Source organism: Brevundimonas sp. (assembly GCF_041648115.1).
Lineage (GTDB): Bacteria > Pseudomonadota > Alphaproteobacteria > Caulobacterales > Caulobacteraceae > Brevundimonas.
In genome coordinates this window covers 1-55,258 of the sequence record NZ_JBAZPR010000004.1, presented here as the reverse complement: position 1 = coordinate 55,258, position 55,258 = coordinate 1, and the positions used below count along the sequence as shown (strand labels likewise).

The window sequence follows — 55,258 nt, the reverse complement described above, 5'->3', positions numbered from 1 at the left end:
GCCGAACAGGAAGATCAGGGTCAGCCCCATGCCGATCACGAAGGCCTGGAATCGCGGAACCACCAAAGCCTGATCGCACCGCCTGCAGGCGAACGTCCTGCCAAAGTTGAACTGCGTCCTGAGGAACGGCACGCGCGCGGCGCAGTTCGGGCAGGTCGGTCCCAGGGCCATCAGTTGCACACCACGGTGTTGGAGCGGGCGATGTTCTGACGCCGCAGGGCGCGGCGACGCGACTCGGTCAGCCATTCACCGCGTCGGTCGGCGCGGTATTCGACGACCGTATTTGGCAGGCAGGAGCGCGCCATCGTCTCCTCGACGAGCCAAGCCTTGGTGCGGGCGTCGAAATCGGCCAGTGCTCCATCCAGACGCTCGACACTGAGTGAATCGGCCTCGCGATACAGCAACCAACCGGGATTGATTCCGTTTCGAGCGACGAAGGCGCGCTGTTGCTCGGCGATCGGCGCCAGATCGACGCCGGGCTCGGCCATGTCCCCGTCAGGAGCGAGTTGTCGCGAAATCAGGCTAGGATCGATCCCGCCGTGGACGACGATCACCGCGCCCGGTTCGACGATCAGACGACCGGCCAGGGGCAGGAAATAGTTGGCGCAGGACGAGTTGCACTCGCCCTTGACCGTCATGGTCAGCCGCCTGCCCTCGAACCATTCGGCGATCCGCATGGCCTCGCCGGCCTTGCCGCCGCGGCTGGTAAGGATCAGTTGGCTTGTGGTCGGAGCGAAAGCCTGTTCCACGCAAGCGGTCAGGGCCGCGTCGATGACGCCGTCAATGACGAAGGTGTCGGGGGTCGCCTGTTGGCACGCCCCCTCTTTCGCCTCAGCTTGAGCAGCATCGATTCCCACAAGCGCGAGGACCAGCCCCGCCGCATACGCCAATCGCTTCAAGGCATCCCCCGTCCGGCCCATCACGACGACCGCAACGTGCGGGCCGTCAACTCCAAGATAGTCGTGAGGCAGAGGCTGGCAATCCCTTTAGCGCAGCACCCCGCGGATCTGGCGGCCGCCGCGATTGACGACGACCTCCCACGGGCCGCGACCGGAACTGGCGGCCTCGACGTCGCGGGCGCTGGCGATGGCGCGGCCGTTGATGCTGACGATCAGGTCGTTCTGGCGGAAGCCCGCGCGCGCCGCATAGCCACGGCCCGACACGCCGGTGACGATGACGCCCGTGGCGAACGGATCGCCGCCCAGACGGTCGGCCAGGGCCGGGTTCAAGGCTACGACCTCGGCCCCGGCGAAGGGACCGGCCGCGATGGTCACTCCCTGTTTCGGATCGGCGTCGCCCGGCAGGGGCTGAACCCTCGCCGTCAGGGTCTGCGCCCGCCCGTCGCGCAGGATGGCGACCTGGACCTGATCGTTCGGATTGCGTGAGCCGACGCGGTAGTTCAGCCCGCCCTGGTCATTGATCTCCTGGCCATCGACGGCGGTGATGACGTCACCCTGGCGCACGCCAGCGCGAGCCGCCGGGCCGTTGGCGTAGACATCGGTAACGACCAACCCTTGCGGCCGGGTCAGGCCCAGGCTGCCGGCGATGTCTCCCGTGACGGTGTCGCCCTTCACGCCCAACCAGGGCCGAACGACCGTCGTCGCCCCGCCCAGCGCCGAATCCACCACCCGTTTGACCATGGCGGCCGGCACGGCGAACCCGACCCCGGCCGAGGAGCCCGAGCGTGAGAAGATGGCGGTGTTGATGCCGATCAGGTCGCCGTCCATGTCCACCAGCGCCCCGCCCGAGTTGCCGGGGTTGATGGCTGCGTCGGTCTGTATGAATGAACCGCTGTCGGAAATGCCGGTCTCGGTCCGGTTCAGGGCCGAGATGATGCCGTTGGTCACCGTCTGACCCACGCCGAACGGATTGCCGATGGCCAGGACCAGATCGCCGACCTGCTGCTCCTCCTGGTCGTCGATGGCCAAGACCGGCAGGCGGTCGCTGACATTCTCCAACCTCAGCACCGCGATGTCGCTGCGCTCGTCGGCCAGGATGACGGTGGCGGGAAACTCGCGCCGGTCGTTCAGCACGACCTTGATCTGCTGGGCGCCGTCGATGACGTGATTGTTGGTCACCACGATCCCATCCGAGCGGACGATGACGCCGGACCCGACCGATTCCGCCACCCGCGCCTGGGGTATGCCGCCGCCGAAGAACTGGAAGAAGGGATCGGCCTGCACCCGCTGCACGCTGCGCGCCGAGATATTGACCACGGCGGGCGCCGCGGACCGCACCACAGGCGCGAAACTGGATTTCATCCCCGCCGCATCGGACGGCGCCGTGCGCGTCGGTTGGGCGAACTCGCCCTCCTGCGCCTTGGAGTTTGTGGGATTGCCGCACGCCGACAGGGCGAATGCGGCGGCGAGCACGATCGATCGGGTCTTCATGGGCATCCGAAAAAGTCAGGCTTCAAGCGACGCCATACCGCACCCGGTTTCGGGCCGGATCAAGGCGTTTGAGCCTCATCAACGGACAAGCTTTCGCGCCGTTCCGCCGGTCCGCCCCACCGTCTCCTCCCCACATCGTGGGGAGGGGGACCGCGTAGCGGTGGAGGGGCTCTTGGAGCCGCGCGGGCGCTTCTCCCTCCCCTTCATGGGGAGGGACGATCGCGCAGCGATCCGGGTGGGGCCGTAAGAGCGGGCGAACTGCTTCACACGCCCCCACCCCGGCTGCGCTCCGCTTCGCCGCCCCTCCCCATGAAGGGGAGGGAGAACGCACCCGAACCATCACAATGTCGCTGGTTCATTCCCAGCGAATCCAATCGCTTGCCGATTTATGTCCCTCTTTTCCCATCCCCCCTTGGAAACGCGCTTATTCTACACCCGTCCCGTCGCATCGGAGGGCTCGCTTGGCCTGCGACCTTGCGGCGGCGGGAGCGGATGGAACGGGAGCGGGGGTGAAATCCCTCCGCGCTGACATCGACTCATGGAGCGGTGTCGGAGGGTCGAGGGGGATACTCGATCGCACTCGGGACGGGGTTCGCAGACCCCGCCGACCCGTCGCAGGCTTATGGGGTTAGGCGATAAGACCGCCACCGCTCGACGCCCCGAGCTTGAAGGCCAACCAACCGCGCGGAGCGTCATACCCTTCGTCGAAACGGTAACACCAAAACCAAACTCCGGGCGAAGGCCCGGCGCTCCGCCCAGCCCTCCACCAACTTCGCAGCGAAAGCGCGAGGCCAAAGACGCCTGCCCGTCGCCTTATTTGCTCTCGGGCCTCAGGATCGCTACATCCGCCCCAATTCCCCAATCAGACGAACCCGAAGGGCGCACCGCACCTCATGGCGCAGCAATATATTTTCCAGATGCAGGGTCTGACCAAGACCTTCCCCGGCGGCCGCAAGATCTTCGAGAACATCTGGCTCAGCTTCTACAACGACGCCAAGATCGGCGTCGTCGGCGTCAACGGCTCGGGTAAATCCACCCTGCTGAAGATCATGGCCGGCCTGGACACCGAGTTCACGGGCGAGGCCCGCGCCGCCGACGGCATCAAGCGCGGCTATCTGGAGCAGGAGCCCCAGCTCGATCCCACCCTGAACGTCCGCCAGAACGTCGAATCCTGGTGCGAAGAGAAGCAGTGGGTCAACCGCTTCAACGAAGTCGCCGCCGAACTGGGCGAGAACTACACCGACGAACTGATGGAGGAGATGACCACCCTCCAGGAGAAGATCGACGCCGGCGACGTCTGGGACATCGACAGCCGCATCGAAATGGCCATGGGCGCCCTGCGCTGCCCCGACGATGACTGGGAAGTCACCAACCTGTCCGGCGGTGAGAAGCGCCGCGTGGCCCTGGCCCGCCTGCTGCTGTCCAAGCCCGACATGCTGCTGCTCGACGAACCGACCAACCACCTGGACGCCGAATCCGTCGCCTGGCTCCAGCACCACCTGGAAAACTTCCCCGGCTGCGTCATCCTGGTGACCCACGACCGTTACTTCCTGGACCTCGTCACCAAGTGGACGCTGGAGCTGGACCGCGGCAAGGGCCACCCGCACGAGGGCAACTATTCCTCGTGGCTGGAAGCCAAGACCAAGCGCGTCATTCAGGAAAACTCGGAATCCGAAGCCCGCCAGCGCGCCCTCAGCCGCGAACTGGATTGGGTCCGTTCGGGCGCCAAGGCCCGTCAGGCCAAGTCCAAGGCCCGTCTGGCCGCCTATGAGCGGATGGTGGACGAACAGGAATCGATGCGCGGCGCCCAGACCCACGCCCACATCCAGATCCCGCCTGGCCCGCGCCTGGGCAATGTCGTGCTGGAAGTCGAGGGTCTGCAAAAGTCCTATGGCGACAAGACCCTGTTCGACAACCTGACCTTCAAGCTGCCGCCCAACGGCATCGTCGGCGTCATCGGCCCCAACGGCGCCGGCAAGTCGACAATGTTCAAGCTGATCACCGGCCAGGAAACCCCTGACGGCGGCGCCGTCAAGGTCGGCGAAACGGTCAAGCTGGCCTATGTCGACCAGTCGCGCGACGACCTGAAGCCTGACGAGACCATCTGGCAGGCCATATCGGGCGGCACCGAAGTGATGATGGTCGGCAAGCGCGAGATCAACACCCGCGCCTATGTCGGCAGCTTCAACTTCAAGGGCGGCGATCAGCAGAAGAAGGTCGGCCAACTGTCCGGCGGTGAGCGCAACCGGGTCCACCTGGCCAAGACCTTGGCCTCGGGCGGCAACCTGATCTTGCTCGATGAACCGACCAACGACCTCGACATCGAAACCTTGCAGAACCTCGAAGAGGCTCTGGAAGGGTTCGCAGGCTGCGCCGTGGTCATCTCCCACGACCGCTGGTTCCTTGACCGTCTGGCCACCCACATCCTCGCCTTCGAAGGCGACGGCCACGTGGAATGGTTCGAGGGCAACTTCGAAGCCTACGAACAGGACAAGATGCGCCGCCTGGGCGCCGACAGCATCATCCCCAAACGCATCCAGCACCAGAAATTCGGGCGCTGATTACCTGACCTGAAAAGAGGAGCCGCTGCATGACCCAACGCCCCGCCGTTCTCATCATGCAGCGGCATCTCGCCCCACTCTCGGGCTTCCTTGAGAGCGCCTACGACGTCTATCGCTTCTGGGAAGGTCCGCCGATCGAGGCGGCCCACGACATCCGCGTCATGGTCGTCGCCGGCGAGGCGACGTTGGACAAGACGCTGATCGAACGCCTGCCCAACCTCGACCTGATCGCCTGTTTCACCTCGGGCTATGACGGCATCGACATCGACTGGTGCCGCGCGCGTGGCCTGCCTGTCACCCATGCCCCCGGCGTCAATCACGAGGACGTCGCCGACCATGCCCTGGGCCTGATCCTCGCCGCGCGCCGCCAGATCGCCTCGGGCGACCGTCAGGTCCGTTCGGGCGGCTGGACCGCCGAGACCCGCACCATCACCGCCTCCCTCGGCGGCCAGAAACTGGGCATCGTCGGCCTGGGCCATATCGGCAAGGCCGTCGCCGACCGCGCCGAGGCCTTCCGCATGGCTGTCAGTTGGTGGGGGCCGCGTCCCCACGACGCCGAATGGCCCCGCGCCGAAAGCCTGTTGGCGCTCGCCAAGGCCAGCGACATCCTGGTCGTCGCCTGCAAGGCGGACGAGACCAATCGCGGCCTGATCTCGCGCGACATCCTTGAGGCGCTCGGTCCCGACGGCCTGCTGGTCAATGTCTCGCGCGGTCAGGTCGTGGACGAGGACGCCCTGATCGCCGCCCTGAAATCAGGCGCTCTGGGCCAGGCCGCGCTGGACGTCTTCGTCGAGGAACCGACCGATCCGAACCGCTGGGCCGACGTGCCCAACATCGTCCTGACGCCCCACACCGCCGGGGCCACGACCGCCGGGGTGCAGGGCATGCTGATGTTGCTGATGCAGAACCTTCAGGCGCATTTCGCGGGCGAGCCGCTGAAGACACCCGTGGCCTGATCTTAGCGTGGACGCTGCGGCCGCTCGTCAGCCGTCACGACGCCATCGCCGTTCTTGTCCAGCGCCTTGAACTGGGCGTCCAGACCGACGGTGAACTCCTCGCGCGTCACTCGCCCGTCGCCGTCCGCATCCATCCGCACCAGCATCCGCCCGCCGCGCGCATTGGCCAGTTCGGTCGCATCCACCACGTCGTCGTGATTGGCGTCCAGCCGGTCGAACACCTGCGTCATCCGCGCCTGCATCTGCGCCAGGCTCTCTCGCTCCGGCGGACGCATCCCTTCCATGGGAGGCCCCGACATCTGAGGCATGGGCGGCTCGGGAAAATCGCTCTGGGCCATCGCCGGGCCGGCGGCGGCAAGAGCGAAGGCGGCAATCAGCAGGTTACGCATGGGACCACTCCAAAAGGGCTGCGAATCCTTGAACGCACGCACGAACTATTCCCGTCGCAGCCCCGTTGGGAAAGCGATTTCACTTGCCAAATCATATAAGGATATCTTTATATGAACCTATGAGCCTGTCCGCCGATCAGACTGTCGAAGCACTCCGCGCCGCCGGCGAACCCACCCGTCTGCGCGTCCTGTCGCTGCTGGCCGGTGAAGAGCTTTCGGTCATGGAGATGTCGCGCATTCTGGACCAGAGCCAGCCTCGCGTGTCGCGCCATCTGAAGCTGATGACCGACGCCGGCCTGATCGAACGCTTTCCTGACGGCGCCCGCGTCTACTACCGCCTGTCGCACGACGCCCAGGCGCGCCGGCTGATCGACACGGTGCTGGACATCCTGGCCGAAGACGCCGGCGAGGCCGATCACCGCCGTCTCGACGAAGTTCGCAAGGACCGCGAGGAAGCCGCCGTCAGCTATTTCGAGCAGGTCGCGCCCCAGTGGGACCGCCTGCGTTCGCTCTACGTCAGTGAGAGCGCCGTCGAGGCGGCGCTGGAAAAAGCCGTCGGCCCCGGCCCGTTCGAGCGCGTCGTCGACCTGGGCACCGGCTCGGGCCGGATGCTGACCCTGTTCGGCAAGAAGGCCAAGATGTCGGTCGGGCTGGACCTCAGCCAGAACATGCTGAACATCGCCCGCACCAACGTCACAAAGGCCGGGCTGGACAAGGTCGAGCTACGTCACGGCGACATCTTCGCCACTCGTCTGCCCGCCGCCAGCGCCGATCTGGTGATCGTGCATCAGGTGCTGCACTACCTGTCCGACCCGTCCGCCGCCGTCGCCGAGGCCGCCCGCTTGGTCAGCCCGAACGGCCGCCTGGTCATCATCGACTTCGCCCCCCACGACTTCGAACATATGCGCGAAGCGCACCAGCATCGCCGCCTCGGTTTCGCCGACGGCGAGATCAACGGATGGCTGCTTGACGGCGGCCTGACGCCGTCCGCCCCCATCGCCCTGCCGCATGACGCCGAGGGCCTGACCGTGACCATCTGGACGGCGGAACGCCGCGTCCAGGATAGAAAGACCGCCTGATGGCTTCCTTAGCTGACGCCCGCGCCCTGCTGCTGTCGCCGCTCGGCCCCGTGGCCCGCGCCGGGTCCAACCGCGACGACGTGCGCGTCTCGTTCGAATTTTTCCCGCCCAAGACGGACGAGGCCGAGGCCAATCTGTGGAAGGCGATCCGTCGGCTGGAGCCGCTGAACCCCGCTTTCGTGTCCGTCACCTACGGCGCCGGCGGCTCGACCCGTGAGCGGACCCACCGCACGGTTCAACGGATCATCGCCGAAACATCCTTGCGTCCCGCCGCCCACCTGACCTGCGTCGAGGCCAGCCGCGACGAGGTCGATGAGGTCATCGCGGGCTACAAGACCATCGGCGTCGATCACATCGTCGCCCTGCGCGGGGATCCGCCCGGCGGGTCCGGCATCGGCGGTGTCTATCAGCCGCGCCCAGACGGCTACGCCAACGCCACCGAACTGACCCAGGCCATCAGTCGCGCCGGCGGTTTCGACGTCACGGTCGGCACCTATCCCGAGCGCCACCCTGAAAGCCCCTCCATCGACCACGACATCAACGTGCTGAAGGCCAAGGTCGACGCCGGCGCAACCCGCGCGGTCAGCCAGTTCTTCTTCGACATCGACGCCTTCCTGCGCTTCCGCGATCGGGTGCGGGCGGCAGGCGTGACCATCCCGCTGATCCCCGGCGTCATGCCCGTGTCCAACTTCGCCGGTCTGACGCGCATGTGCGGCGCCTGCGGGACCAGCATCCCCGACTGGCTGAAGGCGCATTTCGACGGGCTGGACGACGATCCCGAGACCCGAAAACTGCTGGCCGCCTCGGTTGCCGCCGAGACCTGCGCACGTCTGCAGGAAGAGGGCTTCTCGGACTTCCACTTCTACACCCTGAACCGCGCCGACCTGGTTTATGCGATCTGTCGGGTGCTGGGCGTGCGTGAAACCAAGGCCGTGGCGCAATGACATCTCGCCTCACCCGCGCCGAACGCATCGCCGCCCTGCATCAGGCGGCCAGGGAACGGATCCTGGTCCTCGACGGCAGCTGGGGCGTGATGATCCAGCGTCGCGGCCTGGACGAGGCCGACTTCCGCTCCGACCGCTTCGTCGGCGCCAACGGCTACAATGAGAAAGACCAGATGAAGGGGAACAACGACATCCTCTGCATCACCCGCCCCGATGTCATCGCCGACCTGCACGACCAGTATTTCGCCGCCGGCGCCGACATCTCCGAGACCAACACCTTCTCCGGCACCACCATCGCCCAGGAAGACTACGCCCTGGACGCCCAGGCGGTGTGGGACATCAATCTGGAAGGCGCCAAACTGGCCCGCGCCTCGGCCGACCGCTGGACCGAGAGGGAGCCGCACAAGCCGCGCTTCGCCGCCGGCTCCATCGGCCCGCTGAACAAGATGCTGTCGATGTCGTCGGACGTGAACGACCCCGGCGCGCGGCTGGTCACCTTCGATCAGGTCTATGAGGCCTATCGCCATCAGGTGAAGGCGCTGAACGAGGGCGGCGTCGATCTGTATCTGATCGAGACCATCACCGACACGCTGAACTGCAAGGCCGCGATCAAGGCGATCAAGGACCTTGAGGACGAGGGCATGGACGCCCTGCCCATCTGGATTTCGGGCACAATCACCGACCGGTCGGGCCGCACCCTGTCGGGCCAGACGGCCGAGGCCTTCTGGAACAGCGTGCGTCACGCCAAACCCTTCGCCGTCGGCTTCAACTGCGCCCTGGGCGCCGACCTGATGCGCCCCTTCATCGCCGAACTCAGCCGCGTCGCCGACACCCTGGTCGCCGCCTACCCCAACGCGGGCCTGCCCAATGCGATGGGCCAGTATGACGAGGAACCGCACGAAACCGCCCACTTCATCGAGGAATGGGCCGCCTCTGGACTGGTCAACATCGTCGGCGGCTGCTGCGGCACCACGCCGGACCATATCAAACACGTCGCCGAAGAGGTCGCACCGCTGAAGCCGCGCGCCATCCCGGAGCGGCCGGTAGCCTTGCGGCTGTCGGGGTTGGAACCGTTCGAGATGGTGGCGTGACACGCTCCCCTCCCCGCTCATCCCCGCGAAAGCGGGGACCTAGTCCTTTGGGCGATAGCCATCACCATGATGTCTTCGCTCGCGATCCCATGCACCGTGCCTCCCAAAAGCACTGGGTCCCCGCTTTCGCGGGGATGAGCGGAAGTCTGTAATGAGACCTACCTTCATCAACGTCGGCGAACGCACCAACGTCACCGGCTCGGCCAAATTCCGCAAACTGGTGGTCGAGGGCGACTATTCGGCGGCGCTGGACGTCGCCCGACAACAGGTCGAGGCCGGCGCCCAGATCATCGACATCAACATGGACGAGGGCCTGCTGGACGGCGTCGTCGCCATGCGGACCTTCCTGAACCTGATCGCGGCCGAGCCCGACATCGCCCGCGTGCCGGTGATGATCGACAGCTCCAAATGGGAGGTGATCGAGGCGGGCCTGAAGTGCGTCCAGGGCAAGCCCATCGTCAATTCGATCAGCATGAAAGAGGGCGAGCAGGTCTTCCGTGACCATGCGATCAAATGCCTGCGCTACGGCGCCGCCGTGGTGGTCATGGCCTTCGACGAGGTAGGTCAGGCCGACACCGCCGCCCGCAAGATCGAGATCTGCACCCGCGCCTACGACATCCTGGTCAACGAGGTCGGTTTCCCGCCCGAGGACATCATCTTCGACCCCAATATCTTCGCCGTGGCGACGGGGATCGAGGAGCACGACAACTACGCCGTCGATTTCATCGAGGGCACGCGCGAGATCAAGCGCACCCTGCCCTACGCCCGCGTCTCGGGCGGCGTGTCCAATGTCTCGTTCAGCTTCCGCGGCAACGAGCCGGTGCGTAGGGCGATCCACAGCGTCTTCCTGTACCACGCCATCGCGGCGGGCATGGACATGGGCATTGTCAACGCCGGCGACCTGCCCGTCTATGACGACATCGACGCCGAACTGCGCGAGGCGGTCGAGGACGTCATCCTGAACCGGCCCCAGCGGACCAATGTCTCGAACACCGAGCGGCTGGTCGACATGGCCCCCCGCTACAAGGGCGAGAAGGGCCAGGCCCGCGTCGTCGATCTGAAGTGGCGTGAACAGCCGGTCGGCAAGCGGATCGAACACGCCCTGGTCAACGGCATCACCGAGTTCATCGACGCCGATACCGAAGAGGCCCGCCTGTCGTTCGACCGGCCGCTGCACGTCATCGAAGGTCCGCTGATGGACGGGATGAACGTGGTCGGCGACCTGTTCGGCTCGGGCAAGATGTTCCTGCCGCAGGTGGTGAAATCGGCGCGCGTGATGAAGCAGGCCGTCGCCTGGCTGAACCCCTTCATGGAGGCCGAAAAGGCCGGCAAGCCGCGCGAACAGGCCGGCCGGATCCTGATGGCCACGGTCAAGGGTGACGTCCATGACATCGGCAAGAACATCGTCGGCGTCGTGCTTCAGTGCAATAATTACGAGGTCATCGACCTGGGCGTCATGGTCCCGGCCGACCGGATTCTGGACGCCGCCGTCGAGCATAATGTTGATATCATCGGCCTTTCCGGCCTGATCACCCCGTCGCTGGACGAAATGGTCTTCGTCGGCGCCGAGATGGAGCGGCGCGGCTTCGACATCCCCCTGCTGATCGGCGGCGCCACCACCAGCCGCACCCATACGGCGGTCAAGATCGAACCGGCCTATCGCCGGGGCTCGACCACCTATGTCGTGGACGCCTCGCGCGCCGTCAGCGTGGTCTCGGGCCTGCTGTCCAAGACCGAGCGGGCCAAAAATGAGGCCGCCACGCGCGACGAATATATCCGCATCCGCGAGCAGTACGCACGCGGCCAGGAGGTGAAGGCCCGCGCCTCGATCAAACAGGCGCGCGAGAACCGGTTCCGCATTGACCGTGCCCAGCCCATGCCCGGCAAGCCGTCCTTCATCGGCGTGAAGGCGTTCGACGCCTGGGATCTGCAGGATCTGGCCGACCACATCGACTGGACCCCCTTCTTCGCCAGTTGGGAGCTGATCGGCCGCTATCCGCTGATCCTGGAAGACGAGATCGTCGGCGAGGCCGCCCGCGACCTGTTCGACGACGCCAAGGTCATGCTGAAACGGATCATCGACGAGAAGTGGTTCACGGCCAAGGGCGTCGTCGGCTTCTGGCCCGCCCGCGCCGACGGTGACGATGTCGTGGTCTATGCCGACGAGAGCCGGGACACGGAAATCGCCCGTTTCTACACCCTGCGTCAGCAGATCAAGAAGTCGAACGGCAAGCCGAACCTGGCTCTGTCCGATTTCATCGCCGATGTGGACGAAGACTATATCGGCGCCTTCGCCGTCACGGCCGGACACGGCGAACTGGAAGTCGCCAAACGGTTCAAGGACGCCGGCGACGACTATTCGGCCATCCTCGCAACCGCCCTGGCCGACCGCCTGGCCGAGGCCTTCGCCGAACGACTGCACAAGGAGGTCCGGACCACCCTGTGGGGCTATGCCGCCGACGAGACGGCCAGCGTCGATGACCTGATCGCCGAACAGTACCAAGGCATCCGCCCCGCCCCCGGCTATCCGGCCCAGCCCGATCACACGGAGAAGGCCACCCTGTTCCGTCTGCTTCGGGCCGAGGACAACGCCGGCATGGCCCTGACCGAGAGCTACGCCATGACGCCCCCGGCCTCGGTCTCGGGCCTCTATTTCGGCCATCCGGGCAGCCACTATTTCGGCGTCGGCAAGATCGATCTGGACCAGGTCGAGGACTATGCACGCCGCAAGGGCTGGGACGTGGCGACCGCCGAACGCTGGCTGGCGCCGATCCTCAACTACGACCCTTACGCCGCCAAACGCGAAACGGCGGCCTGAGCCGAAGCTCAAGCCGCCGTTCCAAAGACGCGAGCCAAAGACCCGATTAGTCGATGCCGACGCTTTCCAACGTCGCCGGCGGCGTCGTGATGTTGGCGCGGATGCGACGCGCGGCGTGCTCGCATCGGCCCGGCAGGCCGAAGAACAGACCGAACGACTGGCTGCGCGCCTCGGCGTCCGGGTTGCTGATCAGCGACGCCCACTGGGTCTTGACGGCGGCGACCGCCTGTTCAGCCTCGGCCTTCGAAGCCGCCGATTGACGCGGCGTCGCGACGGCCAGGGCGCTGCGGAAATCCTGGGCTTCCAGACGGCCCAATCGAACCAGTTCCATATCCTCGGGCGCACGGGTCGTCAGGGTGTCGCCCAGATCGGCATGACCGCTGACCAGCGCATCACACCACGCCACCAGCGGATAGTCCGCATTCGGCGCCCCCCGCGGCAACGGCCGCGCATAGGCGATGGCCTCGCGCGTTTTCAAGGCGTCGGCGGTCTCTGCGGTCCGGGCGCCGGTGACGATCGGACCATCCTGGTTTTGAGCCTGGGCCAAGACGGGGCCGACGGCCAGCAACGACAGGGCGGTAAGGCCGGGGACGAGAAGTCTAGGCATGGTCTTCCTTCAGAGAGCGTCGCGAACAGGCGACGATCATCAACGCTCACCCGCCCGGATGGTTTTTCTACGGCGCCGCTTAAACGAAAAAGGCGGCGGAGCGTTGCTCCGCCGCCTCAGTCTCGTGTCGTTGACCGGCCTTAGAACTTGGCGGTCAGACCGACGTAGTAACGGCGACCCAGCACGTCATAGGTCGACGGGTCGGTATTGGCCTGAACGCCCGGCGAGTAAACATTGGGCTGCTCGTCGGTAAGGTTGTTCACGCCTGCGCGCAGCGACACTCTGTCGTTGACGCTCCAAGAACCGTTCAGATCGAAGTAATCGATTGAAGGCAGCGTCGAGTTGCCGTTGAAGATTTCCATCTCTCCGACTCGACGCCAACGGACACCGGCGCCGAATGCTCCATTGGTCCAGTTAACCGTCGTCAGGGACTTCCACTCAGGGAAGGTGCGGCCGAATACGCTGGCGATGGTGCCCGTACGATCGGTGAAAACGCCGCCCTCGACCACGTTGTCTTCGTAGTTTTCAAGCCAGCTGACGACGGTGTTGACGTCCAGGCTTCCCCAAGCAGGGGCGCCCACATCCGACAAATCGAAGCGCCAATCGGCTTGGAAGTCCACGCCCGACGTCTTGACCATGCCGAGGTTGGCATTGTTCTCGAAGGTATTGACGATGTTGCCCGAGAGCCGGTCGCGTTGGAAGAGTGCGCAATAGCTGTTGGACGCATCAAACGTGGGGTTTTCGCCCGTAGCGTTGAAGCAACCTTGCAACTGCTGGTCCACCGTGATGGCGCCGATCGCATTGGTGATTTCGATGTTGTAATAATCGACCGATGCGGAAAGGCGGGACAGTAGCGGATGAGAGAAGGGCGATTGCCAAACGATGCCCGCCGACCAGCTGTCCGAAGTTTCTTCGATCAGGTCAGGGTTGCCGCCGCTCACGCCTTGGACTTGCTCGTTAGAGTAGACAAACGTGCCATAGTCATCAGCGCGAATACCTTGAGCGATACAGAGGTTCCGGATCGCATCTGCATTCGGATTGCCCGGTTTACGGTAGCTGCTGTTGACGTCGCACGGATCGCCTTCGATCCCGTCGGGATCAGCTGCACCAATGGCCGGGAAGCCGACGTTGACCGGAGAGAACAGTTCTCCAATCGAAGGCGCGCGGACGGCGCGGTTGTAGCCACCGCGAACGCGAAGACCATCGATGATCGTCCAGTCAAGATCCGCGCGGTAGGCAGTCGTTCCACCCGTTAGGTTGTAGTCGGCGTAACGATAGCCGACGGTCAAATCCAGAGCCTGAACGAATGGCACATCGGCCAGCACCGGGATCAGCGCTTCAGCGTAAAGTTCGCGCGAGTTGGTGCCGCCGCGAAGCGGTTGTGACGGGTTGAAGCCGGCGATTTCCGAACCGCCAGTCGTGCTGCCGTCCGGCAGGTTCACGATCGGATTGCTCTGAGCCAACGAGCTGTCGGCCTGGAAGTCGAAGTTGTCCTGACGATATTGAGCCCCGAAAGCGACCCGCACCTCACCAGCAGGCAGATCGAAGGCCTTGCCCTGGATCGTGGCTTCAACGACCCGTTGCTCCGTCGTCGTTTGGTTGCGAGCCGAACGGTTGATGTAGTTGACGCATTCAGCCGACAAATTCGTCACGCCGAACGGATCGAAACCACCCGCACAAAGGCTCACGCCGCCGTCCGCAGCATTCAACAGCGTCTGAACGGACGAGCGCGAAACGTTGCCGCTCTGCGTCGTCAGATTGCTGACGCGGCCATAGGATGCATAGACATCATAGGTCCAGGTGCTCTTCGGCACCTGGCCGCGGATACCCGTGGTCAACTGATAGACGTTGTATTCGTCCGTCGAGTGGCGCCCGCCCAGCGACGTAAACCGCTTGTTCAGAAGGAAGGTCGAACCCGGATTGGGACGTGCATTCAGGAAGGTGCGCAGATCACCGGTGATGAACGGGTTGGTCGCGGGAACGCGGAAGCCCGTGCCGTTAGCCGCAGGCGTTGCAGCCAATTCAGAGTCAGCCGTGTATTGCGTGAACAGGGCGCTGGCGTAGATTTCAGCATTGTCGTTGATATGATACTTGCCCGACGCATAGGCGTTGAACCTATCGATCGGCAGCTGCATGTAGTTCAGCGGACCAGTGTTGAATGTATAGTTGGCGTTCGGTTGGGTATACTCAATCCCCGCACCAGCAGGATTTTTGACGTTCACCTTGCCAGTATATGCAAAAATGCTGCCGTCGTCATTGAAACCGAACTGACCGCCCGGAGCGACCGCTCTGCCGAAGTACGATGCCAGGAAAGCCGCAGACGGCCGGTTGCCGGCATCAAGAATGGTCGAGCCTAGTGGAGACGTGGTGGACGCACCAGAGACCGCAGAGAAGGGGCGAGCAGCGTTGAAGATAACTTCACGCGTCGAGCGGCCCAACGAAAGAACCGCGTTGCCCTTGTCGTCTGCGAAGTTGCCGCCGATGGTCAGCGAATAGCTTTCCGTTACACCGTCGTTGCGGTCTGTCTGACCGTACTGTGCGTCAAACTGAACGCCTTCAAAGCTTTCGTTAAGGATGAAGTTCGCAACGCCGGCGAGAGCGTCCGAACCGTATGCAGCCGAGGCGCCGCCCGAGATCACTTCGATATTCTGGATCAGAGCGGTCGGGATGATGGAAACATCGACGGCGCCGGACGAATTGGAAGGCACCAAGCGGCGTCCGTTCACCAGAACCAGCGTGCGATTGGTGCCAAGGTTCCGCAGGTTGATATTTGCCTGCCCGCCGTTGGACGGGTTGTTCGATGTTGAGCCGATCGACGGCGTAAACTGCGGCAGGTCGTTAAGAAGTGACTCGATGGTCACAGCGCCGGTTTGCTGGAAGTCCTGAGCGCCAACCGTCACGACAGGGCTGGTCGAACGATAGTCCTGACGCGCGATGCGCGAACCGGTGACGACGATCTCGCCGACTTCGGTCGCCTGGTCCTCAGTCGATTGTGCGAACGACGGCGTGGCGGCCATCGCCAGAGCGACGCCGCCGATGATCGTGGTCGCCAGAAGGCCGCGACGATATCTGTTGGTGTTCAAGGCTTGTTCTCCCGGGAAGAGCCAAAGTCGTTAAGAAACGACCGCTTAATCAATAGCCATTTACCGACCCCACGATCGGTTGGGTGGGAGAGCATACCAACGCCGATGCTAAGTCCAGCGAGAAGGCGGCTTTCGAACACATTGGAGACACGTCTGTCGCAAAGACGACACACCATGGTCGCCGCAGAGACATCGGGCGCGTCTTGATTTCTAATGATATACTTGGCTGAAACGAAAATTTCACGAGAACGTAATGACCCATATTAGACGTATAGCTGGATCAAAAATGGCGATTTTTTCGCTACTCGCGAGCAGTTTGACCGCAGAACCTGCGGTTGCGCGACAAAATAACGCGACGGCTGGAAGCGACCTGATCGGGACAGTCACGCGCTGCCGGGAGATCGAGGCCAATGTTGCCCGGTTGTCGTGTTTTGACACCGCCGCAGCCGGATTAGCCGCAGCCGGAGAGGTCGCCGTAGTGAGTCGCCAGGACGTGGAGCAGAATCAACGCCGACTGTTCGGGTTCAACATCTCTACGCTGAACCCATTTGAAAACTCAGGCCGATCCGAAAGCCTGCAGTCCATCTCCGCGACCATTACTTCAGCTAGAAATCTCGGCAGGGGCGAATGGTTGATCACGCTGGATGACAGCTCAGTGTGGCGAAAGACAGATGGCGCCGATGTGTCGTTTTTGCCCAATCGGCAGTATCCGGTGACAGTGCGCCGTGCCGCCATGGGGAGCTATATGATGAAAGTGGCGAACGACCCGCCTTTCCGCGTCCGTCGCGAATAGCGCCGTTCAGCGCTCTATCATCACCCGCGCCGCATAGGGCGCGGGTTCGGGGGTACAGGAGGCGGCGATCAGTTGCACCGCGGCGAGACAGAGGAAGGCGGTCGCGACGAGCGGGAGCCGATTTGATACAGCGAAGGCGATCGAACGGGCCATGGCGGGCGCTCCAAGCATGATTACCGAGGCGTTAACGCAAGCTCTGCGCCAGAGGGAGCCGTAGCGATGATCCCTTTCGTTCGGGCCTTCGACTTCGCCTATGGACGGCGTGATCAGGTCTCGCCATTGATTCAGCGGGTGATCGCCGACAATCCGGGGCCGTTCACCTTCACCGGGACGGGGACCTATGTCGTCGGGCGGCCTGACGCGGGGGCCGAGGTGGCGGTGATTGATCCAGGGCCGCTGGATGAGGCGCATCTGGCGGCCTTGCTGAAGGCGGTCGAGGGGCGGCTGGTCAGCCATGTGCTGGTGACGCATACGCATCGGGATCATGCGCCGCTGGCGAGGCCGTTCGCTGAGGCGACGGGGGCGCGGGTTCTGGCGGCCCGGCCTCCGGTGCGGGAGACGCATGCATCGGGTGCGCTGGACGAAGATGACGATGCAGAGTTTGCGCCCGATGTCGTGCTGGCGGGTGGCGAAGTGATTCAGGGCGATGGTTGGACGATCGAGGCGATGTTCACGCCTGGCCATGCGTCAAATCACATGGCCTTCGTCCTGCGCGAGGAGAACGCCCTGTTCTGCGGGGATCACGTCATGGGGTGGTCGACGACGGTCGTGGCGCCGCCTGATGGGAATATGCGCCAGTATCTGGCTAGCCTGGATGCGGTGATGGCGCGGGAGTTCGACGTGCTGTGGCCGACGCATGGGGCGTCGGTGATGCAGGTGCGGCCGTTTCTGGAGGCGTATCGCGCCCACCGGCTGGAGCGGGAAGCGCAGATCGTCCAGAGGCTGGCGGCGGGGGATAGGACGGTCGCCGAGATTATCCCGGTTCTGTACGCCGCCGTCGATCAGCGGCTGTGGCCGGCGGCGTCGCTGTCGGTGCTGGCCCATCTGATCAAGCTGGTCGAGGACGGGACGGCCCTAAGCGATGTCGAGCCGGGCCTGACGGCTCGTTTTCGTCTGGTCTAGCGTTCGGCCTCCAGGTTCCGGGCGATCTTGGTCGCCAGCCGGCAGGTCGCGCCGCCGTCGGGGCGGGTGTCGCGAGCGGCGACGCGAATGTCGGTGCGGCCGGGGCGGATACGCACGACGGCGTCGCTGACGAAGCCGAACCAGGCCCCCTCGTGCACGGCCTCGACCTGGAAGGTGGTGGCACGAGTGACGACGAAGCCGGCGTCCACCAGGGCCGAGGTCGCCTGCTGGGCCAGGACCTGGGTCGGGACGGCGCTCAGGTCGGGGCAGGTCTGGGGCGTCGATCCGGCATGCAGGGCGGCGACGCGCGAGAAGGCCGGCGGCTCGGCGGCATTGGTGGTCACGTCACGTGGGTTCGGCGCGGCATCCTGCCCCTGACGCCAGACGAAGCCGCCCGCTGTCGCGCCGGCCAGGACCAGGGCCGCCAGCGCATAGAGCCCCCTGCCCTTCAGATCGCGCAACGCCAGCACGGCCGCCGCCAGCGCGCCGGCCAGACCGATCCAGGCCAGGATGCGCGCCACCGTCCAGGTCAGCAGATCATAGCTGACCGACAGATCGACGCCGCCGAATCGCGTCGCCGCAATCGCCGCCACGATCAACACCGCCGGCGCCGCCGCGAGCGCCGTCAGCCACGGCAGGACGGCGGGGACAGGGTTTCTGATCGGCATTCAGGCTCCGGTTCGGTTCAGGCTGCGGTCGGCAGACGGTAGTCCTTCATCCGCTCACGCAGAAGCTTCTTGTCGATCTTGCCCGTCGCGCCCAGCGGGATGTCGTCCACTGCGACCACGTCGTCGGGCATCCACCATTTGGCGATCTTGCCCTGCAGGAAGTCGAGATGTTCCTGCTTGTCCAGAGCCTGATCGGGCTTGAGCTTGAGGATCAGAACCGGCCGTTCGTCCCATTTGGCATGGGCGGCGCCGATGACGGCGGCGATCTCGACCTTGGGATGGCCGATGGCGATGTTTTCGATCTCGATGGAGCTGATCCACTCGCCGCCCGACTTGATCACATCCTTGGCGCGGTCGGTGATCTGCATGAAGCCCATCTCGTCCACCGTCGCCACGTCGCCGGTATCGAAGAAGCCTTCGTCATCCAGGATCGAGCCCTCTTCCTTGAAATAGCCGTTGCTGATCGTCGGCCCCTTGACCATCAGGCGGCCGAAGGTGGCGCCGTCGTGTGGCAGCTCCGCCCCGGCCTCGTCCTTGAGCTTCAGTTCGATGCCCAGCGGCGGCGTGCCTTGTTTCAGGCGGTATTTCATCTGCTCGTCATAGGGCAGACGCAGGATTTCGGGCGGCAGGTTGGCGATTGTGCCGATGGGCGAGGTCTCGGTCATGCCCCAGGCGTGGGTGACCTCGACGCCGAAATCGTCCTGGAAGCCGCGGATCAGGCTTTCGGGACAGGCCGAGCCGCCGATCAGCACGCGCTTCAGGGTCGAGAAGCCCAGGCCGTTCTGCTTCATGTGGGCGAACAGCCCCTGCCAGACGGTCGGCACGGCGGCCGAGAAGGTTACGCCCTCCTGTTCGATCAGCTCATAGATCGACTGGCCGTCCATCTTGGCGCCCGGCATGACCAGCTTGGTCCCGGCGGCGGGGCCGGCGAAGGCGATGCCCCAGGCGTTGGCGTGGAACATCGGCACGACCGGCAGGATCACCTCTTTGGGCGTGGCGCCCATGACGGTGGACTGCAAGCCCATGAAGGTGTGCAGGAAGTTGGAGCGGTGCGAATACAGCACGCCCTTGGGATGGCCCGTCGTGCCCGAGGTGTAGCAGAGGCCGCAGGCGGTGTTTTCCTCGAAGTCGCCCCAGACGACGTCGGTCGACTGACCGGCGATGATGTCCTCATAGGCCTCGGCCTTGGGCAGCTTGGTCTGCGGCATGTGGGCGGCGTCGGTCATGATGACGACGCGCTCGACCTTGGGGATGTGCGGCAGGACGGCTTCCAGCAGCGGCACGAAGGTCAGGTCGACGAAGATGATCCGGTCTTCGGCGTGATTGATGATGTAGACGAGCTGTTCGGGGAACAGGCGCGGGTTCAGGGTATGGCACACCCCGCCGATGCCCATGATGCCGTACCAGGCCTCGATGTGGTTGGCGGTGTTCCAGGCCAGGGTGGCGACGCGGTCGCCCGGCTGGATCCCCCAGGCCTTCAGCGCGCTGGACACGCGTTTGGCGCGTTCGTGGATCTGGGCATAGGTCGTGCGGACGATGGGGCCCTCGACCGAAAGGGTCACGACCTCGCGGTCGCCGTGCCAGTGCTTGGCGTGGTCGATGATCTTGTCGACCGTCAGCGGCCAGTCCTGCATCAAGCCCAGCATGTCGTTTCCTTGTCCCTTGGTGCGCCTGCTTGGATGCGACGCTTGAGCGGACGCTAACATCGGTGATCGGCGATAAGCAACGTGACGTAGCGTCAGCCGGGGCGCGGCGGATCGTCCCCCGTGGCGTCGGCCGGGTCGGCGGTCTAGAAGGCGCGCCATGACCATATTGATCGCGATCACGGGGGGCTCCGGCTCCGGCAAGAGCACACTGGCGGAGGCGCTGGTCTCGGCCTTGCCGGAAGGGTCGGCTGTGCTGGTGCGCGAGGACAGCTATTACCGCGACGCCGCCTCCCTGCCCGGCTTCGACGCGGCGACCTTCGACTTCGACGATGTGGCGGCGCGCGATCACGACCTGATGATCGCGGATTTGAAAGAGCTGAAGGCCGGGCGCGCGGTGACGGCGCCGGTCTATTCCTTCATCCACCACGGGCGCGAGCCGGGCGGCGAACCGATCGCGGCGGCCGAGGTGGTGATCGTCGAGGGCACGCACGTGCTCTGCACCCCCGACCTGACCGCCCTGTTCGACATCCGGGTGTTCGTGGACACCCCCGCCGACATCCGCTTCATCCGCCGCCTGTTGCGCGACCAGACCGAGCGGGGTCGGTCGGCGGATTCGGTCGTGGCGCAATATCTGGCCACGGTCCGTCCGGGCCACGAGCGCCTGACCGAACCGTCGCGCACACACGCCGACTTCATCGTCGCCGACGCCACAGCCGCCGTGCGTCTGGAAGACCCGCAAGCCGTGGTGCGTCTCGCCGCGCCGGTCCTGGCCCATCCGTTGCTGCAGGCCCTGCTGGACGATTAGAGCCACAGGTCTCTGATGCTTGGCGACGCGGCGACCGAGACGATAGGTCGAGGCGGCTGGACATCGGGTTGATGGACCGGTTCGGCGGCCAGCGCCTCGACCTGACGTTTCAACGCCTTGATGCGCGCGCGCTCGTCGGCCTCGGCTTGTTTGATGATCATGATGGCGTCCAGGCGTTCGTATTCGACCAACAGCTCCGCGCGGATGCGGTCGTCCTCCGCCTCTTCCTCGGGCGTCTGTTTGTAGGGCGGCGGGAGGCCGCGACCGGGTTTGGGACGACGAGGTTTGGGGCGGGCCATGCGGGTCTCCGGACAGGGGTGATCGTCTCCGCGCTTTCGCTGCGAAGTTGATGGAGGGCTGGGCGGAGCGCCGGGCCTTCGCCCGGAGTGTGAGTTTGTAAGTACCGTTTCGACGAAGGGTTGACGCTCCGCGCGGCTGGTTGGCCTGCAAGCTCGGGGCGTCGAGCGGTGGCGGTCTTATCGCCTAACCCCATAAGCCTGCGACGGGTCGGTGACTCCTGCGAGAGTCATCCCGAGTGCGGCCGAGTATCCCCCTCGACCCTCCGACACCGCTCCATGAGTCGCCGCCAGCGCGATGGAGTTTCACCACCGCTCCCGTTCCATCCGCTCCCGCCGCCGCAAGGTCGCAGGCCAAGCGAGCCCTCCGGGCGACGGGACGGGTTTAGAATACGCGCGTTTGGAAGGGGGGACGGGAGAACGGGGACATAAATCGGCAAGCGATTGAAATCGCTCCGAATGAACCAGCGTCATTGTGCGGGTTGGCGAGCGTTTCTCCCTCCCCTTCATGGGGAGGGGCGGCGAAGCAGAGCGCAGCCGGGGTGGGGACGTGTGAAGCGGTTCGCCCGCTCTTACGGCCCCACCCGGATCGCTGCGCGATCTTCCCTCCCCATGAAGGGGAGGGAGAGGCCCCTGTGGGACTTCAAGAGCCCCTCCACCACGCTACGCGCGGTCCCCCTCCCCACAGGTGGGGAGGAGAAGTGTTGTCAGATCAGCCCCGCCAGCGGCGACGAGGGGTCCGCGTACATCCGCTTCGGCATACGCCCGGCCAGATAGGCGTCGCGGCCGGCGATGACGGCGTGTTTCATGGCGCGGGCCATGCGGATGGGGTCCTTGGCGCCGGCGATGGCTGTGTTCATCAGGACGGCGTCGCAGCCCAGTTCCATCGCCAGGGTCGCGTCCGAGGCCGTGCCGACGCCCGCATCGACCAGCACCGGCACCTTGGCCTGTTCGACGATCAGGCGGACGTTGATGGGGTTCTGGATGCCCAGGCCCGAACCGATGGGGGCGGCGGCGGGCATGATGGCGGCGGCGCCGGCGTCCTCCAGCCGCTTGGCCATCACGACGTCGTCGGTGCAATAGACCATGACGTCGAACCCGTCCTTGATCAGCAGGTCCAGCGCCCGCAGCGTCTCGATCATGTCGGGATAGAGGTGGGCGGTGTTGGACAGCACCTCCAGCTTCACCAGGCTCCAGCCGCCGGCCTCGCGCGCCAGGCGCAGGGTGCGAACCGCATCCTCGCCGGTGAAACAGCCGGCGGTGTTGGGCAGGAAGGTAAAGCGATCCGGCTTTACATAGTCCACCAGCATCGGCTGGTTCGGATCGGTCAGGTTCACCCGGCGCACGGCGACGGTGACGATCTCGGCGCCCGCCGCCTCGGCGGCGGCGGCGTTCTGGGCGTAGTCGGCGTATTTGCCGGTGCCCACGATCAGGCGCGAGTTGAAGGTGCGGCCGGCGACGGACCAGGTTTCGTTGGCTGTATCGGTCATGGGGCTGACCTACGCGCCCCGGCGGCGAAGCGAAAGGCCGCAGGGATCACACCGCGTTGCGAGGTGGAGCCAAATGAACTAAACTAAGTGGACTAAGTTCACGGGAGAGACGTCATGGAGACGGTCAACATCCATCACGCCAAGACTCACCTGTCCCGCCTGATCGAGAAGGCGGCCAAGGGTGAGTCCTTCATCATCGCCAAGGCCGGCAAGCCGATGGTGAAAGTGACGGCGATCGAGGAGGCGAAAGTGGATACGTCTCGCCGCCTCGGCTTCATGCGTGGCCAGATGAAGATCCCTGACGACTTCGACACGATGGGTCAGGAAGAGATCGAGGCCATGTTTTATGGTTCGGACGACGACGAACGATGAGGCTTCTGCTCGACACCCATCTCATCCTGTGGGGCGGCGAAGAGCCTGAACGGCTGTCGAAGTTGGCCGTGGATATGATCACCGACCCCGCCAACACACTGTTTTTCAGCGCCGTGAACATCTGGGAGATCGTGATAAAACGGGCCGCCAGACCGGATCGGTTCAACGCCGATCCCAACGCGCTTCGCGAAGCCTTGCTGGACAGCGGGTACGAGGAACTGCCCGTGACCAGCCTTCATGCCTTGAACGTCGCCAAGCTTCCATTGCTGCACAGAGATCCGTTCGATCGGATTCTTCTCGCGCAGGCCGTGGTGGAAGGCGCCACCTTGCTGACGTCCGACGCGAGACTGGCTGCCTATCCGGGTCCGATCCTTAAGGTCTAATCAGCCGCCGCCGACGAACTGGACCAGTTCGATGCGGTCGCCCTGGGCGACGGGGGTGGCGGCGTGCAGGGACTTGGGGACGATCTCAAGATTGCGTTCGACGGCGACCTTGCGGGGGTCCAGCAACAGTTCCTCGACCAAGGCCAGGATGGTGGCGGCCTGGACCTGGCAGGGTTCGCCGTTGAGATGAATCTGGTGCACGCGTCTGGTCTCCGAGCGTCGAGGGGCGGACCTCAGATAGAGGCTGGCGCTTCGCGACGCCAGACGGCGCAAAGCCTCAGCCGGCCTCGAACAGAAAGGCGCCGATCGCCACGGCCACGGCGGCAAAGGCCGCAACGACGGATCTGATCACGATTTTGGCGTCCTGGCGCATCCTCCGCGCTCCTTCAGCCCTGTCCCGACCAGGGACGAATGGGACGAGGAATGCGAAATTCGCGCCATCCACGATGACTGACCTTGCGTAAGGTTCGATGCGGCGACCGTTTGACCCAAGCTCCGCGTCGGCTAAAAGGCCCCTCTTGTGCTGAATCTCGCCAGCGCGATTCCCGGAAACGATTTTCTTCGCCCCATGTCCGACACACCCGTCATTCATGTGCTGAACGGCCCCAATCTGAACCTGCTCGGGGTTCGGGAGCCGGACATCTATGGCCGCGACACCCTGGCGGACATCGAACAGCGGTGCGTCAAGGCGGCCGAGGGCGCGACTGTCGTGTTCCGACAGACCAATCACGAGGGCGTGCTGGTGGACTGGATCCAGGAGGCGCGCGAAGGCGTGGACGTCCTGATCATCAATCCTGCGGCCTATGGGCATACGTCGGTCGCGCTGCACGATGCGCTGAAGACGCTGTCGATCCCGGTGATCGAACTGCATCTGTCCAATCCGGCGGCGCGCGAGGCGTTTCGCCATCACTCCTATGTGTCCTCCGCGGCGACCGGCGTCATCGCCGGCTTCGGCGCGGCGGGCTATGAACTGGCCGTCCAGGCGGCTCTCACCAAGGTTCGGGAACGCGGCTGAGGCCCGTCCCGTTTACTCAAGACCACGAAAGACAAGGCGCACTCCAATGGCCGATGACAAGAAACACGCCGAAATCGACGCCGCCCTGGTTCGCCAGCTGGCCGACATCCTGAACGAGACCGACCTGACGGAAGTCGAAGTCGAGCGCGGCGACCTGCGCATCCGCGTCGCCCGTGAAATCACCGTCAACGCCGCCCCGGTACAGTACGCCGCCGCCCCGGCTCCGGTCGCCGCTGCGCCCGCCGCTGCTGCTGCGCCGGCGTCCATGCCGTCGGATCCGGCGACCATCGTCGCTCGCGCGGGCGAAGAGGTGAAGTCGCCGATGGTCGGCACCGCCTATCTGCAGGCCTCGCCGGAGGCCCCGGCCTTTGTCCAACCGGGCGACAAGGTCAAGAAGGGCCAGACCCTGCTGATCGTCGAGGCGATGAAGACCATGAACCCGATCCAGGCCCCGCGCGACGGCGTCGTGGCCGAAATCCTGGTCGGCGACGCCCAGCCGGTCGAGTTCGGCGAACCCCTCGTCCTGCTGGAAGCTTAAGCCGTGTTCACGAAAGTCCTGATCGCCAACCGGGGCGAGATCGCGCTGCGCATCCACCGGGCGTGCAAGGAGATGGGCATCTCCACCGTCGCCGTCCACTCGGAAGCCGATCGCGGCGCCATGTGGGTGCGGCTGGCGGACGAGAGCGTCTGCATCGGCCCGGCCTCGGCCGCCAAGTCGTATCTGAACATCCCCTCGATCATCGCGGCGGCGGAAATCACCGGCGCCCAGGCGATCCACCCCGGCTATGGCTTCCTGTCGGAAAACGCCCGCTTCGCCGAGATCGTCGAGGCCCACGGCATGACCTTCATCGGTCCGAAGCCGGAGCATATCCGGGTCATGGGCGACAAGATCAGCGCCAAACAGACCGTCATGGACGCCGGCATCCCGGTCGTTCCCGGCTCCAAGGGCGAGGTCGAGACCGTCGAGGCCGCCATTGAGGCCTCCAAGACCATCGGCTTCCCCCTGATCGTCAAGGCGGCGGCGGGCGGCGGCGGACGCGGCATGAAGGTGGCACTGACGGCTGACGACCTGGTCGAGGCGGTGCAGACCGCCCAGTCCGAAGCCAAGGCCGCCTTCGGCAACGGCGCCGTCTATATGGAGCGCTATCTCCAGAAGCCTCGCCACATCGAGATCCAGGTCATTGCCGACAGCCACGGCAATGTCGTGCACCTGGGCGAGCGCGACTGCTCGCTGCAACGCCGCCACCAAAAGGTGCTGGAAGAGGCCCCCTCGCCCGCCCTGTCGGCCGAGGGTCGCAAACAGATCGGCGAGACGGTCAACAAGGCCATCGCCGCCATCGGCTATCTGGGCGTCGGCACCATCGAGTTCCTGTGGGAGGACGGCGAGTTCTTCTTCATCGAGATGAACACCCGCCTGCAGGTCGAACACCCGGTCACTGAAATGATCACCGGCGTCGACCTGGTGCGCGAACAGGTGCGGATCGCGGCCGGACTGCCGCTGTCGTTCACCCAGGACGACATCGAGTTCAAAGGCCACGCCATTGAGGTGCGGATAAACGCCGAGAACCCCGAGACCTTTACCCCCTCGCCGGGCAAGATCACCGACTTCCACGCGCCGGGCGGCCTGGGCGTGCGTCTGGATAGCGCCATCTACGCCGGCTATTCGATCCCGCCCTATTACGACAGCCTGATCGGCAAGCTGATCGTCCACGGTCGCGACCGTGAGGAGGCTATCGCGCGCCTGAAACGGTCGCTGAACGAGATCGTCATCGGCGGCGTCGACACCACCATCCCCCTGTTCCAGAAGCTGTTGCAGGAGCCGGACATTCTGGTCGGCGACTACGACATCCACTGGCTGGAGAAATGGGCGGCCCGTCAGAAGGGCGACAACGCCTGACAGCATGAGAAAGCCGGGATGAAGATTGAAGATTTCGCCTTTGCGTTCACAATCTTCTCCCGGTCGCTTTGGGTGATATGCGGCCTAGCGGCGCTCTATCCGATTAGCCGATTGATCGGCGGTCATCGCGAGATGGATGACATACTGGGCCTGTTGCTGTGTATCGCCGTTCCTGTCGGCTGTCATTTCATACTGCCTAGAGCCATCGGACACGCGAATAAGTATCGCCCTCCCGATGCCCACTGACATTTTCGCCCGTCTATGACCGACCCCGATTTCAGCGCCAGCGGCCCGTTCGGCGGGTTCGGGCCGGAGGACCTTCTGGCCTGTTATGCGCGCGGCGTGTTTCCGATGGCCGAGGCGCGCGACGATCCGCGCGTCTTCATCATCGAGCCGGAGCAGCGCGGCGTCGTGCCCCTGGACGCCTTTCACATTCCCTCGCGCCTGCGTCGCACCGTGCGGGGCGAGCCTTTCGAGGTGCGGGTCGACACCGCGTTCGAGGCGGTGCTGGACGGCTGTGCAGCGGCGCAAGGGCCAGATCGCGAGGACACCTGGATCAACGGGCCGATCCGGAGGCTGTATGCGGCCCTGTTCGCCCAGGGTCATGTCCACTCCATCGAATGCTGGCGGGACGAGCGGCTGGTGGGCGGCCTGTATGGAGTGTCGCTGGGCGGCGCCTTCTTCGGCGAGAGCATGTTCAGCCGCGAGCGGGATGCGTCCAAGGTGGCGCTGGTGCATCTGGTCGCGCGGTTGCGCAAGGGCGGCTGGACCCTGTTGGACGCACAGTTCCTGACCGAGCATCTGAGCCAGTTCGGCGCGGTGGAGACACCGCAGGCGGCCTATCTGGAGCGGCTTCAGCCCGCCCTGTCGGTCAGGCCGGATCAGGGAGCGTTGCGCGCGCCCCTGACCGGCGCAGAGGCGGTCGCCCTCGCCGGCGCTTAGTCTGTCCGGACACGATTTCAGGCCTGTCCCGACAGGTTCGGATTGGCGTCTTCGCCCGGCCTGACGGTCAATGGAGGCATGACCCAGACCCCACCGAAAGCCCCGCCACGTTCATCCCTTCTTCGCGAGGGACGAGAGATCGCCGTGACGCTGGTCGTCGCCCTGATCCTGGCGACGGCGCTCCGCATCCTGCTGTTTCAGCCCTTCACCATTCCGTCGTCGTCGATGGAGCCGGGGCTGGTGACCGGCGACTATATCGTCGTGTCGAAATATCCGTATGGCTGGAGCACGGCGTCGCTGCCGTTCAACCCGTCCATGGCGCCGGGGCGGGTGATGGGGCGCGAGCCCCGGCGCGGGGACGTGGTGGTGTTCCGCCTGCCGCGCGATCCGGAACAGACCTGGATCAAGCGGGTCGTGGGCCTGCCCGGCGACACGGTTCAGGTGCGCGGCGGCGTGGTCTTCGTCAACGGCGACGCGGTGCGCCAGACCCGGCTGGATGTCGTCGCCGACCATGACGCGCCCCAGCGCCGGGTGCAGCAGGTGCGCGAGACCCTGGCCGACGGACGGACCTATGTGACCTATGACAGCGGGCCGGACCTGCCGGGCGACGACACGCCCCTGCGCCGCGTGCCGCCAGGCCAGTATCTGATGATGGGCGACAACCGCGACAACTCGCTGGACAGCCGCTGGCCGCCCGAGGTCGGGGTCGGCCTGCTGCCCGTCGAGAACATCGTGGGTCGGGCGGAGATCGTGCTGGCGTCATGGAAGTCGGGCGCGGGCCTGTTCAAGCCGTGGACCTGGCTGAACCTTCAGTGGGACCGGTTTCTGGTCCGCATCCGCTAGCGCGCGCAATATTCGTCGAAGCTGACGACGCCGTCGTGATTGCGGTCCAGCCGGTCGAAGGCGGCGCGGCTGGGCGGCGACGACTGGGCCAGGGAGGGCGCGGCCACGGCGCCCAGGGCCAGGCCGGCGACGGCGGCGGCGAGCAGTTGACGCCAGTTCAGGCCTGTCGAGCGGCGCGCCGACGTCTGGTTCAGCTCGGCGTCGATGAAGCGGCGGATGGCGTCGCTGGCGGTGCGGCCCTCGGCGCGGCAGCGGGCCATGAAGGCGGTCTTGGTCGCAAGGGGCAGTCGGATTTCGACCGTTTCGCTTTTCTTGAGCGGTTTGTTGCGATCCATTTCCGGCCTCCTCGCGGTATTGGGGATCAGTTCTTACAGCCCACGACCCAGGCGTCGTAATAGGGGTTCTGGATGCCGCTTACGGACGGAGACGAGGCGAACATCCAGCCGCGGAACAACTGGCGACCCTCCTGCCGGCCGCGCGGCTGAAGGGACACGTCGATATAGGCGATGGCGTCCTCGGTCAGCTCGTCGGGCGTCGTGACCTCGCACGCGCGAGCGGCGAAGATCAGGTTGCGGTTGAAGCGGACGGGCCGACCGCCGACCTCGACCTCGAACTTCATGGACTCGGCCGTGACCTTGTCGATGGCCTGGATGACCGCGAACTTGCGGCGCTGGCGACGGGCCGGGGTGTCGGGCTGTTCGATGGCCTTGGTCGCGACGGGTTTCTCGGCGGCGACCTCCTGTTCGGCCTTTTCCTCGACCGCAGCGTCTTCGGCGATGATGACGGTCGGGGGCGGCGTTACGGCAACGGGCGAGCGCGGCGCCGGAGCGCCTGCAGGCGGGGTCTCGGTCGGCACGGACGGCGTGGTGCGCAGGATGTCGCCGATCGGATCCTGGACCGGGCGGGCGTCGCGCGGCGCGTCCTGAAGCACGCTGGCGGTCACCGCGCCGGCGCTCAGCACGCCCACGACGGCCGCTGCGCCCAACAGGATGCGGCGCGCCTTCACTCGGGCGTCCAGGCCTGATAGTCGCCGGTCGCGGCCGGGCGCTTGGCCTCGTTGGCCAGCGAGCCGGGCGGACGCCAGGCCAGGGGCGTGCCGGTCATGTTCGGCAGGTGATCCTTCTCCCACGAACGACGCGGCAGCGGCTGCTCGGTCGGCGGCAGGTCGAAGGTGTAGTGCAGCCAGCCGTGCCAGTCGGGCGTCACCTTGGACGCCTCGGCATAGCCGTCATAGATGACCCAGCGTCGCTTGCGGCCGTCGTAGCTGACGTTGTCGCGGCTCTCGAAATAGCGATTGCCGTTCTCGTCCTGGCCGACGAAGCGACCGCGCTTGGCGATGGTGAAGCGGGTGCCGATCGTAGCGCCCTCCCACCAGCCGAAAATCTTGCTCAACACGTCGTGGAATCCAACCGTAAGGGTTCGCCGAAAAGGGAGGCGGCGTCTGGTGCGGATCATAGAAACCCGCGCCCCCTTCGTCCAGCGTTCAGAAGGGTCAGGCCGAATCGATATCTTGTGGGCAACATGGCCTGAGCACACCAGATGTATTGGCGAAGGGGCGCGCGACCGCCTAGGCTGGGCCGAACCTTTCGGAGAGACGCCGCCATGCGCTTTCAATCCGGCTTCGCCATTCGCGCCGAACGAGTCGCAATGGAGACCCGCGCCGTCGAACGCCCCGCCAGCGTGCAACAGGTGCTGGCGCCCGCCGGCTGGTCCGACGCTCAGATCGAGGCCTGGCTGGACTGGGTCGAGGCGGCGGGTTTCACGACGCCGATGTCCGGCGACTGGCTGAACGGCGGCGTCGACGCCTGGGCCGAGCGGCTGGCGGCGACGGGCGTGACAGAGGGCGTGTTCGACCGGGCCGAGGCCGCCGCCTTCGTAGGCGAGCTTTCGGGCGCCTTCAAACTGGGCCTGGCGGCGCCGGCGTCGTCTGGTCCCGCAGCCGTCGGCGTCGTCGATCTGAACGACCCCGGCGCGGCGGCGCAGTTGCAGGCGCACAACGGACGGCGCTCGGCCGCGCGCCTGGGCGCCCAGGCGGCCGACGCCCTGGCCGAGGCTTTGGCGGGCGTAGCCGATGCGGTGGACCGGTGCGAAGGGCCGCGCGGCGACTGCGGCGATCCCTCGCGCAATCCCGCGCTGGGACGGGCAGCGGCGCTGGCGCGACGCTGCGGAGCCAGCGACGCCGACATCCTGAGAGCCGTCGATGGCGAACGGCCGTCCATGGCGCTGGAGCCGATGGTCGAGGGCGCGCCCCTGGTCGCCCTGGCGGATCGGACGCAGATCGCAGCAGGTGCGCCGGAGGCCCTGCTCGCGGCGGAAGCGGCGCTGGACGGCGGGCTGATCGTCGCCTTCGATCCGCGCGATGCGCAGACCGCGACGGCGACGACGGGTCGGGGCGTGATCAACCTGGGCGCCGTGCTGTCGCTGGACGGCGACGCGGCGGCCAATCTGGCGGGTCTGACGCAGTTGTTGACGGTGGCGCTGGACCTTCAGGCCGCGACGCCCGGCGTGATCGCCCTGGGGCTGGACGGATTGCTGGAAGCCCTGGCGGCCGACGACGACCGCACGGCTCGGGCGCAGGCGTTCGCGGGACTGATCGCGGCGACGGCGGCGCAGACCTCGGCCGAGTTGGCGAGCGTGCGCGGTCTCTGCCCCGACTGGGACGAGCTGAAGGGCGCCGCCGCCGAGACTCAAGCGGCGCGGCGCGATGTGCTGAAGGGGCTGACAGACCCCCTCACCGCCGTCGCTGCAAAGGGCCTAGCGATCGCACCCGAGGCGCGGCGGCACTCGGCCATCGGCCTGTTCGTCGACGATGCTGAGGCGCGGCTTCGGCTGGGCCTGGGGCGGATCGCGGCGGTCAATGTGTTTCAGACGGCGGACGGCGAGATCGGTCGCCGGCTGCACCCTGCCCTGGCGGCGGCGCTGTCAGCAGCGGGCGGCGATGTCGAGGCGGCGGAGCGGTGGACGTTCGGGCGCCGCACCCTGGTCGAGGCGCCGGGCATCGATCATGCGTCGCTGCGCGCGCTGGGTTTCACCGACATCGAGCTGTCCGCCATCGAGAACGCATTGGCCTGGGCCGAGGATTTCGACACGGTCTTCGCCGCCCCGGTGCTGGACCCCGGTTTCATCCGCGACGTGCTGGGCGTCGAGGACGGCGACGGCCTGTTGCTGACCCTGCTGGGCGTGTCCGAAGAGGCCGAGACGGCGGCGACGCGCTGGGTCTTCGGTCATGGCGACCTGAGCGATTGGCCCGAGGCGCCGGCGTCCGTCGCCGCCCTGCTGGCCGATCCGGCGGCGGCGGCGGCCGACCTGCGGCGCGCCATCGAGCCGTTCAGCGACCTGGCCGACATCGCCGTCGAACCGATGGACTGGCGCACCACCGCAGCTCAGGCCGCGCGGCTGCTGAGCCAGGGCGCACTGGACGGCCGTCGCGCCATCCGCCTGGCCCGCGCCGCCCCGCCAGCCGGCCCGCTGCTATCCTTGCCGAACATCGACGCCGCACGGGCCGAGCCTGTCCGCGAAGCCCCCCGCCCCGCCCCAACGGAACGTGTTATCGAACGCGTGATCGAGCGGGAGCGCGCCCGCCGCAAACTGCCCGACCGTCGCAAGGGCTATATCCAGAAGGCCGCCGTGGGGGGCCACAAGGTCTATATCCACACCGGCGAATACGAAGACGGCGAACTGGGCGAGATCTTCATCGACATGCACAAGGAAGGCGCCGCCTTCCGCAGCCTGATGAACAACTTCGCCATCGCGATCTCCATCGGCCTGCAATACGGCGTGCCGCTGGACGAGTTCGTGGACGCCTTCGTCTTCACCCGGTTCGAGCCGGCCGGGCGCGTCACCGGCAACGACTCCATCAAATCCGCGACCTCCATCCTGGACTACATCTTCCGCGAACTGGGCGTTTCCTATCTGGACCGCGACGAACTGGCCAACGCCGGGACGGACGACCTGAACGCGGATGGGTTAGGAGACGGCAAGCCCGACGCCAACGAGGCCGTGCCCGCCGCCCGTTTCATCTCCAAGGGGTTCGCGCGCGGATCGGCGCCCGACAATCTGGTCGTCCTGCCCTTCGGCAAGAAGGCCGAGCCCGAACCGCGCGTCGCCGCAAACAGCGAAGCCGTCGCCTGCCCCGCCTGCGGTGACTTCAGCCTGCAGCAACGCGGCGCCGCCTGGGTCTGCGACACCTGCGGAGCCGCGCCGGCGCTGAAGGGCGGAGATCAGGGGTAGGTTAAGGGTTTTGGCCTAGGGTTTGCTGCAAGACGATCAAACGTCGGAGCCCGGTCCATGAAACGCACACTCACCCTCGGCCTGATCGCCGCCCTGCTGGCCGTCGCCGCGCCCGCCCTGGCCCAGAACGCCAGCCAGATCGCCAGCGTGAAGCGCGGCGCGTCCTGCGCCGGATGCAACCTGTTCCAGGGCGACTTCTCGGGGCTGGAGGCGCGGGGCCTGAACCTGACCGGCTCACGCCTGCGTCAGGCGGACCTGAGCCTCAGCGTCATGAACCGCACGCGGTTTTCCAACACCGACATGCGCGACGTGGAGGCCTATGGCGGCGTCTTCTCCGGCTCGAACTTCTCGCGCGCCAACCTGACCAACGCCAGCTTCGTCGGCGCCTATCTGGAGGGCGCAAGCTTCTCGGGCGCGACCTTGTCGGGAACCAATCTGTCAGGCGCCCAGCTGACGCGAGCCACCGGCCTGACCCAGGGCCAGCTGAACCAGGCGTGCGGCGACGGCTCCACCGTTTTGCCGCGGGGTCTGCGCATTCCCGCCTGCTGAGGGTCGCCGACCTTGCGCGGATTTAACGAAGTTACCTCGATTTAAGTAGGTGCAGCAGGGGTTTCGGGGCATTCAGGTCTCGTGAAACAGATCGCTGAACATATCCGGTTCCGACCCTCGCTGGCGCTTCTGGCACTAGGCGCGGCGCTCGTCGCCTCTCCCGCCTTCGCCGGGGTCGAGATGTCGATGCAGGACCGCGACGTGGCGCGTTCTGTCTCGCTGGGCGGATCGTGCAACCGCTGCGAACTGTCGGGCCGCAACCTTTCGGGCGCCACCTTCACCGGCGCCAGCTTCATGAACGCCACACTGGTCGGGGCCAATCTGCGCGGCGCCGAGATGATGGGCTCCAACTTTACCGGCAGTGATTTCAGCCGCGCCAATCTGTCGGGCGTCGAGATTGTCGGCGCCAACTTCACCTCCGCCAACTTCACCGGCGCCAGCCTGGTCGGGGCCGAAGCGCAGGGATCGTCCTTCGTTCGCGCCAACCTGAGCCGCGCCGACCTGTCGGGCGGCGAGATGCACGGCGTGAACTTCAACGGCGCGACCCTGGCGGGGACCAACTTTTCGAACAGCGAACTGTTCGGGGCGACGATCACCAATGTCCGTGCGGCCGGCGCCAACTTCTCCAACGCCGAGGTCAACGCCTCCAACCTGTCGGGCGGCGACTTCTCGAACGCGGACTTCTCGAACACCAGCCTGGATGGCGCGCGGCTGAGCGGCGCCAGCTTCTCCCGCGCTGACTTCTCCAACGCCTCCCTTCGCCGCGCCGACATCCGCGGGGCCGACCTGTCGAGCGCGCGCGGCCTGACCCAGGACCAGATCAGCGAGGCCTGCGGCGACGGCTCGACCCGCCTGCCCGGTCGCCTGACGGCCCAGGCCTGCCGCAGCAGCTCGATCCGCATCATCCGCTCGCCGCCCGCCCCTCCGGCGCCGCCGCGCGTGCGAAACTTCGTCAACGCCGGAAACTGAGGCTCGCTTCCTTTTTCGTCATCCTCGGGCTTGTGGCGAGGGTGACGAGGTTTGGAGACGACAATTTTTCAGAAAAAAGGGGACGCCGCGAGGCGTCCCCTTTGTCTTGTGCGGCGATGGCGCCCGATCAGACCTTGATCGGCAGCGCCGTGCGGATGTGGACATCCTTCAACTGGCGCTCTTCCGCCTCGGTCGGGGCGTTCATCAGCAGGTCCTCGCCCTGCTGGTTCAGCGGGAAGGCGATGACCTCGCGGATGGCCGTCTCGCCGGCCAGCAGCATGACGATGCGGTCGATGCCGGGAGCCAGGCCGCCGTGCGGCGGCGCGCCGTAGCGGAAGGCGTTCAGCATGCCGCCGAACTGTTCCTCGACCACCGAGGCGTCATAGCCCGCGATCTCGAACGCCTTCAGCATGATCTCTGCCTTGTGGTTCCGGATCGCGCCCGAGCACAGCTCATAGCCGTTGCAGACGATGTCATACTGATAGGCGCGGATGGTCAGCGGATCCTGACCTTCCAGGGCCTCCAGCCCGCCCTGCGGCATCGAGAAGGGGTTGTGGCTGAAATCGACCTTCTTCTCTTCTTCCGACCATTCGAACATGGGGAAGTCGACGATCCAGCAGAATTTGAACTGGTTCTCGTCGATCAGCTTCAGCTCCGTGCCCACGCGGGTGCGGGCCAGGCCGGCGAACTTGGCGAAGGTCGAAGGCAGGCCGGCGGTGAAGAAGGCGGCGTCGCCCTGGCCCAAGCCCAGCGACGACATCAGGGCCTCGGTCGGCTCCTGACCCAGGTTCTTGGCGATTGGGCCGCCCCAGGCGCCCTGATCCTCGGACCAGAAGATATAGCCCAGACCCGGCTGGCCCTCGCCCTGCGCCCAGGAGTTCATGCGGTCGCAGAAGGCGCGCGAACCGCCGGTCGGGGCCGGGATCGCCCAGACGGCGTTCTTCTCGTCCGCGCCCAGGATCTTGGCGAACAGGCCGAAACCACCGTCGCGGAAGTGGTCGGACACGACCTGCATCTTGATCGGGTTGCGCAGGTCCGGCTTGTCCGAACCGTACCAGGCCATCGACTGGGCATAGGTCAGACGCTCGAAACCCTTGTGCTCGAACGTCTCGCCGAAGTCGTTGGTGAAGACATGGGCGCCGTCGATGGGCGACACCGGCTTACCCTCGCCGAACTCCTCGAACACGCCGTGCATCAGCGGCTCGATGGCGGCAAAGACGTCTTCCTGCGTCACGAAGCTCATCTCGACGTCGAGCTGGTAGAATTCCAGCGAACGGTCGGCGCGCAGGTCTTCGTCACGGAAGCAGGGCGCGATCTGGAAATAGCGGTCGAAGCCCGAGACCATCAGCAGCTGCTTGAACTGCTGCGGGGCCTGCGGCAGCGCATAGAACTTGCCCGGATGCAGGCGCGACGGCACCAGGAAGTCGCGCGCGCCTTCCGGCGACGAGGCCGTCAGGATCGGGGTCTGGTATTCCAGGAAACCCTGGCCGACCATGCGCTGGCGGATCGAGGAAATGACCCTGGAGCGCAGCACGATATTCTTGTGCAGGCGCTCGCGACGCAGATCCAGGAAGCGGTTGGCCAGGCGGATATCCTCGGGATACTCCTGATCGCCAAAGACCGGCATCGGCAGTTCGGCGGCTTCCGACAGCACCTCGACGCCCTGGACGCGGACTTCGATCTCGCCGGTCGGCAGGTTCGGGTTCACCACGCCGGCCTCGCGAGCCACGACCTCGCCGTCGATCTTGATCACGCTCTCGGCGCGCAGACGTTCGACAGCCGCGAAGCCCGGCGTCTCGGGGTGCAGCACCAGCTGCGTCAGGCCGTAATGGTCGCGCAGATCGATGAACAGCAGGCCGCCGTGATCGCGCTTCCTGTGCACCCAGCCGGACAGGCGAACGGCGGAACCGGCGTCGGAGGCGCGCAGGGCGCCGCAGGTATGAGAGCGATAGGCGTGCATGAAACGAACCGTCTGGAGTATCTGGCGGTGGAATCCGACGCCGTCGGCGCCCGAAATCGAAGCGGCGTAGGGCGCATCATCGCCCCGGAAAGTCAAGGTTTCAGCCGTTGCAAAGCCTGCCGCCACACATGATATCTGGCGCTCCTGTCCCACCCGAGGCCGCCATGTTCATCGTCACCATCACCTACACCCAGCCGATCGAAGCCATCGAGGCGCGGACGGTCGAGCATCGCGAATGGCTGGACACCCATGTCGCAAGCGGCCTGATCATCGCCGCCGGGCCGATGGTGCCGCGCACGGGCGGCATTCTGGTGGTGCGCAGCGGCGGCACGAAAGAAGAGCTGGAAGCCCTGTTGAAGGCCGATCCGTTCCAGGTCCACGGCCTGGCCGACTATCAGGTCACCGAGTTCAAGGCCGGCAAGTTGAACCCCGCCCTGGCCGAATTCGCCTGATTCCATCCACAGGGGCGAGGTTCGCTCCCCGGAACCAACAGAGCGGGCCTGACGCGGTTAACTGTGGCCTCTGCTAAGACGGGGTCATGACCGCGCTGAGCGCCCTGCCCCGTCCGACCGCCGAACAGCTGCGTCTGCCGCTGGAGCGTCATGTCGTGGGCGAGGCCTTCGTGACATCCGACAGCAACGCCGAGGCGGTGCGCGTGCTGGCGCGCTGGCCCGACGGCGCGGGGGCGGTGCTGGCCCTGCATGGGCCGGCGGGATCGGGCAAGAGCCGCCTGGCCGCCGACTGGGCCGAACGGGTCGGGGCCGTGCCGCTGAACGGCGCCGAGGCCGCCGTGATGGATCCGCTGGAGCTGGAAGGCAGGCCCGTGCTGCTGGACGGGGCGGCCGATGCGGACGACGAGAGCCTGTTTCACCTGATCAACCTGGCCAACATCGGCGGCGGCGCGCTTTTGCTGGTGTCGCGCTCGGCGCCGCGTCAGTGGTCGGTGGACCTGCCCGATCTGCGTTCGCGCCTGGACGCTGTGCGCGCCGTCTGCATCGCCGCGCCCGACGACGCCGTCCTGTCGGCCATCCTGCGCGCCCGGTTCGCCGAGCGCAGCATCACCCCGGCCGACGACGTGATCGACTATCTGGTGCGCCGCCTGGATCGGTCGGCCGACACCGCCGCCGATGTCGTCGCGAGACTGGACGCCCTGCATCGCCCCGTCACCCGCGTCCTCGCCCGCCAGGCGCTGGATGAGATGGACGCCGCTTCGGAATAGAGGCTGTCGATAAGCGCCGACCTGGGCGACATTTTCGCCCTGCCCGCTTGCGGCCGTCACACGCGCGCGCGAGAACCGGGTCATGACCGACGCCGCGATCCATGACGACACCCGAGGCGAGGAGGTTCCCGCCTCTCGCGCCCCTCAACTGGCGCTGAGCGAGGAGCTGATGGCCTCGCCGACCCGTTTCTTCAATCGCGAGATCTCGTGGCTGGCGTTCAACGAGCGCGTGCTGGAAGAGGCGGCCAACCCCAATCACCCGCTGCTGGAGCGGCTGCGCTTTCTGTCCATCTCGGCCAATAACCTGGACGAGTTCTTCATGACCCGCGTCGCCGGCCTGAAGGGTCAGTTGCGCGAGCGCATCCGCGTCCTGTCCGCCGACGGCCTGACGCCGGGCGAGCAACTGGATCAGATCAACGTTTCGGCCGGCGAGTTGATGGCGGAGCAGCAGCTGCGCTGGCGTCAGCTGAAGAAGGAACTGACCGTCGCCGGGATCGAGGTCGTCGATCGCCAGCGCATCACCAAGACCGAGCGCGAACGGCTGGAGCCCGAGTTCCTGAACCAGCTTTTCGCCGTCCTGACGCCACTGGCCATCGACCCGGCGCACCCCTTCCCCTTCCTGCCCAACCTGGGCTTCTCGCTGGCGCTGAAGCTGAAGCGCAAGGGCGAGACCAAGACGTTTTACGCGCTCGTGCCGGTGCCGACCCAGGTTCAGCGGTTCTGGCAACTGCCCACCGACGGTCGGTCCACGCCGGGACATAAACGCTTCATCACGCTGGAAAACGTGCTGCTGCTGTTCATCGACCACCTGTTTCCCGGCTGCGACGTCATGGAGAAGGGCGTGCTGCGCCTGATCCGCGATTCGGACATCGAGATCGAGGAAGAGGCCGAGGATCTGGTTCTGGAGTTCGAGGAGGCGCTGAAACAGCGTCGCCTGGGCTCGGTCGTGCGGGTCAAGATCGAGGCCTCCATGCCTTCCGATCTGCGCACCTTCATCGTCGGCGAGCTGGAGGCCGCGCCCCAGGACGTGGTGCTGGTCGACGGGATGCTGGGTCTGGCACAGTTGTCCGACCTGATCCCCGGCGGCCACCCGGACCTGAAGTTCAAGGGTTATGAGCCCCGCTATCCCGAACGCGTCCGCGACAACGGCGGCGACGTCTTCGCGGCCATCCGCGAAAAGGATTTGCTGATCCACCACCCGTTCGAGAGCTTCGACGTTGTGGTTCAGTTCCTGCGTCAGGCCGCCCGCGATCCCAACGTCATCGCCATCAAACAGACGCTGTACCGCACCTCCAAGGACAGCCCCATCGTCGCCGCCCTGATCGAGGCGGCCGAGAACGGCAAGAACGTCACCGCCCTGGTCGAGCTGAAGGCCCGGTTCGACGAGGAGGCCAATCTGCGCTGGGCGCGGGCGATGGAACGGGCCGGCGTCCACGTCGTCTTCGGCTTCGTCGAATACAAGACCCACGCCAAGCTGAGCGTCGTCGTGCGGCGCGAGGGCGAGGCGCTGAAGACCTATTGCCACTTCGGCACCGGCAACTATCACCCGGTCACGGCCAAGGTTTACACCGACCTGTCGCTGTTCTCCTGCGACCCGGTGCTGGGGCGCGATGCGACCAAGGTGTTCAACTACATCACCGGCTACGCCACGCCCGATCATCTGGAAGCTGTGGTCGTCTCGCCGTTGAACATGAAGTCCACGCTGATCGAACTGATCGGAAAGGAGATGTCGGCCGCCGCCATAGGCAAGCCCGCCGCCATATGGGTCAAGCTGAACTCGCTGGTCGATGTCGAGATCATCGACGCCCTGTATCGCGCCAGCCAGTGGGGCGTGCGCATCGACCTGGTGGTGCGCGGCATCTGCTGCCTGCGTCCCGGCGTGCCGGGTCTGTCGGAGAACATCCGGGTCAAGTCCATCGTCGGACGCTTCCTGGAACACAGCCGCATCGTCTGTTTCGCCAACGGCAAGGATCTGCCGCACGACAAGGCCAAGGTCTTCATCTCTTCGGCCGACTGGATGACGCGCAACCTGGACCGCCGGGTCGAGCTGATGACGCCGATCCGCAACGCCACCGTCCACGACCAGGTGCTGGACCAGATCATGGTCGCCAATCTGAAGGACGACGCGCAAAGCTGGGTTCTGGACGCAGAAGGGCGCTATACCCGCGTCACCCCTGCGGACCCGGAGCGGCCGTTCTCGGCCCACAAATACTTCATGACCAACCCCAGCCTGTCGGGACGCGGCCGCAAGGCCAAGAGCCTGCCTGCCGTCCTGCGCTATGAGCGTCCGGGCCGTTGATGCCCACCGACACGCTTACCGACCGCGACATCGCCGCGATCGACATCGGTTCCAACTCGGTGCGGCTGGTGCTGTACAGGCTGGAAGGCCGCGCGATCTGGACCGTCTACAACGAGAAGGTTCTGGCCGGCCTGGGCCGCGACCTGCCGACGACGCGCAGGCTCTCGCCCGAGGGCGTCGTCATGGCGATGACGGCCCTGCGCCGTTTCGCCGCCGTGCTGGAAGGCGTCCGCCCCGACACGACCCTGATCGCCGCCACCGCCGCCGTGCGCGAGGCCATCGACGGGCCGGAGTTCTGTGAACGCGTCGCCGCCGAGACCGGCCTGACCATCCGCGTCCTGTCGGGCGAGGAAGAGGCGAAATACGCCGCCATGGGCGTGCTGGCCGGCGCGCCTCTGGCCCATGGCGTCTCGGCCGACATGGGCGGCGCCAGTCTGGAGCTGACGCGGCTGAACGGTCACGGCGTCGAAAACGGCCTGACCCTGCCGCTGGGGCCGTTCGCCCTGGCCGAGGGCAAGGGGTTCGACGCCGACCGCATCAAGGTCCGCATCGATCAGGCCCTGAAACCCGTCGCGGCACAGTTCCAGAGCGAGCGCCTCTATGCCGTCGGCGGCGCCTGGCGGACCCTGGCCCAGGTGCAGATGGCGCTGAAATCCTATCCGCTGAAGGTCGTGCATCAGTATCAGATGTCGGCCGAGGACGCGTTGGAGACCGCGCGCCTGGTCGCCCAGCAATCGGTCGCCGGCCTGACCAAACTGCCGGGCGTGTCCAGGAAACGGGCCGAGACCCTGCCCTATGCCGGACTGGTGCTGGAGGGGTTGATCAAGCACCTGGGCCTGAAACAGATCGAGATGTCCGCCTGGGGCGTGCGCGAGGGCCTGTTGTTCGAGACGCTGGACGAGGCGACGCGCGGGGCCGATCCGCTGTTGGCGGGCTGCACGGCGCTGGGCGGTCGGCAAGGCGTGGCCCTGACCCTGCCCGGCGCCTTGAACGGCTGGATTTCCGAGATCGTCGCCGCCCTGCCTGCGGTGTTCGGCGAGGAACGCGACGCGGTCCTGGTCGGCGCCGCCTGCCGTCTGGCGGACCTGGGCGCACGCCTGCATCCCGATCACCGGCTGGAGCTGGTGTTCGACCAGGTGCTGCGCGCGCCGGTCGCGGGCATCAGCCACGTCGAGCGCGCCTTCCTGGCCAGCGCCATGAACGCCCGCTACGGCGGCGCCCCCGCCACGCCCCAGCCCGAAATCATCGACCGGCTGCTGAACGGCGACGCCGCCAAACGCGCCCGCGCCATCGGCCTGGCCATCCGCCTGGCCTGCGACCTGTCAGGCCGCTCGCCACAACTGCTGGCCAATGCGACCGCGCGGGTGAAAGGCGGCGACCTGCGCCTGACAGCGACCGAAGGCTATGCCGACGTCCTGCTGGGCGAACAGACGAAGAAACGCGCCAAGGCCTTGGCCGAAGCGATGGACCTGGGACTGAAAATCTAACGACGACGTCTCCTCCCCGCTTCGCAGGGAGGAGACACAACGCCACGCTTGACGCATCGCGCCCCGCCCCCGACGGTGCGGCTTCCCCTGCCGACCCGGATGACCTGATGCCGCGTACCCGCCTGACCGCCGCCTGCCTCGCCGTCCTGATGACGGCCGCCGCCGCTCCGGCGATGGCCCAGACCTTCCGGTCCACCCCCGTCATCACTGACGCCACCCAGGCCCCGCTGGCCCTGCCCCGCGCCCAGCCGACCATCCCCGCGCCGCAAGACAAGCCCTATCCCGGCGTCATCCAATACCGCGCCGACATCACCGATCTGGACCGCCGCATCATCAGCGTCAGCCAGACGATCCCCGTCGCCGGTCCCGGCCCGCTGACTTTGCTCTATCCGAAGTTCCTGCCCGGCAACCACGCCGCCACCGGCCCGATCCAGCTCATCTCCGGCCTGACCGTGACCGCCAACGGCCAGCGGATCGAGTGGCTGCGCGACACGCTGGACCCTTACGCCTTCCACCTCGACATCCCGGCCGGGGTCACCAGCATCGACGTCGCCTTCCAGCAGCTGACCCAGCCCGACAGTTCCAACTGGCGCGTGCTGATGACCCCGGCCATGGTCAATCTTCAGTGGGAGAAGGCCATCCTCTATCCGGCCGGCTATTTCAGCCGCCAGATCCAGGTCACCCCGAGCGTGGTCCTGCCCGCCGGCTGGAAATACGGCACGGCCCTCAGCACCGCATCCCAGAAAGGCGACGTCGCGACCTTCGCGACGACCGACCTCTACACCCTGATCGACAGCCCCATCTTCGCCGGCGCCCACTATCGCCGCGTGGACATCGACCCGACGGGCGACCGCGTCCACCTGAACATCCTGGCCGACGAGGCCAAGGGCCTGGCCGCCACAGACGACCAGCTGAAGCTGTTCGAGAATCTGGTGACGCAGGCCGACCGCCTGTTCGGCGCCCGCCACTTCGACGACTACGAGTTCCTGTTCGCCCTGACCGACCAGATGGGCGGCATCGGCCTGGAGCATCACCGCTCATCCGAAAACACCGGCGCGCCCGACTTCTTCACCAACTGGACCAAGAGCGCCGGGGACCGGGGCCTGCTGCCGCACGAATACACCCACTCGTGGAACGGCAAGTTCATGCGCCCGGCGGACGAGCTGACCGCCAACCACAACGTCCCGACCCAGAACACCCTGCTGTGGGTCTATGAGGGCCAGACCGAATACTGGGGCGATGTGCTGGCCGCCCGCGCGGGCCTGCATTCCAAGGAGGTGGCGCTGGCCACCCTGGCCAGCGTCGCCGCCTTCTATGACGAGCAGCCGGGTCGTCAGTGGCGCGCGCTGCAGGACACCAACAACCACAATCTGCTGGGCTACCGCGTACCGGGCCAGTTCACCTCGTGGATGCGCGGCACCGGCGACTACTACCGCGAAAGCCTGCTGGTCTGGCTGGACGCCGACACCCTGATCCGCGAGAGCACGAACGGGCGCAAGTCTCTCGACGACTTCGCCAGGGGCTTCTTCGGCCACGACGACGGCGAATGGTCGCCCCAGGGCTATCGGTTCGAGGATGTGGTCGCGGCCCTGAACGCCGTCTATCCGCACGACTGGGCCGGGTTCCTGCGCAGCCGCCTCGACGCCGTCGGGCCGGACGCCAAGGCGCCCCTGGCCGGGATCGAGCGTGGGGGGTGGCGACTGACCTACACCGACACGCCGTCGGCGGCGGAGAAGTCGGTCCAGACCGGCTGGGCCAATGACTTCCAGTATTCGCTGGGCTTCACCCTGACGGCGGACAAGCTGACCAACATCCGCTGGGGCGGCCTCGCCTTCGAGCAAAGGATCGGCGCCGGCTGGAGCCTGGTCGCCGTCAATGGCAAGGCCGGCTCGGCCGAGGTTTTGCGCGACGCCGTGACCGCCGCGAAAGGGACCGACGCCCCCATCGAACTGCTGCTGAAATCCGGCGACCGCTTCCGCACCGTGGCCTTCGCCTATCACGACGGCCTGCGTTACCCGCGCCTGGAGCGCATCGAGGGTACGCCGGACCGCCTCTCGGACATCCTCGCTCCAAGACGGCGCTAGAACGGTCACCTCCCCATCGGCGAAGGCCGATGGGGAGGACAGGCGGGAGCGTCAGCGAGCGCCAGGAGGGGGAAACTCGGTGGCTGAAGCTCTTGGGGTCATCCCAACCGTCGGAGTCGCCCCCTCCTGATCGCTAGCGCGATCTGTCCTCCCCACGCGCCTTCGCGTGCGGAGAGGTAAGCCCTACTTCAACAGCCCCAGCAGGGCCTCGGCCGCTTCACGCGACGAACCCGGGTTCTGACCCGTCACCAGCTTGCCGTCGGTCAGCACATACGACCCCCAGTCCGGCCCCTTGGAATAGTCGCCGCCATTGGCGATCAGCACGTTCTCGACCAGGAACGGCACCACGTCCGTCAGGCCCACGGCATCCTCTTCGGAGTTGGTGAAGCCCGTCACCTTGCGCCCGTTGACCAGCGGCTTGCCGTCCGCGCCGTTCACGGACTTCAGCACGCCCGGCGCATGGCACACGAAGCCGGTCGGCTTGTCCGCCTTGGTGAAGGCCTCGATCAGGGCGATGGAGTCCGCGTCATTGGCCAGGTCCCACAGCGGCCCGTGACCGCCGGGATAGAAGACGGCGTCGAAATCATCGGCCTTCACCGACGACAGGACGACGGTCGAGGCCAGCAGGCTTTGCGCCTCGGCATCGGCCTTGAAGCGGCGGGTGTCGTCGGTCTGGGCGTCGGCGTCGTCGCTCTTGGGGTCCAGCGGCGGCTGTCCGCCCTTGGGCGAGGCCAGCACGACCTGCGCGCCCGCATCCTTCAGCGCGTAATAGGGGGCCGCCAGTTCTTCCAGCCAGAAGCCGGTCTTCTTGCCCGTGTCGCCGAGTTGATCGTGCGACGTCAGCACCAGCAGGATGTTCATAGGGGGAGGCTCCGTCTCTTGGGGTGTCCACAGATGGGAAGCCGCACGCCGCGCCTCAAGGCTGGCTTCCACGGCGAAATCCCCTCACCCTGCCGGCTGCATTCACCAGAGGCGAAGTCGCATGAAGCGTTGGATCGGACTGCTCGCCGCCCTGCTGGGCCTGATGACTTTCACCCAGGCGGCCCAGGCGTCAGCCCCCTGCGGCATCGGTCAGGCGGGCGCGACCCAGGCCGTCACCATCGGCCGCACCGGCCGCACGATGCAGATCCACCTGCCCGCCGGCTTCGACCCCGCCAAACCCGCGCCGCTGGTCTTCATCCTGCACGGCAGCGGCGGCACGGGCGAGAAGATGCTGGCCTCGTCTCGGCTGGCGGAAACGGCGGACCGGCACGGCTTCATCGTCGCCGCGCCCGACGCCGGGATCCCGGTCGAGCGGGGCTTCGTCTGGAACATTCCCGGCGTCCCAACCATCACCGGCGCGGTTCCCGGCCCCAACGACGCCGACGACGTCGCCTATCTGACGACCGCCATCCGCTATCTGGCGGACCAGGGCTGCGTCGATGACAGCCGCGTCTATGCCACCGGCCTGTCGGGCGGCGGACGGATGACCTCGTGGTTGGGATGCGTCGCCGCCGACCGGTTCGCCGCCATCGCCCCGGTCGTGGGCCTGCGCGCCGGCAATCCGAGGAAGGACCGACCGGAAGAGCCCGATCCCGCCACCTGCCGCCCCTCGCGCCCCATGCCGGTCATCGCCTTCGCCGGCGACGCCGACACGACCAATCCTATCCAGGGCGGCGGCGCAGGCTATTGGCATTACACCATGCACGCTGCCGAACAGCGCTGGGCCCAGCTGAACGGCTGCGCCCAAATCCGCGACACCCGCTGGGTCGCCGACAAAGTCTATGAGGAAGGCTACGCCGCCTGCCGCGACGGCGCGGACGTGGTGGGCCGCATCGCCGCCGGCGGCGGCCATAGCTGGGTCGCCGACAACGACGCCCTCTGGGCCTTCTTCGCGACGCGGACACGCCCGCAGAACTGATACAGACCAAGCCCTAGCCGTAGCGCCGTCCATGGGCCTCAAGTAGCGCTCCGCGCGGTAGGCCCCAAAAAGAAAAGACCCGGCGGTTTCCCGCCGGGCCTTTCCGATATTCAGCAAATGCCGAAAGTCAGATCTTACTTGATCTGGACCTTGGCGCCGGCTTCCGTCAGCTTCTTGGCGACTTCGTCGGCGTTCTGCTTGGAGACGTTCTCGACGACGTTCTGCGGAGCGCCTTCGACCAGGTCCTTGGCTTCCTTCAGACCCAGGTCCGAACGCACGCCACGGACTTCCTTGATCACGTTGATCTTCTTGTCGCCACCGTCCAGCAGGACGACGGTGAACTCGGTTTGCTCTTCGGCAGCTTCAGCCGGAGCACCGCCACCGGCAGCCGGAGCAGCCATGGCGACGGGAGCAGCGGCGCTGACGCCCCACTTTTCTTCAAGCAGCTTCGACAGTTCAGCGGCTTCGAGAACGGTCAGAGCGGACAGGTCTTCGACGATTTTGGCGAGATCAGCCATTGTCAGTTTTCCTTCGGAGGATTGGTTTTAGAGAGTGATGCAGAGATGAAAGGCTGGGCCGCTTACGCGGCTTCCTTGGTGGCGTAGGCGTTGAACACGCGAGCCAGCTGACCGGCGGGTGCTTGCAGCACGCCAGCGATACGAGTCGCAGGCGCGTTGAGCAGGCCGATGAGTTGGCTGCGGACTTCGTCGAGCGTCGGGAGCTTGGAAAGAACTTCCACGCCCTTTTGGTCGACGACGGTGTCGCCCATGAAGCCGCCGATGATCTTGAAGCGATCATTGGCCTTGGCGAACTCGGTGGCGACCTTGGCGGCCGTACCGGGGTTCTCGGAATAGGCGATGCCCACGGGACCCTTGAACAGGGCGTGGAATTCGCTGCCTTCTTCGGCTTCGAGCGCCTTCAGCGCCAGGCGGTTCTTGACCACCTTGAACGCGCCGCCTTCTTTACGAAGGCGACCACGCAGATCTTCCATTTCCGCAACGGTCAGACCCAGGTTTTGGGTCACGACCACGGAGCCGGCGTCGGCGAATACGCCCTTGAGCGTTTCGATCGACTCGGCTTTTTGAGCGCGGTCCATTGCGGTCTCCAGTCTTGGTATTCGCCGCCGGGCTTATTCCCGACGACGGATTGGCCAAAGCGCCGTGCATCGCTGCAAAGCGTTAAAGCCGGTCGTATTGTCCGAAGGATGCGTCTGACGGCGTCCGTCCCGGAATGCGGGCTGACAGCGCAGGGTCGCGTCCCCATCTCCCCACGGCGTCAGAGGGCTCTCTGACAGTTATGGCCTGGGTGACCCCCACGCCCCGAAGTTCTCGGACAGGACCGCCAAAGGAATGAACCAGTGACGGGAAGCGGCGCTCTTACAGGGACGGATCACGGAAATCAAGGCAGGGATCGCATGGCCTATGAACTCTATTACTGGCCGACCATCCAGGGGCGGGGCGAATTCGTCCGGCTGGCGCTGGAGGCGGCCGGCGCCGACTACGCCGATGTCTCGCGCCAGGACGACGGCGAGGCGATGATGAAGTTGATGGCCGACGCCGCCACGCCGCCCTTCGCCCCGCCCTTCCTGCGCCTGGGCGACCGAACCGTCGGACAGGTCGCGGCCATCCTGGCCTGGCTGGGTCCGCAATTGGGCCTGAGCCCCAATGGCGACAGCGACCGCGCCTGGCTGAACCAGATCCAGCTGACCTTCGCCGACCTGGTCGCAGAGGCCCACGACACCCACCACCCGGTCGATCTGATGGCCTATTACGACGATCAGAAGCTTGAGGCCGCTCGACGCGCCGAGGGCTTTCGCAAGGATCGGATCGCCAAATTCCTCGGCTGGGCCGAACAGGTGCTGGACCGAAACCCGCATAGTTCGGACTGGATGGTCGGCAACCGCCTGACCTATGCCGACCTGTCGCTGTTTCAGGTGGTCGAAGGCCTGACCTACGCCTTTCCAAAGGCGTCGGCCCGCGTCCTGAAGACGACGCCCCACGTGGTCGCCGTCCGCGACCGTGTCGCCGCCCTGCCCCGCATCGCCGCCTATCTGGCCAGCGAACGCCGCATCCCCTTCAACGAAGACGGCATCTTCCGCCGGTATCCCGAACTGGACGGCTGAGGTCGCTCAATCTTCCAGGGGCGTGGCGTCGAAGTCGCGGATCAGGGTGGCCAGATCGGGCTCGTGCACCAGATCCGCCGCCTCGCTCAGGCTCATCCAGCGGCGCTCGCGCTGGTGCGCCTCGGGCCAGGCGCCCAGCTGGACCAGCACCTGAAGCGGATAGACCGAAACCACGCACTGGCGCGCGCCGCCGTCCTTCAGTCCCTTGGCGTAGCGGAAGACGCCGATGGAGGTCTGGTCCATCTCGCCTCGCACTCCGGCCTCTTCCATGGCTTCCTGAGCGGCCGCCTCGGGATCGGTCTTGCCGACCATCCGGCCGCCCTTTGGTATGACCCAGCGGCGCGTCTCGCGCGAGGTGATCATCAGTATCTGACGACCGTCTTCCGTCTGGCGCCACGGCAGTGCCGCGACCTGACGGGTCTCGGACCGCGCCGTGCGTTTGGTGCCCGACGGCATCAGGCGCGGTTCCGCGAGGATCGGGTCTTGGGACAGGCCATGCGACGTTTTGCACCAGCGAAAGGATCAGCGCGTTCCAAAGGTGATCGCGCCGCCTGCGTCAAGCGAACTGACGCAGGCGTCCTATTTTTCGCCGGGCGCCTTGGCATCGGGATCCCCTAGGACGTCCTGTCGATACAGCATGGTGATCAGGGTGTGCAGCACCAGCGCCAGCGGCGTGGCGAACAGCACGCCCAACGGCCCGAACAGGGTGCCGATCCCCACCACGGCGAAGATGCCCAGAACGACCGGCAGGTTCGCCACATTCTTCTGCACCATCGGCGTAATGAAGTTGCTCTCCAGCTGGGACACCACGACATAGAGGGCCAGGGTCATCAGGGCGGTTTCCCACCCCTGGGTCGCCCCCACCAGAACGGCCGGAACGGTGGAAACGATCGGCCCGACGATCGGCACGAACTGCGCAAGGCCCGTCAACAGGCCCAGGCCCAGGGCCGAGGGCACGCCGATGATCGTCAAGCCTACGCCCGTCAGCGTGCCGACCAGCACCATCGAGAACAGTTGCGCCTTCAGCCAGCCCTTCAACGCCTTGCCACAACTGTTCAACACCTCGCGCAGCCGAGGCCGACGGTCCATCGGAACCATCGACAGCAGGCCTTCGCGCGACTTGGCGGGTTCGATGGCCAGGAACACGCCAGCGACGATCACCAGAACCATGGTCGTGACGCCGGAGGCGAAGCCCAGCGCGAACTTCTGCGCCACCTGCAAAGCCTGGCCGGCGCGCCCGCCCAGACCTTGCAGCTGCTCCAGCAACTGCGCGGCATAGGGCTGGGCCTGGATCCACGACTGCACCTGGTCCCACCCCTGAGGCACGACGGCGGACAAGGCCACGACCTGCTCGGTGATCTGGGCGCCGAACAGGGTCAATATTCCCGCCAGCACGGCCACAACGATCAGCAGAGACAGAAACACCGCCAGCGGATCCGGCGCCTTCAGCCAGCGCACGATGGGATCGGCCAACGCCCTCAGGATAACCGCGACCACGATGGCGCCGAAGATCAGCAGCCACAGCGTCTGCAACGTCACGATCAGCTGGACCGCGAAATAGGCCGAGACCAGCACGATGGCGCCGAACGCCAGCCGCCCCTTCCACGGGTCGCCGCCGCTCACATCAGGCTTGTCGCCCATCAATTTTCCCAGTCCGAACATGTCGCCCCCTTCAAGGTCGCGACAGGAACGCAGTTCGAACGTGGCCGTTCGCCGCACCCGATAATAAAGTCAGTGGGGGTCGGGCGACCGCGCGTCATAGGCCGTTTGGGCCGCCGCGACCTGGGGCATCCGGGTCTCGGCCCAGTCGATCATCGACTGCATGGCGGCCATCAGGGTGCAGCCCAGCGGCGTCACCGCATAGGTCACCGACACCGGCACGGTCGCCACGACGGATCGCGACACCAGGCCGTCACGCTCCAGCGACTTCAGCGTCTGGCTCAGCATCTTCTGCGACACACCATCGACCCGCTGCTTCAGCGCGTTGAACCGGATCGGCCCCTCGCCCAGCACGATCAGGATCAGGGTGCTCCACTTGTCCGCGATCCGGTCGAGCAGTTGCCGCGTCGGACAGTTCGCCGCGAACACGTCGCCGCGAGTCCAGGTTTCCTGAAGGTGACCAGGTGTGTGAAAGGTGCCGTCTTGCATGGCTGCATCCCATAGCGCACCTGGTATCCATTGGATACCCAAAGGAGCCTTCCATGAAAGTCACAGTCCTCGGCGCCAGCGGTCGCGCCGGCTCGGAAATCACCAGGGAACTCGCCGCGCGCGGTCACACGGTCACGGCCATCGCGCGCAAGCCCGAGGCCATCCCCGCCGCCGACGGCGTCACACCCGTCGCGGGCGACGCCTCGGACGCCGCCGCGCTGGCCGAACTGATCAAGGGTTCGGACGCCGTCATCAGCGCCCTGCATTTCGACGTGCCCGCCGAGACGGTTCTGAGCGCGCTCAAGACCGCCGGCGTGCCGCGCCTGCTCGTCACGGGCGGCGCCGCAAGCCTGGAGGTCGCACCCGGCGTCCGCCTGATCGACACGCCCGAGTTCCCCGAGGAATGGAAGGTCTTCGCCCAGGGCGGCATCGTCTTCCTGGACGCCCTGCGCCACGAGACAGACATCGACTGGACCTTCTTCTCGCCCGCCGCCGTGATTGAGGAAACGCCCCGCCTGGGCCATTTCCGCACCGGAACGGATCAGTTGGTCGTGGACGACAAGGGCGAGAGCAAGATCGGCTTTTCCGACTACGCCATCGCCATGGTGGACGAACTGGAAAACCCCCAGCACAGCCGTACCCGGTTCACGGCGGCCTACTGAGAACTTTGCGCCGCCTGGCCGCGCGCTGCGACGGCCATGGCGGCCTTCATCTCACGCCTCTGCTCCGGCGAGCATTCCAATCGATTGCACATCTGGTCGCCCATATCGGCCATCAGTTCCGGCATGATGCCTTGGATGGCCGTCGCGATCCGGGGCGCCGCCGCATAACTCTTGCTCATCAGCGAGCGGCCGACGACGCTCTGGTAGAAGGCGACGAGAGCCTGCAACTCCTCCAATGTGAAGATATCGGCGTAAATCGGCGCACTGACCTCGAACATCCGGGGCAACATGCTCGCGGTCGCCTCAGCCATCGCCTCGCGAACCTCTGCCGCCTGTTCCCCCGACAGGGTGGTCGATTCCGGCACCATCATCGCCATCATCTGACCCAGAGACGCACCCAACTGCTCGCCCTGGATCAGCGCGATGAACTTGTTGGCCAGAGCCAGTTTTTCGGCCGAAACGTCGGTCGTCTCGGCCATGGCCGCCGGCGCGGTCAGCAGGGTCAAGGCCAGGAGCAGGCCGCCGATCAGTCGTTTCATCTTATCCCCCAGTCAGGCGCGCATCCTGACGGCTGGGACCATATCCGGGCAAGAAAAAACGGCGGGGATCGCTCCCCGCCGTTCTTCAGTACCGGTTGTCTTTGGTCTTAGGCGCCCAGCGAGGACGGGTCGACCTTGAAGCCCGGGCCCATCGTCGAAGACAGGCTGATGCGCTTCACATAGGTGCCCTTGGCGCCCGACGGCTTGGAACGCACCAGGGCGTCCACGATGGCCTTCACGTTGGCTTCCAGAGCGTCCTGGGTGAACGAGACCTTGCCGATGCCGGCGTGGACGATGCCCGCCTTCTCGACGCGGAACTCGACGGCGCCGCCCTTGGCGTCCTTGACGGCCTGGGCCACGTTCGGGGTCACGGTGCCGACCTTGGGGTTCGGCATCAGGCCGCGCGGGCCCAGCACCTTACCCAGACGGCCGACCAGGGCCATCATGTCCGGCGACGCGATAACGCGATCGAACTCCATGAAGCCGCCGGCGATCTTCTCGTACAGATCTTCGGCGCCGACGTGTTCGGCGCCGGCTGCGGTGGCTTCGGCGGCCTTGGCGTCCTTGGCGAAGACGGCGACGCGAACGTCACGGCCCGTACCCGACGGCAGGTTCACCACGCCACGGACCTGTTGGTCGGCGTGACGGGGATCGACGCCCAGGTTGACGGCGATCTCAAGGGATTCGTCGAACTTCGACTTTGCGTTTTCCTTGGCCAGCTTGATGGCGTCGGAGAACGGCAGCAGGTCTTGGCTGACGCCGGTGCGGGCTTTTTGAGCCTTGGTTTGCTTGGCCATGGTTTAGCCCTCCACCACTTCGAGGCCCATCGCGCGGGCGGAGCCTTCGATGATCTTGGTCGCGGCGTCGAGGTCGTTCGCGTTCAGATCTTTCATCTTTTTTTCGGCGATCTCGCGCAGTTGCGAAACCTTGATCTTGCCGGCCGTTTCACGACCGACCAGCTTGGAGCCCGACTTCAGGCCCGTGGCCTGCTTCAGGTACCAGGTCGCCGGCGGCGTCTTGGTCAGGAAGGTGAACGACTTGTCCTGATAGACGGTGATCACGGTCGGAAGCGGGGTGCCCTTGGCTTCCTTCTCGGTGCGCGCATTGAACTCCTTGCAGAAGCCCATGATGTTCACGCCGCGTTGACCCAGAGCCGGGCCGATCGGGGGCGAAGGCGTGGCCGAACCGGCCGGCACTTGCAGTTTGATATAGCCGAGAATCTTCTTGGCCATTGGTCTCTCCTATGAATGACCCGACGACTGAACGCAGGGCCGGTGAGCCGTGGTGCGGCATGGCTGCCTCCCACGGATTTGACGCTCCACGAACCGAGGCCCGCCGAGCGAAGGCGCGCGTGTAACAGAGAGGGGGCGCAAAGGCAAACGGGGTGGACGAACGTCACCTCCCCGTCGGCGAAGGCCGATGGGGAGGACAGGCGGCGCGGAGCGACGCCAGGAGGGGGCGACTCGGTCTCTGACGTGGGCGTGGTCATCACGGCTGACGGAGACGCCCCCTCCTGACCGCTACGCGGTCTGTCCTCCCCATGCGCCTCCGCGCATGGGGAGGTGAAACGAAAGAAGCCGCGCCCTTTCGGACGCGGCTTCAAAATCTCGACGGACGCGTGAGCCTCAGCCCGCGACCTTCTCCACCTGGGCGTATTCCAGCTCGACCGGCGTGGCCCGGCCGAAGATGGACACCGCGACACGCAGGCGGGCGTGTTCTTCGTCCACGCTCTCGACCGAACCGTCGAAGCTGGCGAACGGGCCGTCGATGACCTTGACCTTCTCGCCGATGTCGAAGCGGATGGTGGGTTTCGGACGTTCGACGCCCTCTTCCACCTGGCCGATGATGTTCTGAACTTCACGTTCCGAGACCGGCAGGGGCTTGGTGCCGCCCGCGGCGCCCAGGAAGCCCGTGACCTTCGGGGTGTTCTTGACCAGGTGATAGGCCTGGTCGGTCATTTCCATCTTCACCAGCACATAGCCGGGGAAGAACTTGCGTTCCGAGTTCACCTTGCGGCCGCGACGGATCTCGACGACGTCCTCGGTCGGAACCAGGATTTCGGAGAAGGCGTCTTCCAGGCCCTGCTGCTTGGCCTGATCGCGCAACTGTTCAGCGACCTTTTTCTCGAAGTTCGAGTAGGCGTTGACGATATACCACTTGTGGCGCGGATTGGCGGGCTTTGCGGGCGCTGCATCGGTCATGGGCGCGTCTTTCTCAGGATCCGAGAGCGATGATATAGCGGAAGGCGAAGCCTAGGCCGGTGTCCACGATCCAGAAGAAGATCGCGGCGATGATCACCATGATGAAGACCATCACCGAGGTGATCCAGGTCTCCTTGCGGCTGGGCCAGACGATCTTGCGGCCCTCGGCGCGAACCTGGCTGAAGAATTGGCCAGGGCTGGTGCGGGGCTTCTTGGGCTCGGGCGAATCGACCGTGATGGCGGCGGCGCCCGCGGCTTGTGGCTTGGCGCCGATCTGCGGCTTTGCGTTGCCCTGAGGCCGCTTGCCGGGAGTTTTGGCCTTGGCCATCAGTTGCTCTTCACACAATTGTTCCTGTCGCCCCAGATGGGAAGTCCCATCCGGAAGCGACAGGGGGGATTGGCAGGAGTTGGGGGACTCGAACCCACGACCCCCGGTTTTGGAGACCGGTGCTCTACCAGCTGAGCTAAACTCCTAGACAACCGCTCGAACCCGGAGGTCCGTGCGTTCGCCAGAGGGGGGCGTATGCCCGACACCGCCCTGCATTTCAAGGGCGATGTGACACTTGCGACTAGTCTTCCAGATGCGCGGCGATGGCGGCCCGCTCGTCCTGGGCTTTGACCAGTTCCTTGAAGATCAGCTTGTCGATGCGGCGGTCGTCCATATCCACGACCTCGACCTCGAATCGGCCGACCTGCAGCACTTCGCCCTCGTCCGGCACGCGCGAGATCTGATGCAGAATCAGGCCGGCGACGGTGTGATAGCCTTCGTGCTCGCCGAAGTTCTCGCCCAGCTTGTCGGCCAGTTCGTCCAGATCGGTCTGGCCGTCGACCAGCCAGCTGCCGTCGGCGCGCTGATGGATCCAGGCCTGTTCCTCGTCGTGACCCTCGTTGAAGTCGCCGGCGATCATTTCCAGGATGTCGGTGGCCGTCACCACGCCTTCGAAGGCGCCGTATTCGTCGACGATGAAGGCCATGTGGACCTTGGAGCCCTTCAGGATCTCCAGTGCCTTCAGCACCGAGGTCGACTGGGGAATGAAGGCCGGTTCGGCGACCAGCGGCTCGATGTCGAACTTGCCATGCGTCAGCAGGCTGTCCAGCAGGTCCTTCTTGTGGACCACGCCCAGCGGATTATCGACGTCGCTCTCGCGCGCCACCACGATCCGCGAATAGGGGCAGGTGCGAATCTCTTCGCGCAGCATCTCCTCGGGGTCGTCCAGCGCGATCCAGAACACGTCATGGCGCGGCGTCATGGCCACCCGCACAGGACGGTCGCCCAGGCGCAGGATCTCTTCGATCATCACCTGTTCTTCGGGCTCGATCAGGCCGGCCGAGGTGCCTTCCGCAAGGATGGTCGCGACCTCTTCCTGAGTCACGTCCGAACCGTCGCGGTCCTTGACGCCCAAGAGCTTGAGGATGCCCGAGGTCGAGGCCGTCAGCAGCAGGACGAAGGGTTTCAGCACGATCGCCAGTTTGGAGATCGGGGCCGCCATCTTGGACGCCACCGCCTCGGGGAAGATCAGGGCGATACGTTTGGGCACCAGTTCGCCGATGATCAGCGACACATAGGTGATGCACACGACCACCAGGGCCGTGGCGAAGAATTCTGTGTAGGCGGTCAACGCCGGAAAGGCGACTTCCAGAATGCGGTCCAGCTCGCCGGCGATGGTCGCCTGGCCGTAAGCGCCCGCCAGAATGCCGATCAGGGTGATGCCCACCTGGACGGCGGACAGGAACTGAGTCGGTTCTTCGGACAGCTTCAACGCCGCCCTGGCCCCCCGGTCTCCCCGTTCCGCCCTCGCCTGAAGTTTGGATTTCCGCGAGGAGACGACCGCCAATTCAGTCATGGCGAACAAGCCGTTGAGCACCACCAGGAGCAGAACGACAGCAATAGCGATGAGTAACATCTAGGGGGTTTTGGGGACCGACGCGGCGCAACAGACGGCGTCCGCAACGCTACATTAGGGCAGGATCGCGTCCAGCGCCACGTTTTCCTTCGAGCCTCAGCCCGCCCGCCCCGCCTCAACCGAGCCATAGGCCCCCGAAACCGGCCGCCCGTCCGCATCATACTGGGTCGCGCAAGCGCTCATGCCCAGGACGGTGCCGATGAAAAGACCCAGTCGGATGGCGCGTCGCATTTGGTTGCCGAAAAGTTAACGTCCGTTCCGAACGTAAACCCCGGTTCCCGGTTGCAGGCAAGACGGCTCGCGCGAGGCGCGAGAATCCAAACGCACCTCCCCTCCCTCTCCCATAGGGAGAGGGCTTGAGCGCCCGAGAGCGCAGCGATCGGTCTTGCGCGAAAGGGTGAGGGGTTACGGTGTTTAACCCGGCCCACACCGCACCCCCTCATCCGGCTCTGCGAGCCACCTTCTCCCTATGGGAGACGGCAAGTGGTGGACGGCCCACAGCAAAACGGCCCCCGGATCGCTCCGGGGGCCGCTCTGTACGCTACTGGTCGGCACGAAGGCCGGATCGTTTCGTCGACTACTCGACGATCTTGGCGACGACGCCGGCGCCGACGGTGCGGCCGCCTTCACGGATGGCGAAGCGCAGGCCCTGGTCCATGGCGATCGGGGTGATCAGTTCGACGTTCAGCTCGGCGTTGTCGCCGGGCATGATCATTTCGACGCCTTCCTTCAGGTGAACGATGCCGGTCACGTCCGTCGTGCGGAAGTAGAACTGCGGGCGATAGTTCGTGAAGA

At 65.9% G+C, this 55,258-nt stretch carries 57 protein-coding genes, 1 tRNA gene and 1 pseudogene (1 of these 59 cut by a window edge); 28 read left to right on the top strand and 31 right to left on the bottom strand.

Annotated elements, in window-relative coordinates; all coding sequences use genetic code 11:
* The 3 genes from WC597_RS04705 to WC597_RS04695 form a co-directional block, all read right to left on the bottom strand.
* Positions 1–171, bottom strand: the 5' portion of a protein-coding gene (locus tag WC597_RS04705; protein WP_372692112.1) for a hypothetical protein. The gene continues 108 nt to the left of window position 1, outside the view; the window shows 171 of its 279 coding nt (coding positions 1–171); its start codon is at positions 169–171; the stop codon falls past the left edge of the window.
* Complete coding sequence (locus WC597_RS04700; protein ID WP_372692111.1) at positions 171–899, bottom strand: hypothetical protein; 729 nt, start codon at positions 897–899, stop codon at positions 171–173. The genes WC597_RS04705 and WC597_RS04700 overlap by 1 nt, the downstream gene beginning before the upstream one ends.
* An 87-nt stretch (positions 900–986) precedes the next feature.
* Positions 987–2,390, bottom strand: a complete 1,404-nt coding sequence (locus WC597_RS04695) for a Do family serine endopeptidase (protein ID WP_372692110.1) — start codon at positions 2,388–2,390, stop codon at positions 987–989.
* A gap of 893 nt (positions 2,391–3,283) precedes the next feature.
* Between WC597_RS04695 and ettA the strand changes: the two genes are divergently transcribed.
* Positions 3,284–4,951 (top strand): energy-dependent translational throttle protein EttA, encoded by a 1,668-nt coding sequence (gene ettA / locus WC597_RS04690; RefSeq protein WP_372692109.1) that lies wholly within the window; start codon positions 3,284–3,286, stop codon positions 4,949–4,951.
* 29 nt (positions 4,952–4,980) lie between these two features.
* Positions 4,981–5,907, top strand: coding sequence for a 2-hydroxyacid dehydrogenase (locus WC597_RS04685; RefSeq protein ID WP_372692108.1), 927 nt, complete (start codon positions 4,981–4,983; stop codon positions 5,905–5,907).
* Positions 5,908–5,909: 2 nt separating this feature from the next.
* On the opposite strand, the gene WC597_RS04680 is transcribed toward WC597_RS04685, so the two are convergent.
* Positions 5,910–6,296 carry an EF-hand domain-containing protein gene (locus WC597_RS04680; protein ID WP_372692107.1) on the bottom strand — a complete coding sequence of 129 codons (387 nt, stop codon included), beginning with the start codon at positions 6,294–6,296 and terminating at the stop codon, positions 5,910–5,912.
* Positions 6,297–6,415: 119 nt separating this feature from the next.
* Between WC597_RS04680 and WC597_RS04675 the strand changes: the two genes are divergently transcribed.
* From WC597_RS04675 to metH, 4 genes are all read left to right on the top strand, one after another.
* Entirely contained in the window at positions 6,416–7,375 is a 960-nt protein-coding gene (locus tag WC597_RS04675; RefSeq protein WP_372692105.1) for an ArsR/SmtB family transcription factor, read from the top strand.
* Positions 7,375–8,319, top strand: coding sequence for a methylenetetrahydrofolate reductase [NAD(P)H] (gene metF / locus WC597_RS04670; RefSeq protein ID WP_372692104.1), 945 nt, complete (start codon positions 7,375–7,377; stop codon positions 8,317–8,319). Before WC597_RS04675 ends, metF begins: the two co-directional genes overlap by 1 nt.
* Positions 8,316–9,410 (top strand): homocysteine S-methyltransferase family protein, encoded by a 1,095-nt coding sequence (locus WC597_RS04665; RefSeq protein ID WP_372692103.1) that lies wholly within the window; start codon positions 8,316–8,318, stop codon positions 9,408–9,410. The genes metF and WC597_RS04665 overlap by 4 nt, the downstream gene beginning before the upstream one ends.
* A gap of 151 nt (positions 9,411–9,561) precedes the next feature.
* Entirely contained in the window at positions 9,562–12,228 is a 2,667-nt protein-coding gene (gene metH, locus WC597_RS04660) for a methionine synthase (RefSeq protein WP_372692102.1), read from the top strand.
* A 46-nt stretch (positions 12,229–12,274) separates the two neighbouring features.
* Here metH and WC597_RS04655 read toward each other — a convergent pair whose 3' ends face one another.
* Positions 12,275–12,835: a hypothetical protein gene (locus WC597_RS04655; RefSeq protein WP_372692101.1), complete on the bottom strand. Its 561-nt coding sequence runs from the start codon at positions 12,833–12,835 to the stop codon at positions 12,275–12,277.
* A 140-nt stretch (positions 12,836–12,975) separates the two neighbouring features.
* Positions 12,976–15,918, bottom strand: coding sequence for a TonB-dependent receptor domain-containing protein (locus WC597_RS04650; RefSeq protein WP_372692100.1), 2,943 nt, complete (start codon positions 15,916–15,918; stop codon positions 12,976–12,978).
* Positions 15,919–16,204: 286 nt separating this feature from the next.
* Here WC597_RS04650 and WC597_RS04645 point away from each other — a divergent pair, with 286 nt between their 5' ends.
* Positions 16,205–16,711 (top strand): hypothetical protein, encoded by a 507-nt coding sequence (locus tag WC597_RS04645; protein ID WP_372692099.1) that lies wholly within the window; start codon positions 16,205–16,207, stop codon positions 16,709–16,711.
* Positions 16,712–16,717: 6 nt separating this feature from the next.
* On the opposite strand, the gene WC597_RS04640 is transcribed toward WC597_RS04645, so the two are convergent.
* Complete coding sequence (locus WC597_RS04640; protein ID WP_372692098.1) at positions 16,718–16,864, bottom strand: hypothetical protein; 147 nt, start codon at positions 16,862–16,864, stop codon at positions 16,718–16,720.
* Between the two features lie 66 nt (positions 16,865–16,930).
* Here WC597_RS04640 and WC597_RS04635 point away from each other — a divergent pair, with 66 nt between their 5' ends.
* The gene (locus tag WC597_RS04635; protein WP_372692097.1) at positions 16,931–17,833 is read left to right on the top strand and encodes an MBL fold metallo-hydrolase; all 903 of its coding nucleotides are present in this window, start codon (positions 16,931–16,933) and stop codon (positions 17,831–17,833) included.
* Here the strand turns inward: WC597_RS04635 and WC597_RS04630 are convergent.
* Positions 17,830–18,501 carry a DUF1499 domain-containing protein gene (locus WC597_RS04630; protein WP_372692096.1) on the bottom strand — a complete coding sequence of 224 codons (672 nt, stop codon included), beginning with the start codon at positions 18,499–18,501 and terminating at the stop codon, positions 17,830–17,832. The two genes, WC597_RS04635 and WC597_RS04630, sit on opposite strands and share 4 nt — an antisense overlap.
* 17 nt (positions 18,502–18,518) lie before the next feature.
* The gene (locus WC597_RS04625; protein ID WP_372692094.1) at positions 18,519–20,147 is read right to left on the bottom strand and encodes a long-chain-fatty-acid--CoA ligase; all 1,629 of its coding nucleotides are present in this window, start codon (positions 20,145–20,147) and stop codon (positions 18,519–18,521) included.
* A 157-nt stretch (positions 20,148–20,304) separates the two neighbouring features.
* Here WC597_RS04625 and udk point away from each other — a divergent pair, with 157 nt between their 5' ends.
* Entirely contained in the window at positions 20,305–20,952 is a 648-nt protein-coding gene (gene udk, locus WC597_RS04620; protein WP_372692092.1) for a uridine kinase, read from the top strand.
* Here udk and WC597_RS04615 read toward each other — a convergent pair.
* Together WC597_RS04615 and WC597_RS04610 are read right to left on the bottom strand one after the other, a co-directional pair.
* Positions 20,949–21,251 (bottom strand): hypothetical protein, encoded by a 303-nt coding sequence (locus WC597_RS04615; protein ID WP_372692091.1) that lies wholly within the window; start codon positions 21,249–21,251, stop codon positions 20,949–20,951. The genes udk and WC597_RS04615 overlap by 4 nt on opposite strands.
* 704 nt (positions 21,252–21,955) lie before the next feature.
* Positions 21,956–22,738, bottom strand: a complete 783-nt coding sequence (locus WC597_RS04610; RefSeq protein ID WP_372692090.1) for a thiazole synthase — start codon at positions 22,736–22,738, stop codon at positions 21,956–21,958.
* Between the two features lie 114 nt (positions 22,739–22,852).
* Between WC597_RS04610 and WC597_RS04605 the strand changes: the two genes are divergently transcribed.
* Complete coding sequence (locus WC597_RS04605; RefSeq protein ID WP_372692089.1) at positions 22,853–23,110, top strand: type II toxin-antitoxin system Phd/YefM family antitoxin; 258 nt, start codon at positions 22,853–22,855, stop codon at positions 23,108–23,110.
* A complete protein-coding gene (locus WC597_RS04600) occupies positions 23,107–23,493 on the top strand; it encodes a type II toxin-antitoxin system VapC family toxin (RefSeq protein WP_372692088.1) in 387 nt (128 codons plus the stop codon). Before WC597_RS04605 ends, WC597_RS04600 begins: the two co-directional genes overlap by 4 nt.
* On the opposite strand, the gene thiS is transcribed toward WC597_RS04600, so the two are convergent.
* Complete coding sequence (thiS, locus tag WC597_RS04595) at positions 23,494–23,694, bottom strand: sulfur carrier protein ThiS (protein WP_372692087.1); 201 nt, start codon at positions 23,692–23,694, stop codon at positions 23,494–23,496.
* A 367-nt stretch (positions 23,695–24,061) separates the two neighbouring features.
* On the opposite strand from thiS, the gene aroQ reads away from it, so the two are divergent.
* The 6 genes from aroQ to lepB all read left to right on the top strand — a co-directional run bounded on the left by aroQ (position 24,062) and on the right by lepB (position 28,190).
* A complete protein-coding gene (gene aroQ / locus WC597_RS04590; RefSeq protein WP_372692086.1) occupies positions 24,062–24,508 on the top strand; it encodes a type II 3-dehydroquinate dehydratase in 447 nt (148 codons plus the stop codon).
* A 46-nt stretch (positions 24,509–24,554) separates the two neighbouring features.
* Positions 24,555–25,046, top strand: coding sequence for an acetyl-CoA carboxylase biotin carboxyl carrier protein (gene accB / locus WC597_RS04585; protein WP_372692085.1), 492 nt, complete (start codon positions 24,555–24,557; stop codon positions 25,044–25,046).
* Between the two features lie 3 nt (positions 25,047–25,049).
* The gene (accC, locus tag WC597_RS04580) at positions 25,050–26,405 is read left to right on the top strand and encodes an acetyl-CoA carboxylase biotin carboxylase subunit (RefSeq protein ID WP_372692084.1); all 1,356 of its coding nucleotides are present in this window, start codon (positions 25,050–25,052) and stop codon (positions 26,403–26,405) included.
* Between the two features lie 18 nt (positions 26,406–26,423).
* The gene (locus WC597_RS04575) at positions 26,424–26,651 is read left to right on the top strand and encodes a hypothetical protein (RefSeq protein ID WP_372692082.1); all 228 of its coding nucleotides are present in this window, start codon (positions 26,424–26,426) and stop codon (positions 26,649–26,651) included.
* Between the two features lie 15 nt (positions 26,652–26,666).
* Positions 26,667–27,347: a leucyl/phenylalanyl-tRNA--protein transferase gene (gene aat, locus WC597_RS04570; RefSeq protein ID WP_372692081.1), complete on the top strand. Its 681-nt coding sequence runs from the start codon at positions 26,667–26,669 to the stop codon at positions 27,345–27,347.
* Between the two features lie 78 nt (positions 27,348–27,425).
* Positions 27,426–28,190 carry a signal peptidase I gene (gene lepB / locus WC597_RS04565; protein ID WP_372692080.1) on the top strand — a complete coding sequence of 255 codons (765 nt, stop codon included), beginning with the start codon at positions 27,426–27,428 and terminating at the stop codon, positions 28,188–28,190.
* Here lepB and WC597_RS04560 read toward each other — a convergent pair.
* From WC597_RS04560 to WC597_RS04550, 3 genes are read right to left on the bottom strand one after another with little or no spacing between them, the layout of a single operon-like run.
* Positions 28,187–28,525, bottom strand: coding sequence for a hypothetical protein (locus WC597_RS04560; RefSeq protein WP_372692079.1), 339 nt, complete (start codon positions 28,523–28,525; stop codon positions 28,187–28,189). The genes lepB and WC597_RS04560 overlap by 4 nt on opposite strands.
* A gap of 26 nt (positions 28,526–28,551) precedes the next feature.
* Positions 28,552–29,196, bottom strand: coding sequence for a DUF2155 domain-containing protein (locus WC597_RS04555; RefSeq protein WP_372692078.1), 645 nt, complete (start codon positions 29,194–29,196; stop codon positions 28,552–28,554).
* Positions 29,193–29,585, bottom strand: a complete 393-nt coding sequence (locus tag WC597_RS04550) for an NADH:ubiquinone oxidoreductase subunit NDUFA12 (RefSeq protein ID WP_372692077.1) — start codon at positions 29,583–29,585, stop codon at positions 29,193–29,195. Before WC597_RS04550 ends, WC597_RS04555 begins: the two co-directional genes overlap by 4 nt.
* Positions 29,586–29,792: 207 nt before the next feature.
* On the opposite strand from WC597_RS04550, the gene WC597_RS04545 reads away from it, so the two are divergent.
* From WC597_RS04545 to WC597_RS04535, 3 genes are all read left to right on the top strand, one after another.
* Positions 29,793–32,420, top strand: a complete 2,628-nt coding sequence (locus WC597_RS04545) for a TSCPD domain-containing protein (RefSeq protein ID WP_372692075.1) — start codon at positions 29,793–29,795, stop codon at positions 32,418–32,420.
* Positions 32,421–32,477: 57 nt separating this feature from the next.
* Positions 32,478–32,969 (top strand): pentapeptide repeat-containing protein, encoded by a 492-nt coding sequence (locus tag WC597_RS04540; RefSeq protein WP_372692074.1) that lies wholly within the window; start codon positions 32,478–32,480, stop codon positions 32,967–32,969.
* Between the two features lie 81 nt (positions 32,970–33,050).
* Entirely contained in the window at positions 33,051–33,938 is an 888-nt protein-coding gene (locus WC597_RS04535) for a pentapeptide repeat-containing protein (RefSeq protein ID WP_372692073.1), read from the top strand.
* A gap of 127 nt (positions 33,939–34,065) precedes the next feature.
* On the opposite strand, the gene aspS is transcribed toward WC597_RS04535, so the two are convergent.
* Positions 34,066–35,898: an aspartate--tRNA ligase gene (gene aspS / locus WC597_RS04530; protein ID WP_372692280.1), complete on the bottom strand. Its 1,833-nt coding sequence runs from the start codon at positions 35,896–35,898 to the stop codon at positions 34,066–34,068.
* 164 nt (positions 35,899–36,062) lie between these two features.
* Here aspS and WC597_RS04525 point away from each other — a divergent pair, with 164 nt between their 5' ends.
* From WC597_RS04525 to WC597_RS04505, 5 genes are all read left to right on the top strand, one after another.
* Positions 36,063–36,350 carry a YciI family protein gene (locus tag WC597_RS04525; protein WP_372692072.1) on the top strand — a complete coding sequence of 96 codons (288 nt, stop codon included), beginning with the start codon at positions 36,063–36,065 and terminating at the stop codon, positions 36,348–36,350.
* Between the two features lie 86 nt (positions 36,351–36,436).
* Positions 36,437–37,117 (top strand): chromosomal replication initiator DnaA, encoded by a 681-nt coding sequence (locus WC597_RS04520; RefSeq protein ID WP_372692070.1) that lies wholly within the window; start codon positions 36,437–36,439, stop codon positions 37,115–37,117.
* 82 nt (positions 37,118–37,199) lie between these two features.
* Positions 37,200–39,416 carry an RNA degradosome polyphosphate kinase gene (locus WC597_RS04515; protein ID WP_372692069.1) on the top strand — a complete coding sequence of 739 codons (2,217 nt, stop codon included), beginning with the start codon at positions 37,200–37,202 and terminating at the stop codon, positions 39,414–39,416.
* Positions 39,416–40,903 (top strand): Ppx/GppA family phosphatase, encoded by a 1,488-nt coding sequence (locus WC597_RS04510; protein WP_372692068.1) that lies wholly within the window; start codon positions 39,416–39,418, stop codon positions 40,901–40,903. Before WC597_RS04515 ends, WC597_RS04510 begins: the two co-directional genes overlap by 1 nt.
* A 107-nt stretch (positions 40,904–41,010) precedes the next feature.
* Complete coding sequence (locus WC597_RS04505) at positions 41,011–42,987, top strand: M61 family metallopeptidase (RefSeq protein WP_372692067.1); 1,977 nt, start codon at positions 41,011–41,013, stop codon at positions 42,985–42,987.
* A gap of 183 nt (positions 42,988–43,170) precedes the next feature.
* Here WC597_RS04505 and WC597_RS04500 read toward each other — a convergent pair whose 3' ends face one another.
* Positions 43,171–43,848 (bottom strand): type 1 glutamine amidotransferase domain-containing protein, encoded by a 678-nt coding sequence (locus tag WC597_RS04500; protein WP_372692065.1) that lies wholly within the window; start codon positions 43,846–43,848, stop codon positions 43,171–43,173.
* A gap of 121 nt (positions 43,849–43,969) precedes the next feature.
* Here WC597_RS04500 and WC597_RS04495 point away from each other — a divergent pair, with 121 nt between their 5' ends.
* Complete coding sequence (locus WC597_RS04495) at positions 43,970–44,887, top strand: PHB depolymerase family esterase (protein ID WP_372692064.1); 918 nt, start codon at positions 43,970–43,972, stop codon at positions 44,885–44,887.
* 134 nt (positions 44,888–45,021) lie between these two features.
* Here the strand turns inward: WC597_RS04495 and rplL are convergent, their stop codons facing one another.
* The gene (gene rplL / locus WC597_RS04490; protein ID WP_135193045.1) at positions 45,022–45,405 is read right to left on the bottom strand and encodes a 50S ribosomal protein L7/L12; all 384 of its coding nucleotides are present in this window, start codon (positions 45,403–45,405) and stop codon (positions 45,022–45,024) included.
* Between the two features lie 62 nt (positions 45,406–45,467).
* Complete coding sequence (gene rplJ / locus WC597_RS04485; RefSeq protein ID WP_372692063.1) at positions 45,468–45,983, bottom strand: 50S ribosomal protein L10; 516 nt, start codon at positions 45,981–45,983, stop codon at positions 45,468–45,470.
* A gap of 318 nt (positions 45,984–46,301) precedes the next feature.
* Between rplJ and WC597_RS04480 the strand changes: the two genes are divergently transcribed.
* Positions 46,302–47,009: a glutathione S-transferase gene (locus WC597_RS04480; protein ID WP_372692062.1), complete on the top strand. Its 708-nt coding sequence runs from the start codon at positions 46,302–46,304 to the stop codon at positions 47,007–47,009.
* 6 nt (positions 47,010–47,015) lie between these two features.
* Here WC597_RS04480 and WC597_RS04475 read toward each other — a convergent pair whose 3' ends face one another.
* The 3 genes from WC597_RS04475 to WC597_RS04465 form a co-directional block, all read right to left on the bottom strand.
* Positions 47,016–47,465 (bottom strand): NUDIX hydrolase, encoded by a 450-nt coding sequence (locus WC597_RS04475; protein ID WP_372692061.1) that lies wholly within the window; start codon positions 47,463–47,465, stop codon positions 47,016–47,018.
* A 123-nt stretch (positions 47,466–47,588) separates the two neighbouring features.
* Positions 47,589–48,650 carry an AI-2E family transporter gene (locus WC597_RS04470; protein WP_372692059.1) on the bottom strand — a complete coding sequence of 354 codons (1,062 nt, stop codon included), beginning with the start codon at positions 48,648–48,650 and terminating at the stop codon, positions 47,589–47,591.
* A gap of 90 nt (positions 48,651–48,740) precedes the next feature.
* A complete protein-coding gene (locus WC597_RS04465) occupies positions 48,741–49,157 on the bottom strand; it encodes a winged helix-turn-helix transcriptional regulator (RefSeq protein ID WP_372692058.1) in 417 nt (138 codons plus the stop codon).
* A 53-nt stretch (positions 49,158–49,210) separates the two neighbouring features.
* Here WC597_RS04465 and WC597_RS04460 point away from each other — a divergent pair, with 53 nt between their 5' ends.
* A complete protein-coding gene (locus WC597_RS04460) occupies positions 49,211–49,819 on the top strand; it encodes an NAD(P)-dependent oxidoreductase (RefSeq protein WP_372692056.1) in 609 nt (202 codons plus the stop codon).
* On the opposite strand, the gene WC597_RS04455 is transcribed toward WC597_RS04460, so the two are convergent.
* The 9 genes and pseudogenes from WC597_RS04455 to tuf form a co-directional block, all read right to left on the bottom strand.
* Positions 49,813–50,358: a DUF2059 domain-containing protein gene (locus tag WC597_RS04455; protein WP_372692055.1), complete on the bottom strand. Its 546-nt coding sequence runs from the start codon at positions 50,356–50,358 to the stop codon at positions 49,813–49,815. The genes WC597_RS04460 and WC597_RS04455 overlap by 7 nt on opposite strands.
* Before the next feature lie 107 nt (positions 50,359–50,465).
* Complete coding sequence (rplA, locus tag WC597_RS04450; protein ID WP_159844895.1) at positions 50,466–51,155, bottom strand: 50S ribosomal protein L1; 690 nt, start codon at positions 51,153–51,155, stop codon at positions 50,466–50,468.
* 3 nt (positions 51,156–51,158) lie between these two features.
* Positions 51,159–51,590: a 50S ribosomal protein L11 gene (gene rplK, locus WC597_RS04445; RefSeq protein ID WP_372692054.1), complete on the bottom strand. Its 432-nt coding sequence runs from the start codon at positions 51,588–51,590 to the stop codon at positions 51,159–51,161.
* A 393-nt stretch (positions 51,591–51,983) separates the two neighbouring features.
* Complete coding sequence (gene nusG, locus WC597_RS04440) at positions 51,984–52,559, bottom strand: transcription termination/antitermination protein NusG (protein ID WP_314120681.1); 576 nt, start codon at positions 52,557–52,559, stop codon at positions 51,984–51,986.
* A gap of 13 nt (positions 52,560–52,572) precedes the next feature.
* Complete coding sequence (gene secE / locus WC597_RS04435) at positions 52,573–52,887, bottom strand: preprotein translocase subunit SecE (protein WP_372692053.1); 315 nt, start codon at positions 52,885–52,887, stop codon at positions 52,573–52,575.
* Between the two features lie 70 nt (positions 52,888–52,957).
* Positions 52,958–53,033, bottom strand: a tRNA-Trp gene (locus WC597_RS04430).
* A gap of 95 nt (positions 53,034–53,128) precedes the next feature.
* On the bottom strand, positions 53,129–54,463 hold the full coding sequence (locus WC597_RS04425; RefSeq protein ID WP_372692052.1) for a hemolysin family protein: 1,335 nt from the start codon (positions 54,461–54,463) through the stop codon (positions 53,129–53,131).
* 96 nt (positions 54,464–54,559) lie between these two features.
* Positions 54,560–54,694 (bottom strand): hypothetical protein, encoded by a 135-nt coding sequence (locus WC597_RS04420; RefSeq protein WP_372692051.1) that lies wholly within the window; start codon positions 54,692–54,694, stop codon positions 54,560–54,562.
* A 346-nt stretch (positions 54,695–55,040) separates the two neighbouring features.
* Positions 55,041–55,258: pseudogene (gene tuf / locus WC597_RS04415) on the bottom strand (elongation factor Tu); the annotation flags it as partial.

Bases quoted from the DNA above. Each gene is read 5' to 3' on its own strand.
- WC597_RS04695 (WP_372692110.1), bottom strand. From the start codon at position 2,390: ATGAAGACCCGATCGATCGTGCTCGCCGCCGCATTCGCCCTGTCGGCG.
- ettA (WP_372692109.1), top strand. From the start codon at position 3,284: ATGGCGCAGCAATATATTTTCCAGATGCAGGGTCTGACCAAGACCTTC.
- WC597_RS04685 (WP_372692108.1), top strand. From the start codon at position 4,981: ATGACCCAACGCCCCGCCGTTCTCATCATGCAGCGGCATCTCGCCCCA.
- WC597_RS04680 (WP_372692107.1), bottom strand. From the start codon at position 6,296: ATGCGTAACCTGCTGATTGCCGCCTTCGCTCTTGCCGCCGCCGGCCCG.
- WC597_RS04675 (WP_372692105.1), top strand. From the start codon at position 6,416: ATGAGCCTGTCCGCCGATCAGACTGTCGAAGCACTCCGCGCCGCCGGC.
- metF (WP_372692104.1), top strand. From the start codon at position 7,375: ATGGCTTCCTTAGCTGACGCCCGCGCCCTGCTGCTGTCGCCGCTCGGC.
- WC597_RS04665 (WP_372692103.1), top strand. From the start codon at position 8,316: ATGACATCTCGCCTCACCCGCGCCGAACGCATCGCCGCCCTGCATCAG.
- metH (WP_372692102.1), top strand. From the start codon at position 9,562: ATGAGACCTACCTTCATCAACGTCGGCGAACGCACCAACGTCACCGGC.
- WC597_RS04655 (WP_372692101.1), bottom strand. From the start codon at position 12,835: ATGCCTAGACTTCTCGTCCCCGGCCTTACCGCCCTGTCGTTGCTGGCC.
- WC597_RS04645 (WP_372692099.1), top strand. From the start codon at position 16,205: ATGGCGATTTTTTCGCTACTCGCGAGCAGTTTGACCGCAGAACCTGCG.
- WC597_RS04640 (WP_372692098.1), bottom strand. From the start codon at position 16,864: ATGGCCCGTTCGATCGCCTTCGCTGTATCAAATCGGCTCCCGCTCGTC.
- WC597_RS04635 (WP_372692097.1), top strand. From the start codon at position 16,931: ATGATCCCTTTCGTTCGGGCCTTCGACTTCGCCTATGGACGGCGTGAT.
- WC597_RS04630 (WP_372692096.1), bottom strand. From the start codon at position 18,501: ATGCCGATCAGAAACCCTGTCCCCGCCGTCCTGCCGTGGCTGACGGCG.
- WC597_RS04625 (WP_372692094.1), bottom strand. From the start codon at position 20,147: ATGCTGGGCTTGATGCAGGACTGGCCGCTGACGGTCGACAAGATCATC.
- udk (WP_372692092.1), top strand. From the start codon at position 20,305: ATGACCATATTGATCGCGATCACGGGGGGCTCCGGCTCCGGCAAGAGC.
- WC597_RS04615 (WP_372692091.1), bottom strand. From the start codon at position 21,251: ATGGCCCGCCCCAAACCTCGTCGTCCCAAACCCGGTCGCGGCCTCCCG.
- WC597_RS04610 (WP_372692090.1), bottom strand. From the start codon at position 22,738: ATGACCGATACAGCCAACGAAACCTGGTCCGTCGCCGGCCGCACCTTC.
- WC597_RS04605 (WP_372692089.1), top strand. From the start codon at position 22,853: ATGGAGACGGTCAACATCCATCACGCCAAGACTCACCTGTCCCGCCTG.
- WC597_RS04600 (WP_372692088.1), top strand. From the start codon at position 23,107: ATGAGGCTTCTGCTCGACACCCATCTCATCCTGTGGGGCGGCGAAGAG.
- aroQ (WP_372692086.1), top strand. From the start codon at position 24,062: ATGTCCGACACACCCGTCATTCATGTGCTGAACGGCCCCAATCTGAAC.
- accB (WP_372692085.1), top strand. From the start codon at position 24,555: ATGGCCGATGACAAGAAACACGCCGAAATCGACGCCGCCCTGGTTCGC.
- WC597_RS04575 (WP_372692082.1), top strand. From the start codon at position 26,424: ATGAAGATTGAAGATTTCGCCTTTGCGTTCACAATCTTCTCCCGGTCG.
- aat (WP_372692081.1), top strand. From the start codon at position 26,667: ATGACCGACCCCGATTTCAGCGCCAGCGGCCCGTTCGGCGGGTTCGGG.
- lepB (WP_372692080.1), top strand. From the start codon at position 27,426: ATGACCCAGACCCCACCGAAAGCCCCGCCACGTTCATCCCTTCTTCGC.
- WC597_RS04560 (WP_372692079.1), bottom strand. From the start codon at position 28,525: ATGGATCGCAACAAACCGCTCAAGAAAAGCGAAACGGTCGAAATCCGA.
- WC597_RS04545 (WP_372692075.1), top strand. From the start codon at position 29,793: ATGCGCTTTCAATCCGGCTTCGCCATTCGCGCCGAACGAGTCGCAATG.
- WC597_RS04540 (WP_372692074.1), top strand. From the start codon at position 32,478: ATGAAACGCACACTCACCCTCGGCCTGATCGCCGCCCTGCTGGCCGTC.
- aspS (WP_372692280.1), bottom strand. From the start codon at position 35,898: ATGCACGCCTATCGCTCTCATACCTGCGGCGCCCTGCGCGCCTCCGAC.
- WC597_RS04525 (WP_372692072.1), top strand. From the start codon at position 36,063: ATGTTCATCGTCACCATCACCTACACCCAGCCGATCGAAGCCATCGAG.
- WC597_RS04520 (WP_372692070.1), top strand. From the start codon at position 36,437: ATGACCGCGCTGAGCGCCCTGCCCCGTCCGACCGCCGAACAGCTGCGT.
- WC597_RS04515 (WP_372692069.1), top strand. From the start codon at position 37,200: ATGACCGACGCCGCGATCCATGACGACACCCGAGGCGAGGAGGTTCCC.
- WC597_RS04510 (WP_372692068.1), top strand. From the start codon at position 39,416: ATGCCCACCGACACGCTTACCGACCGCGACATCGCCGCGATCGACATC.
- WC597_RS04505 (WP_372692067.1), top strand. From the start codon at position 41,011: ATGCCGCGTACCCGCCTGACCGCCGCCTGCCTCGCCGTCCTGATGACG.
- WC597_RS04500 (WP_372692065.1), bottom strand. From the start codon at position 43,848: ATGAACATCCTGCTGGTGCTGACGTCGCACGATCAACTCGGCGACACG.
- WC597_RS04495 (WP_372692064.1), top strand. From the start codon at position 43,970: ATGAAGCGTTGGATCGGACTGCTCGCCGCCCTGCTGGGCCTGATGACT.
- rplL (WP_135193045.1), bottom strand. From the start codon at position 45,405: ATGGCTGATCTCGCCAAAATCGTCGAAGACCTGTCCGCTCTGACCGTT.
- rplJ (WP_372692063.1), bottom strand. From the start codon at position 45,983: ATGGACCGCGCTCAAAAAGCCGAGTCGATCGAAACGCTCAAGGGCGTA.
- WC597_RS04480 (WP_372692062.1), top strand. From the start codon at position 46,302: ATGGCCTATGAACTCTATTACTGGCCGACCATCCAGGGGCGGGGCGAA.
- WC597_RS04475 (WP_372692061.1), bottom strand. From the start codon at position 47,465: ATGCCGTCGGGCACCAAACGCACGGCGCGGTCCGAGACCCGTCAGGTC.
- WC597_RS04470 (WP_372692059.1), bottom strand. From the start codon at position 48,650: ATGGGCGACAAGCCTGATGTGAGCGGCGGCGACCCGTGGAAGGGGCGG.
- WC597_RS04465 (WP_372692058.1), bottom strand. From the start codon at position 49,157: ATGCAAGACGGCACCTTTCACACACCTGGTCACCTTCAGGAAACCTGG.
- WC597_RS04460 (WP_372692056.1), top strand. From the start codon at position 49,211: ATGAAAGTCACAGTCCTCGGCGCCAGCGGTCGCGCCGGCTCGGAAATC.
- WC597_RS04455 (WP_372692055.1), bottom strand. From the start codon at position 50,358: ATGAAACGACTGATCGGCGGCCTGCTCCTGGCCTTGACCCTGCTGACC.
- rplA (WP_159844895.1), bottom strand. From the start codon at position 51,155: ATGGCCAAGCAAACCAAGGCTCAAAAAGCCCGCACCGGCGTCAGCCAA.
- rplK (WP_372692054.1), bottom strand. From the start codon at position 51,590: ATGGCCAAGAAGATTCTCGGCTATATCAAACTGCAAGTGCCGGCCGGT.
- nusG (WP_314120681.1), bottom strand. From the start codon at position 52,559: ATGACCGATGCAGCGCCCGCAAAGCCCGCCAATCCGCGCCACAAGTGG.
- secE (WP_372692053.1), bottom strand. From the start codon at position 52,887: ATGGCCAAGGCCAAAACTCCCGGCAAGCGGCCTCAGGGCAACGCAAAG.
- WC597_RS04425 (WP_372692052.1), bottom strand. From the start codon at position 54,463: ATGTTACTCATCGCTATTGCTGTCGTTCTGCTCCTGGTGGTGCTCAAC.
- WC597_RS04420 (WP_372692051.1), bottom strand. From the start codon at position 54,694: ATGCGACGCGCCATCCGACTGGGTCTTTTCATCGGCACCGTCCTGGGC.